The following is a 54,092-nucleotide window of genomic DNA, read 5'->3' as shown; positions in this document are numbered from 1 at the left end:
GCATTCCGCCGGTCAGTGCGGTTCCGGCCGCGCCCACGGCGGCACCGGAGAGGAATCTGCGACGGCTGACGTCCATGGTTGAGGGCCCGCTCTTTCTTTCGTCTCGTCTGCGTGCTGGTCTGTGGTCCGGCCGCCCGGTGCCCGGGAGGGTCACTGGGCGGAGGGCGGAAGGCTCACTGGGCGGAAGGCGGGACCTCGAGCAGGTCCGGAACCTGGTCGAGCGTTTCCAGGAGGGTGCCGATGGCGGCGTCGACGCGCTGGCGGGCCGCGAGCGGGATCTGCTGCGGGGCGGTCCAGTTGCCGTTGGTCTGGGTGGCGAGCAGCGCGGAGTCCAGTGCGTCCAGCTGCTGGTCGGTCGTCGCCAGGAGTTTGGGGGCCCGGGCGTTGATCAGCGGGGTGAGTTCGGCGAGCACGGTCCGGGTCACCTGGACGTCGGCGGAGGTCTCCGGGTAGGCGGCGCCGGCGCCCTCGTCGTCGATCCCCGAGAGGTGGTCGCGCAGCGCGTCCTCCAGGATCTCGTGCGCGCGGGTCGGCAGGTTGGTCGGGTCACCGGCCTCGTCGTCGGTGGTCAGCTTGGCGCTGACGGTCGCGACGTCGGTGGTGAGGGTGTTCGCCACGGGCAGCAGGTCGGCGGCGCTCTGACCGTGCCACAGGCCGTACTCCAGGCGGTGCAGGCCGGTGAAGCCGCTGTCCTGCACGCCGCCGGGCAGCCCGTCCGGGAGGCCGTCGACGGCGGTGCCCTCGTCGCCGAAGCTGTCGTAGGAGGCGCCGACCTTCTCCCAGTCCAGCTGGGCGGTGAGCCAGTCGGTCTTCGCCTTGGCGAGGTCGTTCGCCCGGAGGTCCGCGGTGATGGCCGCCACCGCGCCGGACAGCTGGATGAGCACGCCCGCGGCGTACTGCTGGTAGGCGGTGTCGGGCGGGGTGAGGTCGTCGACGCTGACCGGCTTCACGGCCAGCGGCGCCGTCCGGCCGGTGTGACCGCTGACCGCCACGGTGGCGGAGGAGGTGGTCCTCCCCGACATCAGGCAGTTGATGGTGTAGGCGCCGCTGCCCAGGGTGGCCGTCATCTGAGCGGTGGTGGCCGGGCCGATCGTCTCGATCTCGGCGACCACCGCGCCGCTGGAGTTGACCAGGTTGATCTCACCGGACTGGCCGGACTTGTTGTCGACCGAGAAGGTCTGCGTGCCGGTGTGGCCGGAGGTCCACTCGTCGGCGCACGTCTTGCGGGTCACCGTGACCGCTTCGACGGCCGCCGCGGTGCCGTCGGGCAGCAGCGCGATCGCGGTCGTGGCGGCCAGCGCGGGCACCACCACCAGCACCCCGGCCACCGTCCACAGGCGGCCGCCGGCCAGGCGCTCCCACCGGTCCGCGCGGGCCGGCTCCGGGGTGGCGGCGGCCGGCTCCGGCGCGGGGGTCGCAGCGGCCGGCGCCGCGGTCGCGGCGGCCGCTTCCGCCGCGGGGGCGGGCGCCGGGCGCCCGGCCCGGACGAACAGCGGGACCACCACGGCCAGGTACACCGCCCAGGCCACGACCTGCAGCACCGTCATCCTCGGTGCCAGGTCGGTGAACCCGGTGATGATCGAGACCCACCACGAGCCCGGGTCCAGGTGTGCGCTCAGGTCGAACGCCACCCAGTGGCTGCCCGGCAGCAGCCCCGCGTCCTGCAGGTCCCCGAGGCCGTAGGAGAGCACCCCGGCGGCGATCACCACCAGCGCGAGCGCGGTCCGGCCGAAGAAGACACCGAGGTTCAGCCGCACCGCCTGCCGGTAGAGCAGCCAACAGAGCGCCACCGCGCCCGCCAGCCCCAGCCCGGCGCCGACCAGCGGGGCCAGCGTCGAGCCGGAGGCCTTGACGGCCGTCCACAGGAACAGCGTCGTCTCCAGGCCCTCCCGGCCGACGGCGAGAAAGGCCGTCAGCGCCAGGGCGCCCGCGCCGATCGCGCTCGCCCGCTCCACCTCCCCGCGCAACTGCCGGGCGAGATGGGCGGCGGTGCGCCGCATCCAGAACACCATGGCGGTCACCAGGCCGACCGCCAGCACGCTCAGCAGTCCGCCGACCGCCTCCTGCCCCGCGCTGGACAGCACGCTGGTGGAGAACGTCAGCACGGCCGCGAAGGCCGCGGCGACCGTCACCGCGCCCAGCACGCCCAGCCAGACGGGTGCCGGCGACACCCGCCGACCGCCGTCCGCGGTCCGGCGCAGCGCGGCCAGCAGGATACTCACGACGAGCCCGGCCTCAAGGCCTTCGCGCAAGCCGATCAACAGGTTTGGTACCGCCTCAGCCCAGTTCACGGCCGATAAGGTAAGCCATGCCTAACCAGCGCGTCCAGCCTCCGGCAGGGGCAGTCGGAGCACGACCCCGCGCACATTCAGACTACTGCCAACTTGGGCTTCAATCCTGGACGTTGACCGATTTCCCCACGTGCGAACCGGTCACTCGCGAGCCGGATCACCCCACCCGCACCGGCCACCTTGACCGCGGCCCGGCGGAACTTTGGGGGAATCTTGAAGATTGAGGTTAGGCTAACCTAACTTCAGGGTCTCGGGCCTGCCGAGCCGCCACGTCCGCCATGGGAGGAGACCGGCATGGGTCACGGCTGGGAGGGCGTCGTCCTCAAGCTGATGCGCGGCAAGGACTACGAGTTCACGGTGACCGGGGTCGAGCAGATCACCGAGCACTACCGGCGGGTGTCCTGCACCGACGGCGGGATGCTGGCGGCGACCGGGGTGCACCCCACGATGTGGGTGCGCCTGTGGTTCGACGACAACGGCCGTCCGCACCAACGGGCCTACACCCTGGTGGAGCCGGATCCCGCGACGGGCACCTTCCACCTGGAGTTCGCGCTGCACGACGGCTGCGCGAGCCGCTGGGCCCGTGCGGCACGACCCGGCGACCGGATCCAGGCCACCGTGCAGGGCACCGGCTTCACCCTGCCGCACCCGCCGCCGGGACACCTGCTGGCGGTCGGCGACTGCGCCTCGCTGCCGGCGGTCAACTCCCTGCTCGCCGCACTGCCCGGCACACCCGCGCAGGTCTGGCTGGAGACCCAGCACGACACGGACGCCGAGCTGCCGGTCGGGCCGGACGACGGCTCCTGCCGGGTCCGGCGGGTGGCCCGGCGCCGGGGCGGTGCGGACCTGGTGGCCGAGGTCCGCAGCGCCCTGACGGCCATGACGCCCGCCGAACTGGCCGACGCCTACCTCTGGTTCACCTGCGACACCGCCACCACCCGTGCGCTGGCCCAGCTGGCCCGCAAGGAGCTCGGCCTGGCCCGCGGCCAGTTGCACGCCCTCGGCTACTGGCGGCCCTGACCACGGCACCCGGACCGGCCTTCGGGCCGATATCCGGGCCGATATCCGGGCCGGCATCCGGGCCGACCCCGGCGGCGGTCACCGGAAGTCGCGGCTGCGGGTGCCCGGGGCGAGGGTGAGCGGGGTCAGGCGGCTGGCGACCAGGTTGGCCGCGCCGTCGCGGCGCTCCACGGTGCCGTGGACCAGCAGGCCGGCGTTCTGCAGTGCGGTGCGGCGCTGGCGCTCCCAGACGTGCGGCTGGCAGACGACGTTGATCAGGCCGGTCTCGTCCTCCAGCGAGATGAAGAGCACGCCACCGGCCGTCGGCGGGCGCTGGCGGTGGGTCACCAGGCCGCCGACGGCGACCAGGGTGTCGGCAGGGGCGCTCTTGAAGGCGGCGGCGGTCAGGGCGCCGCAACGGTCCAGGTGGGAACGGGCGTGCTGGACGGGGTGGCTGGTGGCGGAGACCCCGGTGGCCCACAGGTCGGCGATGGTCTCCTCGATCGCGGTCATCGGGGCCAGCTCGGGGGCCCGCAGGCCCGGGGCGGTGCCGGGCAGCATGCCCTCGCCGGTCCGGGTGAGCAGGCCTGCGGACCACAGCGCCTGACGGCGGCTCAGCCCCAGGCTCGCGAAGGCCCCGGCGGTGGCCAGGGCTTCGAGCTCGGGGGCTTCGAGCCCGGTGCGGCGGGCGAAGTCCTCCAGATCCGCGTACGGCCGGCCCGCGGCGATGGCCTCGGCCTGCTCGGGGCCGAGGTTGCGCACGCTCTCCAGGCCGAGCCGGATCGCCGGCTCACCGTCCTGCGAAGGGCCTGGCTCCAGGGTGGGCGGGGCCGCGCTCCGGTTGATGTCGACCGGGCGGACCTCCACGCCGTGGCGGCGCACGTCGGCGATCAGCGTCTGCGGGGAGTAGAAGCCCATCGGCTGGTTGGCCAGCAACGCGCAGGTGTAGGCGGCCGGGTGGTGCAGCTTGAGCCAGGCGGAGGCGTAGACCAGCAACGCGAACGAGGCGGCATGCGACTCCGGGAAGCCGTAGCTGGAGAACGCCTCGATCTTCCCGTACACGTCCTCGGCGGCCTCCGGCGGGATGCCGCGCTCGGCCATGCCGGTCAGCAGCCGCTCGCGCAGTTCGGCCACCCGCTCGTGGGAGCGCTTGGCGCCCATGGCCTGGCGCAGCCGGTCGGCCTCGGCCGGGGTGAAGCCGGCGCAGTCGATGGCGAGTTGCATCATCTGCTCCTGGAAGAGCGGCACCCCGAGGGTCTTGGCCAGGGCGCGCTCCATGAGCGGGTGCGGGACGGTGGCGGGTTCGCGGTGGTTGCGGCGGCGGATGTAGGGGTGGACGGAGCCGCCCTGGATCGGTCCGGGCCGGATCAGGGCGACCTGCACCACCAGGTCGTAGAAGCTGCTCGGCCGCATCCGCGGCAGCGCGGACGCCTGCGCCCTGGACTCGACCTGGAACAGGCCCACGGTGTCGGCCCGGGCGAGCATCCGGTAGACCTCGTCGTCCTCGGGCGGGATCGTGGCGAGGGTGTAGCGCACCCCGTGGTGACGGGCGATCAGGTCGCAGGCGTCGTGCAGGGCGGAGAGCATGCCGAGCCCCAGGAGGTCGATCTTCACCAGCCCGGCGTGCGCGCAACTGTCCTTGTCCCACTGCAGGACGGAGCGGCCGGGCATCCGGGCCCACTCGGTGGGGCAGACCTCGGCGATCGGCCGGCGGGTGAGGACCATGCCGCCGGAGTGGATGCCGAGGTGGCGCGGCAGCCCGCGCAGCTGGCCGGCCAGCTCGCGCACCTCCTCGGGCACCGCCTCGGACGGCGGCGTCTCGTGCCAGCCGGTCTCGCGGCTGAAGCGGTCGAGGTCCCCGGCCGCGTAGCCGAGCGCCCGGGCCGCGTCCCGCACGGCCAGCTTGGGCTGGTAGCTGATCACATTGGCCACCTGGGCGGCGTGGGTGCGGCCATAGGTGTCGTAGCAGTACTGGATGACCTCCTCGCGCCGCCGGTGCTCGATGTCCAGGTCGATGTCCGGCGGCCCGTCGCGCTCGGGGCTCAGGAAGCGCTCGAACAGCAACCCGTAGCGGATCGGGTCGACGGCGGTGATGCCGAGGGCGTAGCAGACCGCGGAGTTGGCGGCCGAGCCGCGGCCCTGGCACCAGATGTCACGGCGGCGGCAGAAGTCGACCAGGTCGTGGACGATGAGGAAGTACCCGCACATCGAGAGCTGTTCGATGACCTGCAGCTCGTAGGCGACCTGCTGGTGGGCCCGGCGGTCGGCGGCGTCGAAGCGGCCGGCGGCGGCCCGCTCGGTGAGGTGGCGCAGCCAGCTGGCCTCGGTGTGGCCCTCCGGGACGGGGAAGCCGGGCAGTTCGGGGGCGAGGGTGGTGAAGTCGAAGGCGCAGGCGCGGGCGAGGTCGACGGTGGCCTGCTGGACGCCGGGCCAGGGGGCGAGGCGGGCAGCCATCTCGGCCGGGGAGCGCAGGTGCGCGGTGCCGGCCGCGGCGAGGTGGGGCTCGGCGTCGGCGAGGCTGCGGCGCTGGCGCAGCGCGGCGAGGGTCTGGGCGAGGCGGGTCTGGGCGGGGGACGCGTGGTGGGCGGCGGTGGAGGCGACCACGGCGAGTCCGGTGCGGGCGGCGAGCGCGGCGAGGGTGTCGTTGCGCTCGTCGTCGCCCGGGGTGTGGTGGTCGGTCAGCTCGACGTGGACGTTGCCAGGGCCGTAGCGCTCGGCGAGGGCGCGCAGTTCGCGCTCGGCGGCCGCCGGGCCCTCGACGTCCAGGGCGCGGCGGACGGCGCCCTTGCGGCAGCCGGTCAGGATCGCCCAGTGACCGCCCGCGGCGTCGGGGAGCCGGTCGACGTCGTAGCTGGGGCGGCGCTTGCCGGCGCCGGCCAGGTGGGCGTCACCGATCGTGCGGGCCAGGCGGCGGTAGCCCTCGGCGCCGCGGGCCAGCACCAGCAGGTGCTCGCCGTCCTGGTCGGGGGTGCCGGTCGGTTCACCGGTGGCACCGAGGGTGAGCTCGGCGCCGTAGACGGTGGCGATGCCGGCGCGGCGGGCCTCGGTGGCGAGGATCGCGGCCGCGTACAGGCCGTCGTGGTCGGTGACCGCCAGGGCCTCGGTCCCCAGCCGGGCGGCCTCGGCGACCAGGTCCTCGGGGGCGCTGGCGCCGTCCAGGAACGAGAAGCTGCTGTGGACGTGCAGCTCGGCCCAGGCCGGGACGGGTGCGGGGCGGGCGGAGGCCGGGCGGGCGGATGCGGGGCGGGCGGATGCGGGTGCGGGTGCGGGTGCGGCAGGGCCCGGCGGCGGGCCGGGGAACGGGATCACCGTCCGGTCCGCGGCGCTCCGGCCGCCGGTCATCCGGCGGCGCAGCTCGCTCCACGGCAGGTCGGGGTGGTTGGTGAAGCCCATGTCGGCGGTCCTGCTCCGGTGGTGCCACGTGCTGTGCAGCGGTGGCCGAGTGGTGTGCAGTGGTGGTGGGGTGGTGCGCAGTGGTGGTCGAGTGGTGCGCAGTGGTGGTCGAGTGGCGTGCAGTGGTGGTGGGATGCGGCCCGGTCAGCTGTCATATCGGTCAGCTGTCATAGGCGCCCTCGATGCGCCAGCGCCCGCCCTCGACGAGCAGCAGTAAGGCCCGCCCGTCGGAGACCGTCACCTGCAGCCGGGCCATCCGCCGGGCGTCCTCCTCCCACCAGCGCTCGGTCGCCGGCCAGGGGCCGGCCCAGCCGGTCACCTCCAGCACCCGGCCGGCCAGGACGAGACGGGCCGGCGCACCGCACGCCTCGGCCCGGGCGGTCACCGCGACCTCCTGGCCGTCGGCGTCCAGCAGCCGCACCGGCGGCGGCACCGCGGGGACGTGAGCGGGCGAGGGCGCGGGCAGCCGGCCCGGCCAGGGGCCGTCCGCCCGCCGCTCCTGGTGCGCGTCGCCCCACGGCGTGCGCACGACGCGGTCGGCCGGACCGCGCCCGCCCGCCAGTTCCGCCGTCACCAGGCCGGCGTGCCCGAGGATCGCCTGCACCCGGGCCACCGCCCGCTCCACCCGCTCGGTCGTCTCCCGGTCCCCGTCCAGCAGGGACAGCTGCCGGCCCGGATCGCGGACCAGGCCGTCCGGCACCAGCCGCAGCGCCACCACCCCGCCGGCCTCCTCGGCGAAGACCCGGCGGTGCTGCCAGGCCTGCAGCTGCCAGCGCACCCGCTCGGCCACCGCCCCCACCGACAGCAGCCCCTCGTGACGCCAGGCCCGCGCCGCGCACGTGCCGTCGGCGCACTCCACCTCCACCTCGACCCGCTCACAGGCCAGCCCCGCCGCGGCGAGGCCCTCGTGCAGCCGCTCGGCCAGCGCCCGCGCGGCGAACACCAGCGGCTCCGCCAGCAGCGAGGGCTGCTCGAAGCGTTCCTCCACCGTCAGGTCGAGCCCCGGCGGACGGGCGATCACCGGCCTGGCCTGCAGGCCGCGCGCCTGGCGGTGCGCGGCCAGGCCGGCCGCCCCGAACCGGTCCGCCACCGCCCGCACGGGCAGCGCGGCGAACCGGCCGAGCGTCGGCAGACCGAGCCGGAGCAACAGGTCCGCCAGCCGCGCGTCACCGAGCTCGGCGACCGGGAAGCCGGCCAGGAACCGGGGGCTGTGTCCGGCGGGTACCACCTGCTCGGTCCGGGCGGCCAGCTGCGCGGCGAGCAGACCGTCCGCCACGCCCACCCGGCACTCGTGACCGGCCGCCTCGATCGCGTCGTAGACGCGCTCGACCAGGCGCTCCTCCCCGCCGTGGTAGCGGGCCGGCCCGTCGGCGGGGACCGCCAGCAGCCCCGGCCGCAGCACCTCCAGGCGCGCGGCGAGCGCGCCGACGGCGTCGGCGACCGGCTCGAACTGCTTCGCCTCCTCGTCCGCCTGACGCTCGTGGATCTCCAGGCCGGCCACGGTGGCCTGGGCCGTGCGGACCTTCTGGCCGCGGCCGATACCGGCGGCGCGGGCGGCGTCGGTGGCGGCCAGGACCCGGCCGCGCTCGACCACGGCCACCAGCCGCTCGGGCGCCGGGTGCGGACCGAGCACGGCGATCACCGGCCAGTCGGGACACCAGGCGGCCAGCGCCCTGGGCGCCGCGCCGTCACTGATCGCACCGTCGCTGATCGCACTGTTCCTGATCGCGCCGCCGTTGATCCCGCCGTCACTGATCGCACTGTTGCTCATCACACCACCGCCAGCGGAGCACGCGCACCGGTGGCCACCGGCCCGGTGCCCGTCACCAGCGGCTCGACCGGGCTGATCGTCCCGTTCTCGTCAGGCAGCCACAGCGCCACCGTGCGGCTCCGGGCCGCGGCACCGCGCCCGGCGGCCGTCACCTGGATCCGGCGGGCCCGCAGCCGGCCGCGGCCCCGGCCCACCCCCGTCCACGACCGGTCGACGACCTCCAGGCACACCTGCGCGCCCGGCCACGGACCGGCCACCAGCAGCACGCACCCCGTCCGACGGGCGACCGCACCGAGCCGGGCCGCCACCGCCCCGCCCACCGGCCCGACCGGACGCACCAGCAGGATCCCGAAGGCGTCCGCCATCGCCGCGACGACCTCCGGCCACCGCTCCCCCGGCGACTCGACCAGCACGAACCGGTCGAGCCGCACACCCAGCTCGGCCGCGGCCACCAGTCCCAGCCCACCCAGCCCGATCGCCCCGCACCAGGTCCCGGCCGCAGTGGCGGCAGAGGCCAGCGTGAGCAGCAGTGCGGTGTCCCCGCCGACCGACACAGCGGTGCCCGGCCGCAGCCCACGCTGTGGCAGCAGCGCCCGCAGGGCAGGCAGCACCGGCACCAGCGGCCCGGGCCGGGCCTGCTGGAGCTGAGGTGCCAGTGCGCTGAGTGATGCCTCCACGAGACCAGGATCGAACATGTGTACGGAAAAGCAAAGCCGGATTTCGCTCTGCTATCGTTCGATCACCCGTTCGAATCAATGTCATACTCGCAGCTCACAGCCACACCCTCGGAACGGCAAGCGTCCCGCCTTGGCGAAGACCCACCGATCCCACCGAACAGGGAGCATCCCCAGGACGAAGCAAGGCGAACACGCAGCGTTATCTCGCCCAAACGCCAACGCCCGCACGCCCGCAGCACCCACCCACCACCGGGCAGGCACAAACACGATGGCGGCCGACCCCGCTGACGCTGGGGTCGGCCGCCACTCCACTGCCGATCACTCCGGACGACTGCTACGCCCGGTCAGACGAGATGGTCGAACACACCGGCCTTGGCACCGAGGATCATGGCCTTGATCTCGTTACGGGTGTAGACCAGCGGCGTCTGCTCAGGGCGCTTGGAGTCGCGGACGGCAATGAACTCGCCGGCCACCCCGAACTCCACGCAGTTGTCATTGCCGCCGCTGAACGGGGACTTCTCCCAGGTGACGCCGGAGAAGTCCAGCTCGGCGGGGTCGGGCTTGGTGGTGCTCACGCCTACAGCTCCTTGAGGCTCCTGTTGATCTGGTTACGGGTCTCGGGTGGACCGAGGGCACGGGCCCGCAGGTGGTCGAAGACCTCGGTGTACCGCTCCACGTCAGCTGACCCCTCGAAGTACACCGAGTTGGGGCCATTCTCCACCCAGACGACGTTCGGATTCGGCGGCGCGAATCCCATGAGCACGAACGCCCCATCCAGGCCGGGGTGGAAGCCGGCACTGAACGGCATCAGCTGGATGGTGATGTTCATCCGGTCGTCCAGGTCCCCGAACAGCCCCGAGCGGCCCGGTACTCCGAGTGTGCCGAGTGCCACGACCCGGTGCCCCGGTCAGGCGTCTGCCGCGGCTGTGCGGGCCTTGGGAACCGAGCAGTGGCCGTCGGTGGTGAAGCCCCCGTCACGCCTCAGGGCGCGGTACGCGTCCGCACCGCCCTGCTGGCCGCCAAGTCTGCTGGTACCGCGGGGAGCGGCGAGGCGGGTCGCGCCAGTGGCCGCCGCCGCTGACCGACGACGGTGCAGGATCTCCTCGTGCCGGCGGCGAGCCGGGCCTGGCACTGGCACTGGCACTGGCACTGGCACGTCCGAACGGTGCGCCTCACGCGTCCAGTTCCGCCAGCAGTGCCGGGTTCACCCGGCGCAGGATCGTCTCGACGTCCCGGCGCTCCGCCGCCGGCCACAGCACCCGGCGGGCCGCGGCGTACTTCGCGGCCAGTTGCGCTCGCTTGTCCTCGGGCAGGCGGGCGGCGCGGTCCGGGAGCGCGTTGTGGGCGTTGTCGGCGATCTTCACCAGGCAGGCCAGTGGATCGGCGGCCACCTGGCGGATCATCTCGTCGTAGGGCACGCCCGGGCGCTTCGTGACGGCCCGGACCAGGTCCACCACGGCCCGGGGCACGCCGGCGTCGAGGAGGTGGTCGGCGGTCCGGTCCGTGTCCTCGATGACGTCGTGCAGCAGCCCGGCCATCTCCAGGACACTGCCCAGGGGTGCGAGCCCGTGGGCCACGGCGCGGACGTGTTCGACGTAGGGAACGCCGATCTTGTCGACCTGCCCGGCGTGGGCCAGCGCCGCGAGTGCGTCGGCCTCGGCGACCGTCAGAGCTGCCATCTCGGAGTCCCCCTCTTCGCTGCTACCGGGTTCGATGATCCCCGACGAACGGTGTGCCGCGACACCCGGGCATACTGACGCCGTGCCGATAGCCGATGACCAGGAACCACATCCCTCCGAGGAGCCGGGGCAGGGGCCGGAACCGGGACCGGAGCAGGAACCGACGACACCGGATCCCTTCGACGGGCTGGTGCTCGACGAGGACTTCATCCGCAGCGCCTCCGTCAAGGAGCCGGCGGCCAGAACCCGGATGCTCTCGGCGCGCTGGCACCACGAACCCCCGGTGGATCCCGGTGGCCGCCGCTGGTCGACGGGGCCCGCCGGAAAGGCCCGCGCCCGTGGGCGCAAGGAGCGCTCCAGGCCGTGGTACCTGCTGCTGGCCGTGCTGGCCGTGCTGCTCTCCCTGGTCACCATCGCCGTCGGACCGAGCCAAGGGCTGCTGTCCGCGTTCGGCTCCGGCAGCCGCACCCCGTCCCAGGGCAGCCCCGGATCCCCGCGGCCGTCGACGGATGCCGCGCTGCCCGGGGGCGGGGTCTCCGACGGCGGGGAGTGCGGCGTCAAGGGGTTCCACCACTTCCCGCTGCCCGCTGCTCCCGCATCGGCTCCCACCTCGGCCCCCGGCACCACCGGCGTCGCCCCCGTCGCCCTCGCGGAGCCGGTCGGCAGCCCGCCGTCCGGCCCGCAACTCATGCTCGGCTCCTACGGGTTCGGGGCGAGCTCGGCCCACGACCCGGGCCGGTTCACCATCGACCTCCTCCTCGCGCCGGGCGACGGCCTCCAGCCGCTGGACCTGAGCCAGCCGCTGGGCCCCGAGGGCGTGGCCGTGGAGATCGAGGGCCCCGACGGGCTGGTCGCCGGCGCCCACGGCCTGCCCGTCACACTGGACGCCGGCACGCCCCGCACCGCGAGTGGCGCCATCCACATCGGGGCGGCGCACGGCGGGTCCGCCCGGGTGACGCTGCCGGCCCAGGCCCTGTGCCCCGGCATCAACGGTTACGCGGTGCTGCAGCGGCTCTCGCCGCCGGTCGACTCGCACAACACCATCACCGGGCAGCCGTCCTGCACGCTCACCGTCTCGATCTCCGACCCGGCGATCGGCGCGGTACGCCGGGCGACGGGCTCGGCGGTGCAGGGCGACGTCCTGAGCGCCGACAACCGGCTGCCCCAGTAGGGCACGAGGGTTTCCGGCGCGGGACTTCAGGCCAGTCGGCAGTGCTGGTGCCGGGTGGCACCGAAGCCGGTCTCGTGGTCCCAGACGTGCGTGCAAGCGGGGCACTGCAGGTGGAGCAGACTGCCGGTGTTGGAGAGCAGGTAGCGCCAGTGCTCACCACAAGTGCGCCGCTCCGCGCAGGCCGCGCAGTCGCGCGCGTCGTCGCAGCCGGGGCAGGCCACCCAGGTGCGGCGCCCGGGGTCGGCCTGCGGGTCGATGGGGAGCAGGCCGACCCGCAGGCGTGACGGACGGGTGGACGGGCCGGTGGACGGGCCGGTGACGTCGCTGTGATCGCGGAACATGGGCCCTAAATTAGGTAAGCCTTACCTAATCTGTCAAGGCGGGCGCGCCCGGACTCGCCTCGGCGGTGCGGCACAACCGGAGACCCGAGCGCAAGCCCGGTGTCGACTATGAGAGCCGTTTGTCGTGTTGTGGTCATGTCCAATAGACGGCCTGGTTTGTTTGGAACGCATAAGCCTAAGGTGAGTCATGTTCCGCTGACGGCTGCGCGGTTCCCCCCTCATGCACCTCAACCGCCCTGCTCTGCCGTCCTGTTCGACGTTCGACCGTTCGACCGTGTTCCGTGCTGCCGGCCCTGTGGCCCGGAAGCCGCTTTCTGTGACGCTGCCGGGCTGCCCCCATCCGCCGCCGGGCAGCGCGACCCCCACGAGAGAGAGAACAAACACACGTGTCCAAGAACAAGAGCCTGCGCGGCCGTGCCATCGCGGTCCTGGCGATAGCCGGCGCGCTCGGCGCAGCCGCGATCCCCGCCGCGGTCGCGGCCCCCGCCACCCCGGCCCACGGCCACCACCACTTCGCGCTCGGCGCGCTGCCCGACCCGGCGGCGCAGCAGAGCGGCGGCGCCGCACTGGCCCCGCACGCGCTCGCCCCCGCCGCCACGGTGCCGGCCAGCGTGGACCTTAGCAACTACCTTCCGCAGGTGGGCGACCAGGGCCAGGTCGGCTCCTGCGTGGCGTGGGCCATCGACTACTCGGCCATCGGCATCCTGGAGGGCGAGCAGGGCATCCAGGGCGCTCCGCACGCCCCGATGTACACCTACGCCCAGATCGCCCGGGGCGACGACCAAGGCAGCTACGCGAGCCAGCACTTCAAGATCCTGACCAGCCAGGGCCTGGACACCAAGGCCGACTACTGGCAGGGCGACTTCGACTACACCACCCAGCCCACCGCGGCCGAGAAGACGAACGCGGCCCACTGGAAGCTCTCCGGCTACACCGCCCTGCGCACCGGCAGCTCCCTGCAGAGCGAGATCAAGACCTCGCTCGCCAAGGGCCAGCCGGTGGTCTTCGCCTTCGAGGTGTACCAGAGCCTGGAGGACATCACCCCCGCCACCGCGGCCAACTACTCGTACTACCCGACCAGCAGTGAACTGGCCGGGCAGCCGCTGGGCGGCCACGAGGTGGCCATCGTCGGCTACAACTCCCAGGGCGTGAAGATCGCCAACTCGTGGGGCTCCTCGTGGGGCGCCAACGGCTACTTCACCGTGCCGTGGCGCTTCGTCACCAACCAGATCGAGGAGGCCGACGCGGTCGGCTCGATCGTCAACACCGGCGGCGGCGTCTACTGACCCGCCCGTGGGCCGCGCCCCCGCCGGGGCGCGGCCCACGCTGCTGCCCTCATCCGTCGTGGGCACCCGATCCCGGGGTGTGGGCGCCCACTGCCGGGGCGTCGGTCAGGGCCGCGATGACCTGGGCGGCGACCGTGGGGTCGGTCAGCAGGGCGTTGTGCTTCAGGCAGCCGGTCCGAACGTCAGCGGCGCCGTCCAGTTCGGCGCTCGCGTTCGGGAGGATCTGCTCGTCGCAGGGCGACCAGAACGCGAAGTACCGGACGGGCGCCGGGGTTTCACTGCCGTCGTCCAGGTGGCTGACGACGTAGGAGCCGGGCGTCATGTCGCGGCAGCCCTGGTCCCACAGGCTGCAGGCCCAGGCGAGGTCGGTGCCGTGGTTGGGGCCGCCGAGGGTGGCGAGGTTCCTGACCTTGCCACCGCCCGCGCCGAACTTGGCGTACCAGCGGGCCGAGAGGCTTCCCAGGCTGTGCGCGACGATGTCGACCTGACCGGCGCCGCTCTGCCGCAGCACCTGGTCGACGTAGGCGGACAGCTGTCCCGCCACCGTCTCGTTGGTGGACTGCGAGGTGTCGTAGTCGAACGCGAAGAGCCGACCGGCCGGATAGCCCTGGGCCTCGAACGCGGCCTCCATGGTGCCCCACACGGCCGGCGGGGCGTTGCGGCCGTGGACGAAGACGACCGGAGTCGTGGTGGCGTCCTCAGTGGGCACAGCGGGCACAGCGACCTCATTGGGCACAGCGGCCTCGGCCGGCGCGGCGATCGCCGGACCGGCGAAGGGCGAGGCCAGCAGGGTCACGGCCGCGGCAGCGGCCAGGGCGGTGGTGATGAAGCGGCGCAACGGCGGGCCCTCCCCAGGAGCATGTGACATGCATCCGACAAACCCATGCTAGAGGGTCCCCCTCACGACCGTGACGAGAAGCCGGAAACCCGGGCACCAAGGCACCAGGGCTCCGTGGTTCAAGCCGCAGCCGCAGCCGCCGGCTGCTCGGCCCTGACCCGCCCGGTGCGCACCGCGTCGACCAGGGCCCGGTGGTCGCGTTCGTTCTGGTCGGCGTAGCTCTCGGCGAAGGTCGCCAGTGCCCGGTCGAAGGTGTCGCTCCGCCCCAGGTAGGCGGCGATGGCGATCCGGTCCCCGGAGCGCGCATGGGCGCGGGCGAGCGTGGCGCCGCAGAACTCGCCGAACGCCAGCAGGCCGGTCGGCGACATCAGCTCCGGCACGGCGATGCCCTTCCAGTCGCGCAACTGGCGGACGTAGAAGTCGCGTTGGCGGCCGTCGATGCCGTGGACCCGCTCCCAACCGAGGAAGATGTCGCTGGCGGCCTGCATCAACCGCTGCCCGGCCACCACCCGCTCGCCCTGGGTCGCGTACTCGCTCCCGCCGGCATAGGGGGCGAGCACGGATTGGTCCGCCTCCTTGGCCTGCAGGAACAGTGGGTCCTCGCCGTCCCTGCCGAGCAGCAGGATGATCCAGCACCGCGTACCGACACTGCCGACGCCCACCACCTTCCGGGCGATGTCGACGATCCGGAACTGTCCGAGCAGCGCTCTGCGGTCGGACTGCAGGCAGCGCCCGTAGCGTTCGAGCAGTTCGCGGAGTTCGCCCTCCAGCACGTCCCGTTCGGCCCCGGGGAGCAGGTCGGCGATCGGCACCAGCAGGGGCGGGTCGGCCTGGATCCGGCGTCTGCCGTCGACCACCTCGGTCAGCTTGTCGAAGGCCTGCAGGCTGTCCCGGGTGTGCGCCTTCGCGATGGCCTTGGACATGCGGCGGCGTTCCCGCTCCTCCAACTGCCCGAACTCCAGGGCGTCCTGCACCTTCGCCATGTCGGCCTGGGCGTACCAGACGGCGAGATTGCCCAGGCCCGCGAACCGGCGCATCGACTCGCGGTACGACCGCACGGTCGCCAGCACGATGGCGGCGCGTTCGGCGTCCGTGAAGCCGTTGGCGCGCCCCGCGATCACCAGGCTGGTGGCCAGGCGTTTGACGTCCCACTCCCACGGGCCGGGCAGCGTCTCGTCGAAGTCGTTGATGTCGAACAGCAGGTGGCGTTCCGGCGAGGCCAGCAGCCGAAAGTTCAACAGGTGTGCGTCGCCACAGAGTTGGGCTCTGATCCCGGAACTCGGCGTGGCGGCCAGGTCGCCGGCCATGATCGCGGCGGCACCCCGGTAGAAGCGGAACGGCGACTCGGTCATCCGGCCGTAGCGGATCGGCACGAGCTCGGGCACCCTGGTGGCCGACTGGCCCTCCAGGACCTGCACCGGATCGGGTCGATGCGCGGCGGGCTCGAACCACGCGTGGCTCGACCGGGGCGCGGCCTCGCGAGCCGCCTTGCCGCGGGCGGCCCGCTGCTCGGGCGTCTGCCATCGCGCGGGGTCGGCGGCCCTGGCTGCTTCGACCGTGGTTGCTTCGATCGTGGCTGCTTCCTGGGTCATCGAAGCACCTCCTGGCTCCGCGCCGCCCGATCGGACCGATCAGCGACGCTCTGGGGGACTCCCTGTCCAGTCTGCTCCGCCCAGTCGCCGCCCGGCAGCCCGCGCGCGCCCCAGGCCCGTACCGCAGCCCGGCCCACGACGCCCGCTCGCCCAGCCCGGCCCGGCCCCTCCCAGCTAAGGGTGCGGTCCGCCGGGGCGGCAGGGGGGACGACATCACCCGGACGAGCCCGGACGCCGGGCAGACGGTGACGTTCATCACCGCACGGGACGTGGCCGACGGGCGGATCACACGCGTCGAGCTACTCGACCAGGCTCCCCGGCGGGACACACGCGTCCAGCGGCCCGAGCAGCCGGCCTGAGCTCCTCCCCCACCGGCTGGGCCCACCCACCCCGGGCCCGCCGGCTGTGCCCGCCCGCACCGGGCGGGCTCCAGTCGCTACAGGTGGTTACCCTGCGGCTCCGGTCAGATCTGCCGGTCCGGGTCGGAGAACGTGAGGCCCCCGAGGCCCACAGCGCGGCGGACCGGGCTCGGCGCCGGCTCCTCCTCGCCGGGCGGCTCGCGGAAGTCCGCGCCCTGCTCCAGCGGCGCCGGGCGGCGCGCAGCGGACTGGGCGGGCACGGAGCTGTCGGTGACGGGCTCGGAGAAGGCGGGCAGCCCGAGGCTGCGGCGGTCAACGGTCATGATCCCCAGTCTGTCAGACCCGGCCGGCTTCCCTCGTCGGGGTCCCGCCCGGGCCGGGTCGGGAGCGGGTCGCGCGGCAGCCGAGCGCCCGGCTGTCGGAACAGCCGGCCACCGGAACAGCCGGGTGTCGGAACAGCCAGCGTCCGGCATCCGGCATCAGGCGGAGAAGGCAGGATTCGAACCTGCGTGGGCTTGCGCCCGACCGGAGCCAGGCGCCCCGGTCCCCGATCAACCACTCCGGGCACCTCTCCCGGGGACCGACCCGCTCCGGCCACCTTGCTCACCGCGGTCCGTCCCTGTGCAACCAACTATGACCCGCCCCACTGACCTGCCACTGACCCGCCACTGACCCCCGGCTGACGTCACCCGCACGCCGGCCTAGCTGCTCCCGGAGGCTGACGGTCGACGACCGCCGCCCTCACCCTCCGCTGCTCCCGGTGTCCGCCAAGTCGCCATCTGCTCACGGAACTTCGGGCAGTCGACGATGTCCTCCCGGCTGCACTGAAGGGCGTGCGTCAGCATCTGGTGGGCGTGTTCGAGGTCGACCATGCGCTGCTCGATCTCGGTGACCTTGGCCCGGATCATCGCCTGCCTGCGCGACCGTTCCTGCTGGAGCTCGCCGATCTCGGCCAGCGACAGCCCGGCCTGCTGGCACTTGCGCAACAGCACGATCCGCTCGGCGGTCTCCGCCGGATAGCGCCGCTGCCCGCCCTGACGTTCGGGCGCCGGCAGCAGGCCGTGGCGTTCCCAGAACCGGATGGCCGAGGCGGGTACCCCGGTGATCTCGGCGAGTCGGCCGATCGTCATACGCACGCCGCACGCCCCTCGTCCCGTCCGCTTGACTTAAACCTTAGTTCAAGTTGAAGAGTGGTCCGCAGCCGGCCGGCGGCGAATGGAACAGCCGCCGGCAACCGAGTTCGGAGTCACCGACATGACCGACACACGCGTGGAGAACGAGCGGGCCCACCAGCTCGTCGAAGCCGCCGAGAACCTCTTCACGGCCGGGGTGATGTCCCACTCCGGGCACGCCAACCTGAGTGCCCGGCTCGACGGCGGGCGCTTCCTGTTGACGCCGGGGTTCGTCCGCGGGCTGCGGCCCGAGCAGCTGGCGACCGTCGGTCCCGACGGTCAGGTCCTCGCGGGCGCGCTGCAGTCCGTCAGCGCCGAGATCATCGCCATGCACAGCACCGTCTACCGCGCCCGCCCCGACGTGGGCGCGATCATCCACACCCACTCGCCCGCCGCGACGGCCTTCGCGGTGGCCCACCGGCCGCTGCCGTGCCGGACCGAGCCGATGCTGCGCTTCGGGCAGGCCGAGGACGTCCCGGTGGTCCCCTGGGGCCCGCGCGGGTCGGACGTGTCGGTGCGCGGCATCGCCGCCGTCCTGGCAGACCGCCCGACGACGGCCGCGGTCCTGCTGGCCAACCACGGCCTGCTGGTCTTCGGCCCGGACTCGGCAGCCACCGCCCACCTGGTGGTGGCGATCGAGGAGAGCGCCGAGGCCGAGCTCGCCGCGGCGGCGATCGGCGGGGCCGTGGACTTCCCCGACGGCGCCCTGGCGGACGTGCGAGCCGCGATCGCGCGGGTCTCCTGATGGCGGACGACACCCTCCCCCGGCGCACCGAGGCAATCCGGGACCGCTACCGCAGCACGCTCGGAGCCGTTCCGCACGGCGTGGAGGAACGGCTGCGCCTGGCCCAGGACTTCGGCCGCCTCCCCACCGAGGAGGCGATCGCGAGCCTGCGGCACATCGTCCTGGCCGACAGTCCGTTGGGCGCGCGGGTGCAGCAACTGGTCCACTTCGGACAGCTGTTGGCCCTCGGCCGTGCGGACCCCGCCCGGATCCACGCCCGCGGCGCCCTCCACGCGGGCGCCGGCCCCGCCGACCTCATCGGCGTCGCCGAGACCGCACTGATCACCGCGGGCGTCCCGGCCTACGCGCTCGGCATCGACATCATCGCCGTCCTGCCGCTGCAAGGCCCCGCGGCAGGCTGACCACCACGGCTTCCCCGACCTCACGGGGGAGAACACCTAGGCCGCGGGGACCTGGTCCAGGAAGCCGAGCACCGAGGCGATCAGGCCGTCCTCGGTGGCGACCAGGACGTCGAAGCCGACCACCAGCGCCTCGGCGCCGGCCGGACCGAGGTCCCAGGTGAAGCGGCCGATCCGGTGGTGGGCGTCCACCCCGTTCGCCCCCAGGGTGAAGACCAGGCCGGGGAACTGGGCCTGCACGGCGCCGATGGTGGCGTCGATCGCGTCCCGGCCCGCCGCCTCGACCAGCGGGTCGGTGTAGGTCGCGTCGGCGGCCCAGTAGGTGTCGATCAGCTTGCGGCGGGCCTCGGCGTCGGTCTCGTTCCAGGTGGCGAGGTACTGGGCGGCGAGGTCCTGAATGTTCGTCATGTTCCTGCTCCTCTTCGGATTCTCCGTGCTTCGCGGCGTTTCCCGCTGGTCAAAAAGGTAGGCCGGATCCGGAGCGGTGGAATCGGTCACGCATAGGTAGGGCTCGACCCATGCCTGTCGGACCGCGATGGCAGCATGGCGCCAGGACGAACGGTCGACGGAGGGGGACGCCTTGAGCTTCCTGGGGATGTGGTGCCTGGTGCCGATGAAGGCCGAGGCCATCACGCGGTACGCACCGGAGCTTCGGCCGGCCATCGAGGACGAGGCGGCACATCCCACCTCCAAGGACCTCCTCCGGTGGTGGCAGGAGGTGGGAAGCACCGAGGCCTCCCGGCACGATTTCGTCGAATCCGCCGCGCCGTCCGCGCTGGACGAGCGGATCTGTCTCGTCTACGAGGCCTGGAACCACGGCCGCGACGAATCCCTCCCCTACCTCGCCGCCTCCGCCCGCAACTCCTTCCCGGCGGCCGCGCTGGCCTTCGCCCTCGGCCCTGAGCGGTTCGCCCAGCTGCCCGGCTGGTTCGGAGACCTCATCCTGACCCCCGCCCAGGTCCGCGACACCCTCCCCGCCGTCGAACACGCCTTCACCTGGAGCCCCCAGAGCCGGCCCCACGCCGAACACCTCCTGACCGCCGCCCTGCGCGACGAGGGCACCCGGGCCGACATCGACACGCTCCTCGACGGAGTCCCCCCGGTATGGCGCGCCGCAGCCGAGGCCGGCCGCGGTCTGCTGGGAGCCCACTTCGTCCCCTGAGCCACCGGCCTGTCCCTGGTCGGCGTCGGCTCCACGACCGTCCCCGCCCCGATGATCTGGATCAAAGACCTCACCCGGACAGCCTGTTGGTCACGGCTCCAGCTGCTCCAGCTGCTCCTGGTCGAGGCTGAGGCGTTTGTTGAGGGCCTCGCCCGCGGGCAGGGTGTCGATGAGCCTGTGCAGGAAGTCGAGCAGCGCGTCGGTCTCCAGGCCGTCGGAGGCGGTGTCGATCGAGGTGTAGACGGCCTCTTCGATGCCGGCGACCGTGGTGGCCAGGCGTTCACCCTCAGGGGTGAGGCTGAGTTGGAGGTAGCGGCGGTCCTCGGCGTCGGTGCGGCGCTCGACCAGCCCGGCCGCGACGGCGCGTTCGACCAGCCGGCTGGGGTTGGTGCCGCTCTCGCACACCAGGAGCTGTCCGAGCCCGTTGAGGCTCAAGGTGCCGTGCTGCTGGAGCAGGCGCAGCACCTCGGCCTGCGACGGTGTGATGCCGTGGGGTTTGAGGGCCTGGGTCAGCAGCCGGTTGCCTTCGCGTTGGGCTGCCAGGATCGCGTACCGCAGGTGTTCGGCCTTACGCATCGGCGTCCTGTCGGGTGGCCGGCAGGGCGGCGGTGAAGTCCGTGACCGCGCCGGCATAGGTGGCCGGGTGGGAGAAGCGGAACATGTGGCCGGTCCGCGGCAGCACGACCTCCCGGGCGTCGGGAATGCCCGCGAGCATGATCTTGGCGGCGTTCTCGCCGATCAGCACGTCGTGCGCGGGGGTCAGGATCAGGGTCGGGACCTGGATCCGGCCGAGCACGTCGACGTAGTCGGCCGCGAAGATCGCCGAAACGCGCGCACCGTAGGAGGCGGCCGGGGTGTTGGCGAGGAACAGTTCGCGGCTGCGGGCCTCGCTCCAGTGCACCTGGCCCTCGCCGTCGAACGGGGAGGCGAGACGGTGGACATGGGCTCGCAGCGTCAGCTGCCGGTAGATCGGGCCGGGCGCCTTGCCCATCACCTGCGCCAGCGCCTTCAGCGGCTTCGAGTCGATCGGGTTGGCCGCGAATCCGCCGGACAGCACCAGGGCGCGCAGTCCCTGCGGGCGGCGAGTGGCGAGCGCGAGCGCGATGTTCGCACCGAACGAGTCGCCGACCAGCACGTAGTCGTCGAGGTCCGCGATCGCGTTCTCGACGTGGTCGGCGTAGCGCTCGATGTCACGGACGCCTTCGGGCAGGCGCAGCGTGCGCTTGGCCGCCTCGCCGTAGGGGGCGAGCTGTTCGGCGCTCCACGGGGCGCCGGAGAGGCAGGGGATGAAGACGAGGGTCGGACTCTTCTCTGCGGTGTTCGCAGTGGTCGCAGTGTTCATGGAGAACATGTTACGCGACATATATGTCGTGACACATGTAAGCTGGGTCATATATCGAACGCGATATCGAACAAGCGGAGCGGCGACGCGGCCGACGACGCCGGACGCGTGCGAGGCATCGCCACTCAGGCGGCGCGGGAAGGCGAGTCGGAATCGGGCAGCCGCCAGTCGAAGAGCATCAGGTCGCCCTCCCAGCCCGATGACGCGGCCAGCGTGGCGGCGGCGCCGGGGGGCCGCAGGAGGCAGCGGTGGCGCAGGAGTTCGCGTCGTTCGCCGGGGGTCAGGAGCCGCTCCTCGGGGCTGAGGTTCGCCGGGTGGTCGGGGGCGAGGTCGGTGCTGCCGTCGATCGGGCGGTCGCCGGCGACGTTGAGCCGGTCGGCGGTCGGAGTGCGGTAGTCGAGGCGGAAGTCGGTGCGCCACTGCGAGTTGCTGCCCCAGCCCCGGGAGGAGTCGATCGTGGGGCGGTTGCGGCGCCGGAAGGTCCAGTACAGGGGCGAGCGGTCGGCGACGCCGCGCCGGGCGTGCTCGGCACCGGCACGGACCCGCACGCCGGCCCGGCTGAAGAGCAGTCGGCCCAGCATCAGACCGGGCCAGCGGACCTCGGTGATCTCGATCGGGGCGTGCGGGTCGTCGGCCTGCTCGACCTCGACGATCTCGTGCAGGAACGGGTCGAAGGCGCTCCCGTCGAACGGCGTCATCCCCAGCGTGGTGAACAGGGCGAGGTACTCGTGCTCGGCGGCGGCGGTGACGGTGGCCGGCTCGATGGCGGTGGCGGTGGCGGGCCCCGCGGCCGAAGGCTCCTCGGCGGGAGGCTGGAAGGCGAGCAGCAGCCAGTCGCTGACCCGGCTCAGGCCGTAGAGCTCCCAGAGGAGGTCCTGGCCACCGGGCGCCTCCCCCTGCTCGCTCCACCAACCGCTGCACTCGGCCGCCACTGCCAGCCGGGCGCGGTAGTCGCCGTCGGCCCGTGCGAGCCACGGCAGCACGGCCGCCCGGTGCGGGTCGGGACCCTCGTGCCACATCAGCGCCTCGTACAGCTCGCGCGCGTTCACCTCGGAGATCATGGACGCGAGCCTACGGGGCCGGGCGAGACGGTGCGTCAGGCGGAGAAGGCAGGATTCGAACCTGCGTGGGCTTGCGCCCGACCGGAGCCAGGCGCCCCGGTCCCCGATCAACCACTCCGGGCACCTCTCCCCGGGACCGACCGCTCCGGCTGCCCTGCCCGCCGCGGTCCGTCCTGTGCCACCAACTATGACCCGCCCCACTGACCTGCCGCTGACCCGCCACTGACCCCCGGCTGACGTCACCCGCATGACGTCCGGCCGGGTCGGAGCGGCTGCGGGCGCCGAAGTCCGGCGAGGAGCAGGTCGACCAGTCGGCGGGGGTCGTAACGCGGGTCGCCGTCGCGTCCGATGCAGAGGTTGCCGATACCGCGCATCAGCTCGTACGCGTGCGTGCCAGGGTGGATCTCGTGCGCGTCGGCCGCGGCGTCGAGCAGGTGGGCGCAGACGGGGACCAGGCGGTCGAGGAAGTAGCGGTGGAGTGCGTCGAAGCCGTCGGCGTCGGACCCGAGCGCGTTGGCGAGCCCGTGCTTCGTGACCAGAAAGCCGACGAAGAGGTCGACCCACTGGCGGAGTGCCGCGAACGGCGAGTCGGTGCCGGCCAGCAGTCTGGGGCCGGCCTCGGCGCAGGCCTCGACCTGGTGGCGGTAGACGGCGACGACGAGGTCGGTCCGGGTCGGGAAGTGGCGGTAGACCGTCCCCACGCCGACGCCCGCGACGGCGGCGATCTCCCGGATCGGCGCATCGATGCCCGAGCCGGCGAACACCGCGGCCGCGGCGGCGAGCAGGTTGTGCTCGTTGCGCTGCGCGTCGGCCCGCCTGGTCCTGGCCGGCACCTCCCCGGAGGGGACTGCAGCGGGCATCGCACGCTCCTCACCGTGATCTTGTGACCTTTGACAAAGCGGAACCCTGTTCCGTATCGTAAATGGAACAACGCTCCGCTTCAACCTCGGGGCCGGACGGCCCGTGACCGAAGCCCGACGCTCCCCACCGCCTCCCCCGCCGACCGACCGCGGCCGGCGGCCGAGGCCCTCGAAGGGACCTGCCCACCATGAGTGAATCCGCCCGCCCCACCGACTCCTTCGCCTCGCCCACCTCGCCCACCCCGGTCCTCTCGGTCAGTCCGGTCGTGCTGCCGACGCCCGACCGGGCCGTGGACCTGCAGGTGCGGGTCTCCGCGCCCGTGACCGGGGCCGGCCTGCCGGTCATCCTCCTCTCGCACGGCCAGGGCCACTCGAACCACCTCTCCTCGCTGAACGGCTACGCCCCCCTCGCCAACTACTGGGCGGCGCAAGGCTTCGCGGTGATCCAGCCCACCCACCTGAGCTCCCGGACGCTGAACCTGGACCCCAACACCCCTGGCGCACCGCTGTACTGGAGGTCGCGCGCCGAGGACATGACGCGCATCCTCGACCGGCTCGGCGCGATCGAGGCCGCCGTCCCGCAGCTCCGCGGGCGCCTGGACCACAGCAAGGTCGCCGTGGCCGGCCACTCGATGGGCGGGCACACCGCGAGCCTGCTGCTGGGTGCCCGGCTCACCGACCCCGACGACGGAACGGAGGTGGACCTGGCCGAGCCCCGGATCAAGGCGGGTGTCCTGCTCGCCGCGCCGGGCCGGGGCGGCGACGCGCTCAGCGACTCCGCGGCCGGGGTCCTCTCCTTCCTCTCCGCCATGGACTTCTCCCGGATGACCACGCCCACCCTCGTGGTCGCCGGAGACAAGGACGACTCCGCCCACCTGACGGTCCGCGGTCCGGCCTGGCACACCGACCCGTACCAGCTCGCCCCCGGCCCCAAGTCCCTGCTCACCCTGGTCGACGCCGAGCACGGGCTCGGCGGCATCGCCGGATACGACGTCGCCGAGACCACGGACGAGAACCCCGAGCGGGTCGCCGCCGTCCAACGGCTCACCTGCGCCTACCTGCGCACCCAGCTCCACCCCGGGGACCGGTCCTGGCAGACGGCATGTGACGAACTGGCGGCCGGTGCCGACCCGCTCGGCCGGGTCGAGTCCAAGTAGGCCCGCCAGCTGATCACCCCGGACAGCGGACCCTGACGCCGGTCAGGGTCCGTCTCCGGGGCGGTCCGGGGTCGCACCTGATGCGCCGTCCGATCACGAAGGACCAGGATGTTCGCGGGCGTTCGACCGAGGCCCCTGATCACCCCAAGGACACCGATGCACACCCTCAAGCGCCGTCTCACCCCGCTGCTCCTCGCCACCGCCGCACTGGCCTCGGCGAGCGTCCTCCCGGCGGCGGCGGCCGAACCGCACGGCCCGGCACTCACCGCGTCCAGCCCCGCGCTGAACACCACCGCGCTGGACGCGGCCGTGGCACTCGAACCCGGCGACCGGATGAGCGGCCAGGTGGCCCGGGTCGCCACGCCCGACCAGGTGTGGCAGGGCAGTTCCACCGACACCTTCACCGGCCGGACGATCTCGCCCGACGCGCACTTCCACATCGGCAGCATGTCCAAGACCTTCGTGGCGGTGGTCCTGCTCCAGCTGGAGGCGGAGCACCGGGTCGACCTCGACCAGACCGTCCAGCACTACCTGCCCGGCACCCTGCCCGCTTCCTACCCACCCATCACCGTACGGCAGTTGCTCAACCACACCAGCGGACTGCCCGCGATGAGCTTCGGCATCCCGAACCCGACCGTCGACCAGGTCCTCGACGAGCGCCTCGACTACTTCACCTTCGACGAGATCATCCGCGCCAGCCTGTTCCCGGCGGACGGCTCCACGCCGCCGCTGCACTTCACACCGGGCACCGAGCAGGAGTACAGCTCGCTCGGCTACCGCGTCGCGGGCGCGGTCATCGAGCAAGTGACCGGCCACTCCTTCTCCGACGAGGTCACCGCCCGGGTGCTGCGCCCCCTGCACCTGAACCAGACCACCGCGCCCGCGGGCGACTCCCGGATGCCCCGGCCCGCCCTGCACGGCTACGTCACCGACAGCACCGGCCGGCCGGTCGACGTCACCAGGCAGGCCGACGACTCCGGTGCGATGATCTCCACCGCCGCCGACCTCGACCACTTCGTCACCGCGCTGTACGGCGGCAGGCTGCTGGCCACCGCCCAGCTCGACGAGCTGTTCGCACTGCCGCGCGACGGCAACGGAAACCCCGTACCGTACGTGGACGGCAGCGACTGCAACACCGGTCCGGCAACCGGCAAGGCCTGCTACGGCGTTGGCGTCAAGACCATCGCGCTGCCGGACGGCACCGTGCTCTGGGGCAAGACCGGGCACGACCTCGGCTACGCGGGCGCCTTCTTCGCCACGCGCGACCTGCGGCTGCGTGTCGTCTACGACGCGGGCACCGCGACCTCGGACGCCCCCAGCACCCCCGCCCTCGCCAACCGCCTCATCGCCGCCGTCCTCACCCCGCCGCAGAACCCTGCCGGCGCCCACTGACGCGCGCACCCACTGACGCACGCGTGCCGGGCCGGCACCTCGGCGATCGCTCATGGGTTTGTGCGCGTCGATCGTGTTCGTCACAACCGTGCTGACTGTTCATCAGATTGCGCGAACTGGCGATTGTCGGCTGGTTGGGCCGGATGGGCGTGGCTACGCTCGGTCGGGTCGTCCGAAGGGGCGGCGCCCGTTGCGTGCTGGGAGTGGACATGAGTTCTGTAGGCCGGAAGTCCGTCGCGGTGCTGGCCGTGGCCCTGGCATCGCTGGGCGCGGGCAGTGCTGTCACCGCGTCGGCGACCGCCCCGTCGGCGGCGCCGTGCAGCGGGGCGCAGTGCCCCAACCTGCAGCCGACCCGACTGACGGCCAGTCAGGCCACTTTGAACGTCACCCAGATGCAGCTGGAGAACATCCAGGCGATGGCGTCCGACGCGGTGACCGGGGAGCCCATCCGCGGCGCGAAGGTCGTGTTCGCCACCATGGGCGGCCGTACACTGGGGATGGCCTACACGGACGACACCGGCATCGCCGCGATCGCCGCTCCGGAGGACCTGGGCCCGGGGACCCTGCAGGAGTTGCTGGGCGGCTACGAGGCCGCGCTGGTCGGCGACGGCGTGCACGCCCCGGCCGGGGCCCACGGGGCGATCACCGTCGGCACCGACCAGGGCCCCGGCGTCCCGGGCAACCCGTGCGCCGTCTGCAGCGACCGCGGGCTCAAGCAGGACGTGCTCCCGGTCGACTGGAGCCGGTAGCGGTGCGGCTCTTCCACCGGCGGTCCCGGGCGACCAACCAGGGTGCGCCGGACCGTCGTTCGCCCGGCACGCGGGAGCCGGGCACGCCGGAGACGGACGTGCGGGAGACGGACGGGCCGGAGACGGGCACGGTGGCCCCGGTCGGCGCGGTCAACGGCTACGCGGTCCTGGAGACGGTGGCCGCGCTGCCGATCAGCACTTGGCGCTACCTCTGGGAGCCCGAGGACGTGCGCCACCTGGGGCCGATGGCCCAGGACTGGCAGGCCGCCTTCGGTTTCAACCAGGACGGCACCACCATCCCCGTGGTCGACGCCCTCGGTGTCGCCCTGGTGTGCGTCCAGGCCCTCAACCGCCGCGTGGAAGAGCTCACGGCCGAAGTGGGCCGGCTGCGGAACACTCATCGCGATCCGGAAGGCAGCACGGCATGACGATCCAGGACACCGCGGCCGAACCGTCCGAGGCGACGGACCAGCCGTCGCCGATCTCCACCGACGCGATCTGGCGGCTTCCGGCGACGGTCTGCCGCATCACGCACCTCCTCGGTGAGCAGACGGCCGGCGCCCTGCTTCAACGCGCCGTCGCCGCCACCGGCGACGCGTTGAAGCCCTCCTTGATCCGGGACCAGGAGCTGGTCCCCGACGTACGCCGGTCCCGCTCCTGCCCGGACTTCGCCGCGCCGGAGCTGCTGACGGCCATCGACGAGGTGTTGGAGGCGGTCGAGCACACCCTTGGCGTCTCCTGCCGGTACACCGAACCCAGTTACGGCCTCAACGTGCACAACGACGGGGACTTCTACCGGCCGCACCAGGACACCAGCGCCGAGTTCGCCCCCAGGCGGCTGCTCACTTTCGTGTACTACCTCCATCGCACGCCCCGGCCTTTCGAGGGCGGCGAACTGCGGGTGTTCGACGCCGCGTTGCCGCTGCACACCGCGACGACCGGCGACTGGAGGCAGCAGAGCTGGCGGGACTGGGAGCCCGAGCACGACAGCATCGTGTTCTTCCGCCCGACCGCCTGGCACGAGGTACGGCCGGTCCGTTGCCCGAGCAGGCAGCACGCGGACAGCCGCTTCGCCGTCAACGGCTGGCTGTGCAGCCCCGATCCGAGCGAACCGCCTGCCCCTACCGGTGCATCTGCGGCGGCCTGACTCCGGCGAACTGGCCGCCGTCGACGGGCAGTACCGCCCCGGTGACGAACGAGGCCTGGCCGGAGCAGAGCCACAGCACCGTCGCCGCCACCTCCCCGACTCGTCCGACCCGTCGCATCGGCGTCGCCCCGGCCGCCAGCAACTGCGCCTGCTCGCCCGCCGCTTCGAGGCGGTGGGTGAGGATCGGGCCCGGTGCCACGACGTTGACCCGGATCCCCTGCTCGGCGTAGTCCAGTGCCGCGACCCGGGTCAGCGCGATGATCCCGGCCTTGCCGGCGGTGTAACCGGCGAGGCCGGCCACGCCGTGCAGGCCGGCGATCGAGGCCATGTTCACGATCGCCCGCCCGGCCCATGCAGCATCGCCGCGATCTGGTACTTCATACCGAGGAACGTGCCGCGGATGTTGGTGCGGATCGCGCGGTCGAAGTTCGAGCGCGTACTCGACAGGCTGCAGGGCAACGTCACCGACTGACGACACCCGCGATCCCCCCGGAGCTCGGGCGGGCACCGGGCGCCGCTACCAGCGCAGCAGCTCGCCGGTGGCCGCCAGCCGGTCCAGGAGCTGCCGGACGACGGGGCTGGCGCGCGGGTGGTCGCTGTGGGTGAGGTGGGTGATCTCGGCGATCTCTCCGCGGGGTGCCGGCTCGCCCACGCCCTCGCCGGTGAAGCAGAAGGTGCGCACCAGCGTGCCCGCCGGCTTGCCGTCCGCCGGGGCCGCCAGGGTCAGCACGGGTGCGAGGGTGGCGGGATCCAGGGTGACGCCGAGTTCCTCGGCGATCTCGCGTACCAGGGCCTGTTCGTGGGTCTCGCCGGGTTCGGGCTTGCCACCGGGCAGGTAGAACAGCTCGCGGCCGTGGGTGCGGGTGGCGAGGAGCCGGCCGCCGTCCAGCCGGATCCACGCCACCTTCTCGATCACCTCGGGCACGGTCATCGTGCGGTGGGAGCGCCGGCCACGCGACGCTCGCCGCCGTTGTGCTCCTGCCACAGCTTGTACACGTCCACCGCGGCGTCGCGGCCCTCGTAGCGCATCGGCAGCCGGCGCTCGGTGTAGTCCTTGGCGAACTCGCCGTAGAAGGAGTCGAGTTCGAAGTACTTGCGGTCGTCGACGTAGTGCGGCTCGTAGTCCTCGCGAGTGGTGAGGAAGACGACCTGGTCCGGCGAGCAGTAGTACAGCGAGCCCAGGCACATCGGGCAGGGGTGGGCCAGCACGTAGATGGTGGTGCCGGTCAGGTGCTCGGTGCCCAGCTTCGTGCACGCCTCGCGGATGGCGAGGATCTCGGCGTGCGCGGTCGGGTCGTTGGTCTGCGCGACCCGGTTGGGGGACTCGGCGAGGATCTCGCCGTCCTTGACGATGACGGTCGCGAACGGGCGGCCGCCCTCCTCGACGTTCCTGCGGGCGATGTCGATCGTGCGCTGCGCGAAGTCCATGGGGGTTCCTTCCGGGAGGGCGGGTGGAGCGGGAGTGCGGGGGTGGGGCGGGCCGGCTCCGTCGCGGGCCCGCCCCGGGTACTGCCGATCAGGGGCCTGCCGATCAGGTGGATCGGGCAGGTGGTGGATCGGGCAGGCGGCGGATCAGAAGGGCTTGGTCGGCAGGTACTTGCCGTCCAGGGTGATGACGGCGCGCTCGCCGCCCTCGGGGTCGGCGACCTTCTTCACGTCCAGCTTGAAGTTGATCGCGGAGATGATGCCGTCACCGAGCTGCTCGTGGACCAGGGCCTTCAGGGTGGTGCCGTAGACCTGGAGCATCTCGTAGAAGCGGTAGATCGTCGGGTCGGTGGGGATGCCGCCGGGGATGGAGCCGCGGGTCGGGATGGTCTGCAGCACCAGCGTGTCATCAGCGTCCAGGTCCAGCAGCTCGGCCACGGCCTCGGCCGAGGCCTTGGGCAGCGGGTGCTGGCCGAGGACGGCGGCGGTGACGAAGGCGACCGACAGGCCCGCGGCGTCGGAGATCTGCTGCCAGGACAGGTCCTTGCGGATCTTGGCATCCACGGCCTTGGCGGCCAGGGCCTGACGAGCGGTGTTGTCGAACTGGGCGTGCACCATGAGAGGAGGTCCTTTCGGGTGGTTCAGAACTGTTGCGGTTCGAAACTGTCGGAGGGATCGGAACTGTCGGGGAGCGGAGTGGGGGTTCAGGCCGCGGCGGCGAAGGGGTCCGCGACATCGAGCTCCTCGACGGCGCCGCTGCCGATGTCGTAGCACCAGCCGTGCAGCGTGACCGTGCCCTGCACCAGGGCGCGGGCCACCGACGGGTGGGTGACCAGGTTCGCCAGCTGGGCGTGGACGTTGCTCCGCACGAGTGCGTCGACCCCGGCCGTGGTGGTGCGGGCCAGCGCGGCGTCCGCGTGGTGCAACCAGTCGGCGATGGTCGGCAGGGCGCCCAGGTCGTGGCTCTCGGCCAGCGCGGTCATCGCGCCGCAGGCGGAGTGGCCGCAGACGACGATGTCGGTGACGCCGAGCACCGCGACCGCGTACTCGATGCTGGCCGCGATGCCGTCGGGGCCGGGTGCGTAGGCGGGGACGAGGTTCCCCGCGGTACGGATGACGAACAGCTCGCCCGGCTCGCTGCCGGTGATCAGCTCCGGCACCACGCGGGCGTCGGAACAGCTGATGAAGAGCGTCGACGGCCGGTGGGTGGTCGCCAGCTCGGCGAAGAGCTCCGCTCTGGCCGGGAAGGCCTCACGCCGGAACCGCGCGACGCCCTCGGTGAGCGGGTGCGTGGTCGTGAGCTTGTGCATGGTCACTCCCTTCGGTGGCTGTCCGCCCCGGTGGGGCTGACGAGATCCACCATGCATGACCAGCAGCTATAGAGTCCAAGACCTCTTGCCAATGCCTTCGATCGATGACATCTATAGTTGGCCGCATGGCCCTGGAACTCCGTCACCTGCGCTACCTGATCGCCGTCGCCGAGCACGCGAACTTCACCCGCGCCGCCGAGGACCTGCGCATCTCCCAGCCCACCCTCTCCCAGCAGATCAAGCAGCTGGAGCGCACCGTCGGCGCCCAGCTGCTGGACCGCACCGGCCGCACCGTCCGCCTCACCGACGCCGGCGAGACCTACGTGCACTACGCCCACCGGGCGCTGCGCGACCTGGCCGCGGCCGAGCGCGCCGTCCTGGACGTCGCCGACCTCTCCCGCGGCCACCTGCGCCTCGCCCTCACCCCCACCTTCACCGCCTACCTGATCGGCCCCCTCGCCGCCGAGTTCCACACCCGCCACCCCGGCCTCACCCTGGACGTCAGGGAGATGACCCAGGACCGCATCGAGGCCGACCTGCTGGCCGACGACCTCGACCTCGGCATCGCCTTCGACGGCCCCCACCTGCCCGGGATCGCCGCCACCGCCCTGTTCACCGAGACCCTCAGTCTGGTCACGAGCGCCGACCGGCCCGCGGCGGGCACAACGGGCGTACAGGGCACGCAGGGGCCGCTACCCGTACGGGAGATCGCCAACCGTCAACTGGCGCTGCTGAGCGGAGACTTCGCCACCCGCGGCCACATCGACGCCTACTTCGCCGGCCATCGGGTGCAGCCGCGCATCACGGTGGAGGCCAACTCCATCCAGGCCCTGACCGAGATCGTCCAGCGCACCGACCTGGCCACCGTGCTGCCCGACGCCATCACCCACGACCACCCCCACCTCTCCCCCCTCCCCCTCGAACCCGCCCTCCCCACACGGACCGTGGCCCTGCTGCGGCGCGACAACGCCTACCGGAGCGCCGCCGCCCGGGCGTTCACCCGGCTCACCGCCGACCACATCCGCGACCGCGGCTACGCCCCGCCCACGGCGCGGCAGGCCCCCGGCGCGCACGGCGCCGAGGGCCTGCTCGATCCCGGTGAATGACGGTCAGCCCATGGTGCACGGGCTGTCGGGAGCGCGAAGATCGCTGCATGGACGATCAGCAGGTGCGGCACAGACGACGCGTGTGGCCGATGACAGGGGTTTACACATCGCCGATGCTGGCAGCCGCCGGCTGGATGGACTACCGCGGCATGGCCTGGTGGGCGTGGACCGGCGAGGTGCTGCTGGCCCTCACCATCCCGTGCATGGTGTTTCGGTTCCTGCGCCAGCCGCCCACGGAGTCGTCCGCCGACGCGCCACCGGAACACCCCACCGCAGGGTGACGCGACTCGGCTGACGCCTGCGGTCCCCGTGTCCTGCGGCGGGCGCCCCGCCACCGGCCCCGGCCCGTCGACTGCCCGGCCGGGTCGTCAGGGCGAGACCCAGCCGCTCCAGGCCGGGACGCACTCGCGGGCGTCGAACCAGGCCACGGGCAGCCCAGCGGTCCCGGTCCGGGCCGCCACCACGCCTCCCACGATCGCGCAGGTGGTGTCACGGTCACCCCACCCGGCGACCGTCTGCCACAGCGCCTCGGACAGGTCGTCCAACTGCCCGGCGGCGCACCACAGCGCGAACGGCACCGTGTCCGGCGCCGAGATCAGCGTCCCCGACCCCAGCACGGAGGCCGCATGCCGCACCGAGGTGTGCTCGGGGAAGCCCGCGGCCACCAGCAGCCCGGAGCGCACGTCGCTGTCCGGCAGGTGCGCGGCGACCTCCCGCAGGAACTCGGCACGCAGCGGCACACCCTGGTCCGCACCGGCGGCGGCCAGCGCCGCCGCGATCGCCACGGCAACCGCGCCCGCGACCGCCTCCGGGTGCGCGTGCGTGCTCAGCGCGGACAGCCGGGCCTGGGCACCGGCGGCCACCAGATCGTCCCGGAACCAGGCTCCCAGCGGCGCGACCCGCATCGCGGCCCCGTTGCCGTAGGAACCCTGTCCGCCGAACTGCGTCTCCGTCACCACCTGCCAGTCCTCGCCCGCGCTGATGCGCCGCAGCACACCGTGCATCGACGGACCGTACTTGCGCCCAGGCTCCCGGTCGTACTCGGCGGCGAACTCCGCTGCCAGAGCGCCCGGGCGGACCTCCCCGTGAGCCGTCAGATGGGCGAACAGCACGCAGGCCATCGCGGAGTCGTCCGTCCACAACCACGGCCCCGGGCGCAGCCCCCGACCGGCCAACAGCGCCTCGGCGTCCTCGTCCGAGCGAAGGAACCAGCTGTCCCCGAAGGCATCGCCCATCACAAGGCCGTCCAGACTGGCTCGGGCCTGCCGCCGGCTGGTCATCGCACTGCTCTCCTCTGCATCGTGGTAATCACGGCATTCTGGGTGCGGACGAGCGGTGCGCGCGACCGGTTTTGCCACGGCTCAGCCGACGGCCAGCCCAGCCGTGTACCAGGCACGGAAGTCCGGCCCCGGCGTCAGGCCGCCCCAGACGGGGTCGTCGGTCCACACCTGGCCGGCGTTCCTCCCCGTCACGACCAGCCGGGAGAACGTGCCACAGCCCTGCTCCCCGAGCACCAGGCTCCCCTGCACCGAGTACTCGACGCTGCCCTCCCGGCCCGGCCCCGGCCACGCGTCGGTGTGCGGGAACGGCGCGGCCAGGAAGCCCGCATGGCGGTCCTCTTCGCGAAGCTGGTGCAGGGCGTCCTCCTCGTCCACCTGCTCGTCGAGGCCCAACACCCCGTGGTCCGGGCCCGCTCCGCCGTCGGCGACCTCCTTGACGAACGCGCGGTAGGAGCCCGGGAGCCGGACACCGTGCTGCCGCTCGAAGGACCGGATCGTCTCCTCCGCCAACGGGGGCCGAAGCCGGTAGCCGTGGCAGTAAGCGCACGCCCTGACCTGAGGTGCACCCGGGGCACGGCGGCGTGGGCGAGCGGTGCAGGGCCTGGACGATGCCGGGTGTCCAGCCGGCGGCGTTGCGCAGTTCGAGGTCCTCGGCCAGGTCGAGGACGACCGGGTCGCCGCGTCGTCCCAGTTCCCGCAGGGCCAGTTGTCTGCCGCGCGCGGGGCCCTCGGCGACCAGCCGGAGCAGTTCCGCGGCGGCGACGCCCGCGAGGTCGGGTCGGACCGGACGGTGGTGCGCCTGCTCGGCGGTGCCGACGTCGTCGCCGAGGAGGCGTCGGACTCGTGGCCGGACCCGCGCCCAGGAGGTCCACGGCTGCGACTCCCCGTCCGCGGCGGCGGCCAGTTCGGCATCGTCACGCGCGGCCAGGACCTCCGCGTCGAGCCCGGTGCCGAGTTCCGGCACCTCCTCCCAGGCCCTGCTGTACGCGATCGTCTCCAGGGCGAGGGCCCAGTGGCGCCCGTCGACCGCGTAGCGGCGCAGCACCGGCACCGCGTCGGACCGGCCGAGCAGCGGCAGCAGGGTGAGGATCCGCAGGGTGGGCTCGATCCGGTCGGCGTCGTCCCCGGTGAAGGCGAGGAGGTGTGCCTCGATCGGTTGCAGCGGCAGGCCGAGCCGGTGGATCAACCGGGCGAGGTAGGCACTGCGATGCTCGGTCTGCCGGTCCCAGCGGGTGTCGGTGACGGCGCACGCGTACACGAGGTCGGCGGCGGCGCGGGGGTCGCCCAGCGCGGCGGTGGCCCCGAGGCCGCGTCCGCGCTGGAGCAGGCCGTGGAGGGAGGCCGGTTCGGCATACGTGAAGTCGCTCATCGGCACCGAGCATCCCGCGCCGGCTGCCGGGCCACCAGCGGTTTTCGCCGTCGCCATGGGCGTCAGGCGGAGAAGGCAGGATTCGAACCTGCGTGGGCTTGCGCCCGACCGGAGCCAGGCGCCCCGGTCCCCGATCAACCACTCCGGGCACCTCTCCCCGGGACCGACCCGCTCCGGCTGCCCTGCCCGCCGCGGTCCGTCCCTGTGCCACCAACTATGACCCGCCCCACTGACGTGACACTGACCCCCGGCTGACACGCCCCCCTGAGCGCACCGGCCTGAGCGCACCGGCCTGAGCGCACCGCCGAGCGGTACCGTGCCGACGAGCCGACCACCGCCCAGCAGGGAACCGTGCACGTCGCCCGCTGGGGCGCCGCGGAGTTGCAGCATCCGTGCGGCACGCGCCCGGGAGGCGTCACGCGGCGGCGAGCAGGTCCTCGGACAGCGTCCACAGCCGCCTGGCGCCCTCCGGGTCGAGCGCGTAGCGGGCCACGCCCTGGAGGTTGCCGGTGCGGCGGTCGACGGTCGCGCTCTCGTTGCAGTCGACGAAGTAACGGCCACCGATGCCGTCGAGCAGGGGTGAGGTGGCGAGCAGGACCGAGGTGGCGGCGCCCTGTTCGACGGTCTTGATGAGGTCGGCGGAGACCGTGCCGCTGCCGCGCCCTTCGGTGTGGCGCTGGAGGTTGGTGTAGATGGCGCCGGGCATCAGGGCGTTGGCGGTGATGGCGTCGGCGGCCCAGCGGCGGGCGGTCTCGGTGCCGAGGCCGGAGGAGGCGCCGGTGACGACGGCGCGGCGGCCGGTGAGGTCGATGCCGGCGGCGACTTCGGCGGCGGTACTGCTGAAGCCGAACGGGGTCGTGAGGGCGGACATGATGAACTCCTTTGGCTGCAGAGCACCATGACGCTACCTCATGCGCGCGCCCGCGCCCGGCGGGTCCCGGCACAGGCGTGGGCAGCAGCAAGGGGGCGTACATGCCAGGACTGCGCCCCAGCCGGACTCAGCGCGCCCTACCGGTGGTCACCGGCCGCGGCAATGATGAGCGGACCACAAGTGATGCGACCGGCTCCGCATAGCTGCCCGTAGGCGGTGAACTGCGGTGGAAGGAATCCACGTTGCTGCTTCTCATATCCCCGGACAGCGTCGAGGAGGCCCGCGACTGCGCGAAGGCGGCGGAGCACCTCGACATCGTCGATGTCAAGAAGCCCGACGAGGGCTCGCTCGGCGCGAACTTCCCGTGGGTCATCAGGGAGATCCGCGAGGTGGTCCCGGCGGACAAGCCGGTGTCCGCCACCGTGGGGGACGTGCCGTTCAAGCCCGGCACGGTGGCCCAGGCGGCGCTCGGCGCGGCCGTCTCCGGGGCCACGTACATCAAGGTCGGCCTCTACGGGTGCACGACGCCCGACCAGGCCGTCGAGGTCATGCGCGGGGTCGTCCGGGCCGTGAAGGAGTACCGGGCGGACGCGTTCGTCGTCGCCTCGGGCTATGCCGACGCCCACCGGATCGGCTGCATCAACCCGCTCGCCCTGCCCGACATCGCCCGCCGCTCCGGCAGCGACGCCGCGATGCTCGACACCGCGGTCAAGGACGGCAGCCGGCTCTTCGACCACGTGCCGCCCGAGGTCTGTGCGGAGTTCGTCCGGCTGGCCCACGAGGCCGAGCTGCTCGCCGCCCTCGCGGGCAGCGTCAAGGCGGCCGACCTCGGCGCGCTGACCCGTATCGGCACGGACATCGTGGGGGTGCGCGGGGCGGTCTGCGAGGGGGGCGACCGGACCACCGGACGGATCCAGCCGCACCTGGTGGCCGCCTTCCGCGCGGAGATGGACCGCCACGCCCGGGAGCACGCGGCCGCTGCCACCACCGCGAGTTGACCGCCGGCATGCCGACACCGCAGCCCCGGCCCACGAACACCACCCGCGGCGGGCACTTCGCCGTCGTCGATCCGGCCACCGGCGAGGTCTTCGACGAGGCCCCCGACCAGCAACCGGAGGAGCTGGACGCCGTCGTCGGCCGGGCCCAGGAGGCCTGGCACCACTGGCGCGCCGATCCCGCCGCCCGCACCCGCGCGCTGCTCACGGCAGCCGACGCCGTCGAGGCGGCCGGGGCCGACCTCGCTCCCCTGCTCACCCGGGAACAGGGCAAGCCCCTGGCCGAGTCCCGCGCGGAGATCGCCCGCAGCGCGGCCCGCCTGCGCTACTTCGCCGGCCTGCACGCCGGGCCCCAGCCGATCGCGGACGGCCGACCGGTGCGCAGCGAGCTCCGCTGGCGAGCGCTGGGGCCGGTCGCCGCGATCGTCCCGTGGAACTTCCCCCTGCAGCTCGCCTCGGCGAAGTTCGCGCCCGCGCTCGCCGCCGGCAACACGGTGGTGCTCAAGCCCTCGCCGTTCACGCCGCTGGCCACCCGGCTGCTGGGGTCCGTCCTCGCCGCCGCGCTCCCCGAGGGCGTCCTGACCGTCGTCACCGGTCGCGAACCCCTCGGCGCCCGCCTGGCCGCCCACCCGGGGATCCGTCATGTGACCTTCACCGGCTCGGTGCCCACCGGGCGGGCCGTCGCGCAGGGCGCGGCGGCCTCGCTCGCCCGGGTCACCCTGGAGCTGGGCGGCAACGACGCTGCGATCCTGCTGGAGGACGTGGCGGTGGAGCGGATCGCGGACCGGCTCTTCTGGGCGGCGTTCCGCAACTGCGGGCAGGTGTGCATGGCCGTCAAGCGCGTCTACGTCCCGGCCCGGCTCCACGCGCAGGTGGTCGAGGCCCTCGCGCAGCGGGCGAAGGCCGTCGTCGTCGGCGCCGGGCTCGACCCGGGCACGCAGCTGGGGCCGGTCAACAACGCCCCCCAACTCGCGCGGGTCGAGCGGTGGACGGCCCAGGCGCTGGCCGCCGGTGCCCGAGCCGTGGCCGGCGGCCACCGGCTGGACCGCCCCGGCTACTTCTTCGCCCCCACGATCCTGGCCGATGTCCCGCCCGACAGCCCGGTGGTGACGCAGGAGCAGTTCGGCCCGGTGCTCCCGGTGCTGCCGTACCGCAACCTCGACGAGGCGGTCGCGGCGGCCAACGGCACCGGTTTCGGGCTGGGCGGCTCGGTGTGGGGAACGGACCTCGACCGGGCCGAGGCGGTGGCCGACCGGCTGGAGTGCGGGACGGCGTGGATCAACCACCACGCCGAACTCTCCCTCGCCCAGCCCTTCGCGGGCATCAAGGAGAGCGGGGTCGGCGTGGCGGGCGGGCCGTGGGGGCTCTACGGGAACCTCAGGCCGTTCGTCGTGCACCGCCCGGAGCCGGGCCCCGAGGAGGAGTGCGGAAGGTGACGATGAGGTTCGGCGCAGCGGTCCTGCGCTCGTACGAGAGCCCGTTCACCGTCGAGCAGGTGGTCCTGCACGAGGGGCCGGCCGAGGGCGAGGTACTGGTCAGGATCGCGGGCTGCGGCATGTGCCGGACCGATCTCGCGGTCCGGCGCTCCGCGGGGCGCTCACCGCTGCCGGCGGTGCTGGGCCACGAGGGGTCCGGGGTGGTGGTGGAGACGGGCGGTGCGGCCACCGGCCTGAGCACCGGCGACCATGTCGTGCTGAGCTTCGACTCCTGCGGACACTGCCGCAGCTGCCTGGCCGCGGCCCCCGCCTACTGCGACGAGTTCGCCTCGCTCAACCTCTTCGGCGGGCGCAAGCCCCTGGGCGGCAAGGAGCGTGCGGCGCGGTTCACCGACGCGGCCGGGGGCGAGCTGGCTCCCCGGTGGTTCGGCCAGTCCTCGTTCGCCGAGTACGCGGTGGTTGCGGCCCGCAACGCCGTCCGGGTGGACCGCGCGCTGCCCCTCGAACTGCTCGGACCGCTCGGCTGCGGCTTCCTCACGGGTGCCGGAGCGGTCCTCAACTCCTTCGCCGTCGGCCCCGGCGACACCCTCGCGGTCTTCGGTGCGGGAGCGGTGGGCCTGGCCGCGGTGATGGCGGCCACCGCGGCCGGGGCGGTGACGGTGGCCGTCGACCGGTACACCGAACGGCTGGCCCTGGCCGAGCGGTTCGGGGCGATCCCGCTGCGCACCGCCGCCTCGGCCGACCTGCCCGACCGGATCCGGCGGCTGACCGACGGCGGCGCGCAGTACGCGCTGGACACCACGGCCTCGGTCCCGCTGATCAACGCCGCGCTCCGCTCACTGCGCCCGAGCGGCCACCTCGGCCTGGTGGCCCGGTTGCACGCCGCGCTGCCGCTCGAACCGGGGACCCTGGACCGGGGCCGGCGGATCTCGCACATCTGCGAGGGCGACGCGGTGCCCGGGCTGCTGATCCCACGCCTCGCCGGGCTCTGGCAGGCCGGGCGGTTCCCCTTCGACCAGCTGATCCGCAGCTACCCGCTCGCCGCCGTCAACGAGGCCGAACGCGACTGCGACGCGGGGCGCGTGGTGAAGCCCGTCCTGGTCCCGCCGGGGTGGGACGGCTGACCCGGACCGCGCTACGGCTTGTTCGCGAACACCCAGCGGTTGCCGGCCAGTGCGTCGTTCTGTTCGGGCAGCGGGCCGCGTCCGTGCTCGCGGGTGAAGTCGAAGGGGGTGCGGACCGAGGTGGACCAGCCCTTGCCGGCCAGCCGGCCTGCGGAGTCGGGCCGCGGCTCGCCGACGAAGAGGTCGAGCAGGTCGATGCCGATCTGCTGCCTCGTCGCGGTGTAGAGCGTGCTGTCGCGGTGGACCATCAGGTCCTTCTCCAGCTTGACCTCGTAGGCCAGGGCGCTTCCTGGCGCGCTCAACTGGTCCACCGTGTCGATGAGCTGGGTCTCTACGGCATTGGGCAGGTAGAAGAGCAGCCCCTCGGCCAGCCAGACGCTCGGTGCGGCCGGGTCGAAGCCGGCCCCGGTCAGGGCCGCGACCCAGTCGGCCCGCAGGTCGGCCGGGACCGGCACCCGGGCCGCCTTCGGGGTGGCCGACAGGCCGTCCAGCACCTGGTGCTTGAAGGCCAGTACGCCCTCCCGGTCGACCTCGAAGACCACGCGGTCCGGCGGCCAGTCGAGCCGGAACGCCCGGGTGTCCAACCCGGCGCCGAGCAGGACCACTTGACGGGCCCCCGCGTGCACGGAGCGGAGGAGGAAGTCGTCCAGGACCCTGGTCCGCAGACCGAAGTACCGGGCGAATCGCCCCCACAACGGGTTCGCGTCCCCGTCCGGCGCCTGCTGCAGGCGCACCGGCCAGCTCGCGGAGGCCGGGGCGGCGCGCACGAAGTGCTCCGCATAGGTGTCCTGGGCCAGCGTGTCGTGGCGGTGGGTCTCGATCGCGCGTGCCGCGGCGACCAGCAGCGCCGTCACGCCGACGCCCCCGTCCACCCCTTCCATGCCGGTGTTCTGCTGCGCCGTGCCGACCATGTGTCCTCCCGTGGGGGCGAGTTGGGACCACGAAGAGCGAGGAGTGCGAATGACGGACCTGCGAGGAGCCGAGCGGTCGAGGAGCCTCTTCACTGTCCGGCCGACGGTCGCCCCCTGCAGGAGAAGTCCGCCGAGTTCACTCGGACGGGTGAATATCAACAGCCCGACCCTGGTCCGCCGTACTGGTCCGGTGCCCGGTGGGGTCGCCCTCCCGCAGGCCGCAGGCCGCACGGCACCACCCGCCGCGGCATGGAGCTCCTGCGGCCCCTGCGGCCGTGGTCCGCCGCCGTGCACGCCTGCCTGCGGCACCTGGAGGCGGCGCGCCAGCCTTCTGGGCTAACCCGGGTGGCCCATCCGCTGCGCCTCTCGGAGTATCGCAGTCATGGACGTGTATGAGATGCGCGCCGAACACGAAGCCGGGGACCCACAGGGCAGGGTCCTGCACTGGCACATGGTGAGGGACCACAGCAGCCAGGCCATGTGCGGCCGCGAGATCGACCCTGCTGCCGCGACCCAGTCCCCCGACACCTGGGGATCCCCGGCGGCGCAGCCCTTCTGCCACTCCTGCGGGGCCGCCTACCTGCGGCAGGTGCCCCAGACCACCGGCAGGCCCCCGTGACGGGCCCGGCCCCGGCTGTCCGCACGAACCGATGGGGTTGTGTCCGCCGATTCCCTGGGAATCAACGGACACAGCCCCGTTCGCCGTTCGACCGCCGGAGGCCGGTTGCCCGCCGGCGGTCGACGTCCCTACGGTGAACCGTGGCCCTGTTCGTCCTGACGCGCCGATCGGCGCTCCCCCCTGCCGCCTGCCTGGACCGGCTGACCGACTGGCCCCGGCACGGCGAGCGGGTGCCGTTCACCCGCGTCTCGACCGCGCGCGGCTCCGGCCGGCAGCCCGGGGACACCGTGCTGGCCAGGACCAGCCTCGGTCCCTTCGTCTTCGACGACCTCATGGAGATCGTCGAACTGACCGTCCCCACCGCCGGATCCGACGGGCTGTGCCGGCTCGCGAAGCGTGGCCGCCCGGTCCGCGGCTGGGCGGAGCTGCGGGTCCGCGCAGGGGGCGGTGCGGCGGGCGGTGCAGCGGGTGGGAGCGTGGTGAGCTGGACGGAGGAGATCGTCCTCCCGTGGCTTCCGGGGTTCCTCGATCCGGTGCTCGCGTGCGCCGGGCGGCTCGTGTTCGGCCGGGTCCTGGACCGCCTGCTGAGCTGACGCCCACGCGGCCGGGGCAGGCGGGCGGGGCAGGCGGGCGGGGAGGGCGGGGAGGGCCTGGCAGCGCGCGGCCGGGTGAGGCGGCCCGACGTCAGGACTGGTGCCACCGGGGCCGGGTAGGCGAGGCTCGCCCGTCACCCGATCCGAAGGAGGGCATGACGATGACCAGTCCCATTCCGCCGCACCGCCCGGTCGCCGAACTCACCGCCGAGGCAGCCGCTTTGATCGCGGCCGCCGAACACAGTGCTCAGCCGGACGGCAAGCCGGGCCTGTCCCAGGCCGGTGAAGTCGTCGAGAGTGTGCAGGCGTTGGCGGCCATGACCGCCCGACTGCCCGAACTCCTCGACCAGCTGGGCTCCTTCCTCAGCAGCGAGCAGGCGGGCGGGCGCCTGGCGCCCGCCGGTCTGGGCTCGGACCTCGATCTGGCCCGCGCCGCTCGCGACTCGCGGGACCGCCTGCTCGACGCCCGCCGGGTGGCCGCCGCCCTGGCCGAGGAGCTTGCGGGGGCCGCCGCCTCGCTCACGGCGGTCGGTACGCCCTGGGCGGCCGCCGTCGTGCGCGGGCCGGTGGGCGGCTGAAGCGGCGCACCGGATCATCGAACGAAAATCGGCGGGGGTACCCCGTTTGAAGCGCCGATTCGCGGTGAGACGACACCCGAGGCCGTCGCCCGCCCCGCGCGTTCCCCCCGTGCGCGGCGGTGCTACCCGGACGGCCTCGGGCAGCCGCCCCGGGGCCCGGTGGCAGCACCGGCCCCGGGGCGGGACCGCCCCTGCGATCGGCCGGCGGCGCCGCCAGGTCCGGAGCCGCCCTCCCGACGTCAACCGTCCGACCGCCCGCTCGGCCGCACCGCTCCGCACGGTGTCGGGTCGGCGGCGCCAGCCGAAGGAGCTTCCATGTCCGACGTGTCACGGCTACCTGGTGCCTTCGAGCACTACTGGCAGTGGCAGTTGCACGCTGCCTGTCGTTCGGCGGACAGCGGCCTGTTCTTCCACCCGCCCGGCGAACGCAACCCCGCCCACGACGACCGCGACGCCGCCGCCAAGGCGGTCTGTGCGGGCTGTCCGGTCCGCGAGGCCTGCCTGGACCACGCGCTGCGCACCCGGGAGACCTACGGCGTCTGGGGCGGCCTGAGCGCGGAGGAGCGGGCCTCCGCACTGCGCACCCGCCGACGCGGTGTGACCCATCGCCGCCACGTCGCGGCCTGACCCAGGACCTGCCCGGGCGCACCGCGAAACGGCTGCCGGCGTGTGGCCGGCCGGGGTACGGGTACCCCTGAGGTATGGCTGTCCGTGATGAGTCCGTACTGGCCGGCCCGCCGACGGTGGGGGTGGAGGAGGAGTACCTGCTCCTGGATCCGGCCAGCGGGCTGCCGATGCCGATGGTGGAGGCGGTGCGTGCGGCGGCCGGCCTGCACCCCGCCGTGGAGCACGCAGAACTCCAGCACGAGTTGCTCCAGGCACAGATCGAGGTGGCCACCCCGGTCTGCCGGGAGCTCGCCGAGGTCGGTGGTCACCTGCTGCGCCTGCGGCACGCGCTGGCGGCCGCCGCCGAGGGCTCGGGATGCCGGCTGGCGGCGTGCGGCACCGGCCCGTACGCGCCGGCCGCTCCCCCGGCGATCACCGACGCGCCGCGCTACCACTCGATCAGCCGGCAGGTCTCGCGGCTGGCCGACGAGGCGCTGATCAACGGCATGCACGTGCATGTGGGGATTCCCGACCAGGAGTGCGGCGTCGCGCTGCTCAACCGCATGCGACCGTGGCTGCCGATCCTCACCGCGCTGTCCGCGAACTCACCGGTGTGGCACGGCAGCGACACCGGGTTCGCCAGCTGGCGCACGGTGGTGTTCGGCCGCTGGCCGATCAGCGGGATTCCCCCGGTGTTCGCCGGGGCCCAGGACTACGAGGACCGCATCCAGCATCTGCTGGACGCCGAACTGATCCGTGACCGTGGCCAGTTGTACTGGCAGGCCCGGCTCTCGGCGCGCTTTCCCACCATCGAGCTGCGGGCGATGGACGTGCAGTTGCGCGCCGACGAGGCGGTGATGCTGGCCGGGGTGGTCCGGGCACTGGCCGTGACGCTGATGCGCGAGCGGTCCGCCGTGCCCGCATCGCCCCAGTGGCCGCCGGAGGGCCTGGCGGGTGCGGGCTGGCACGCCGCCCGGCACGGCATGGACGGCCAGTTGCACGACCCGCGCACCGGGCTGGCCCGGCCGGCCGGTGCGATCGTCGAGGACATGATCGACTACCTCGCGCCCGCGCTGGCCGAGGCCGGTGACACCCGCGAGGTCGTTCCGCTGCTGGAGCGCCACCTGCGCGAGGGCAACGGGGCCGAACGCCAGCGCCGCAGCCTGGCGCAGACCGGGCGCCAAGGGCTGATCACGATGATCGCGGCCGAGACCTCGGCCTCCTGAACCTGCGGCGAGCCCTACGAAACGACCGAGTGAGGCGACCGAGTGAGGCGACCGAGCCCCACGAGCTGACGGCGGGCGCTACGGCCGGCCGTTGGCGCTATCCGCGGCGGCGGACGGAGGTGGGGCGCAGCGGCAGCTGGTGCACGCCGGTGCTGAGCATCCGGGCCTCGCCCCGATCGCTGATCTCCACGCAGAGGATGCCGCTGCGGTCACGGTAGAGCGGGTGGCCGCCCGGGCCGGTGGCGTCCTGGCGCTGCACCACGACCACGTCGGGGGTGTCCGGACGACCGACAGCGGGAGTGTGGCGGAAGGTCAGCTCGTAACGCTCGTGGGGCATGGAAATCCTTCACTCGTGGGACCGACCGCTGCACCGGCCCAGCCCGGCGCAGCGTGGCGCGGGCGGACCGGGCCCGGCCCGGTCCGCTCAGTGCGGGCACGCTCAGTGCGGGCACGCGGTCGCGACTTGGTCCGCCCCACCCGCGGGTGCCTCGCACGCAGGCACGCGCGGGCGGAGCGGCGAGCCCCGCCTACCCGGCTTTCGCGCGTCCATTCCCCCGGTTCTCCCGGCCGGGCGTGTCGGCCGTCTCCAGGCCCGCTGCGTCCGCGTCGGCCATGTCCGCGCCGGCCACGTGCTCGGCGCGCGCCAGGGCAAGGCGGGGCAGGGCGTGGGGGTGCTCCTGGCGCAGGTAGGCGATCAGCTTCTCCCTGACCAGGCAGCGCAGTTCGAAGGCGTCGCCGGCGTCGCGGGCGGTCATCAGCGCCCGGACCACGATCGTGGACGGGGTGGAATCCACGACCTGCAGTGCGCTGCCCTCGCCGTCCCAGAGGTCGGTCTTGGCCAGCAGCGCCTCGAACTCGGCGCGCAGGGCGTCCACCGGTGTGCTGTGGTCGAGGTGGAGCAGGGCCGTGCCGGTGATCCGGCTGTCGCTGCGGGTCCAGTTCTCGAACGGACGCCCCGCGAAGTACGAGGCCGGCATGACGATCCGCCGCTGGTCCCAGGTCGCCACGACGACGTAGGTGAGGGTGATCTCCTCCACGGTGCCCCATTCACCGGCGACGACGACCGTGTCGCCTATCCGCACCATGTCGCCGAAGGCCATCTGGATGCCGGCGAAGACGTTGCCGAGCGTGCTCTGCGCGGCAACACCGGCGATCACCCCGATCAGACCGGCCGAGGCCAGCAGGCTGGTGCCCAGGGTCCGCACGGCGGGAAACGTCATCAGCATGGCGCCCAGTGCGATCACGGCGATGGCCGCCTGACTGACCCGGCGCAGCATGCTCGCCTGGGTACGGGCCCGGCGCACCTGGCTCGCGCTCTGCCGGCGCACCGAGAACCGCACGCTGGTGTCGATCAGCAAGGCGACCAGGCGCGCCGCCAGCCAGGCGCACGACCCGAGGCAGAGCAGCACGAGCAGGTGGCGGGCCGCGTCCTGCGGCGCCGGGGCAAGGCCGGCCCAGCCCGCGCCCGCCAGCATCAGGCTGGTGCCGATGGTGAGGATGAAGGGCCTGCGGCACCGGCGCAGCAGGGACAGCGGGGTGCTCTCGGGGCGCTGTGAGGCCACACGGCGGGCGACCGTCACCACAGCCTGGTTGATGGCGAATGCCACGAGCATCGCGCAGGCCGCCACCGCGACCGTCCGCAACAGGCTCCATGAAGTCACGCCGAACTCTCCTCACCTCTGAACCTCTGAACCTCTGAAAGCGTTGTGCCGTCGCCCGATCGGAGGCTCGTCTGCCCGTCCAGCCGGGGAGCATGCGCGCAACGGGAGCCGCGCCGGGAGCCCGGTGCGGCTTCCCGGCGCCCGACCGGTCGGGGAGCTGCGGTGGACACGGTCCGGCAGACTGGTACACGGAGGCGAGCGCCATGCGACCAGAGATCACCGTCGGCCTCGACGGTTCCGCCGAGAGCCTGTCCGCCGCCCGTTGGGCGGCACGCGAGGCCGAGCTGCGAGGGTTACCGGTACGGCTGCTGCACCTGTGGATCCTTCGCGCCATGACGGCGCAGAACGTCCCGGCCGAGCACCCGCAGGCCCTCGCCGCACAGCGCCTCCTCCAGGACGCGGAGAGCGACCTGCTCGCGCGCTACCCCCATGTGCCCGTCATCACCGAGCTGCTGCCGGCCGACTCCCCCGCGGCGCTGCTGCCCGGCGCGCCCAACGCGGAGATGCTGGTGCTCGGCTCCCAGGGGCTGGGCGGCGTGCAGGGCTACGTGCTCGGCTCGCTCGCCCTGCACGCCGTCGCCCAGAGCGAACGGCCCGTGGTGCTGGTGCGCGCGCACGAGGAGCCGCAGGGCCCCGGTGCGGTCGCCGCGCCGTCCGGCCCGGTGGCGGTCGGCGTGAGCCTGCGCCCCGGCTACGAGCGCGTGCTGGCGTTCGCCTTCGGCGCCGCCGCCCGACGCCATGTGCCGCTGCTGACCGTCCACGCCACCCCACATCGGCGGGCGGCCACCGGCCGGGAGCAGGTGTCGGAGGAGTCCGCGCTCCAGGCCGACCGGCAGGAGCTGCACGATGCCCTGCTCCCCTGGCGCGAGAAGTTCCCCGCCGTCCACGTGGTGGAGCACCTCAGTCACGAGAGTCCGCCCCGAGCGGTGGTGGACATCGCCCCCGGCGCGGGCCTGCTGGTCGTGGGGCGCGGCGGCAACCGCACCGGCCTGACACCCCGGATCGGCCCAGTGACCCATGCCGCCATCCACCACGCGGCCTGCCCGGTCGCCGTCGTGCCGCACGACTGACCGTCACCTCCTGACCGTCACGCATTGACCCTCAGCCGCCGCGTCCGGCCGCCCTGACAGCCGCAGCCCGGACGCGCGTCACGCGGGCCGGCGGGGAGGGGTGACCTGCCGCCCGCTGCGCGGCGACTCCCCCTACCTGGAGAGCGCGGTCGCGGCCGTCCACCGCCCGGACACCTCGGATGCCGCCGTGGAACAGGTCCCGAAGCGGCTCACAGCCTTCGATCAGTAGGCCAGTTTCTGAACGGATGCCAAAATGAAAGGCGCCAGGCGAGTTTGGGTGTAGAATCTGAAGTACCGAAGGCGGGCGGCCTCCGGAACCCGGCATCACGGTGATGCCGACGGACCGCCCATCACAGGGGGAGACGACCATGACGTACCAGATCGACGCTGCCCGGGCCACCATCGACGAGCGCCTGCGCGAGGCCCAGACCCTGCGCCTGGCCCGCGCCGCCCAGCTCAGGAACCGCGCGGAGCGCACCGGTCAGCGCGCCCGCCGGGCCCTGACCAGCCTGCTCGGATGAGCACCCCAGTACCGATCCCGACCTCAACGGGCCGTCACCGAAAGACCGGTGACGGCCCGTCCCGTTCGAGGCCCGGGCGGACGGCGGGGGCAGCACGACCGGTGGCATGAGCGGAGGCGGGCACTACCCTGCTGCGGTGGGCAGTTCGACCCGGCCCCGCCCGCGCCGACCACGCAGGAGCTGCTGTGACCGACCCCCGTGTCCTGACCGTGCGCCCCTCCCCCGAGCAGTACGCCTGGACCTTCGGCGGCGCCCGGCCGCTGGCCACCGTCGCGCCCGGCACCGTGCTGGACCTGTTCACCGAGGACTGCTTCGGCGGCCAGGTCACCTCGGAGAAGACCCTGGTCTCCGAGGTCTGCCGGTTCCCGTTCCTCAACCCGCAGACGGGCCCGTTCTTCGTCGAGGGCGCCGAGCCCGGCGACACCCTGGCACTGCACTTCGTGTCGATCGAGCCGGCCCGCGACTGGGCCGCCTCCACCACCGTGCCGCTGTTCGGCGCGCTCACCTCCACCCACACCACCGCGACACTGCAGGAACCGCTGCCCGAGCGGGTCTGGATCTGGCAGCTCGACCGCGCCGAGCGCAGCTGCCTGTTCACCGCCCGCGAGGGCGACCTGCGGCTCAAGCTGCCGATGGACCCGATGCACGGCACGGTCGGGGTCGCCCCGGCCAACCTGGAGGTGCGCTCCGCGCTGGTCCCCGACGCGCACGGCGGCAACCTGGACACCCCGGAGATGCGCGCCGGCGTCACCTGCTACCTCGGGGTCAACGTGCCCGGCGCGCTGTTCAGCCTCGGCGACGGCCATGCCCGCCAGGGCGAGGGCGAGACCTGCGGGGTGGCGGTGGAGTGCGCGATGCACACGGTGGTCGTGGTGGAACTGCTCAAGGGTGTGGCCACGCCCTGGCCCCGGCTGGAGTCGGACACCCACCTGATCTCCACCGGCTCCGCCCGCCCGCTGGAGGACGCCTTCCGGATCGCCCAACTCGACCTGGTGCAGTGGCTGGTGCGCGACTACGGCTTCGCGGCCATGGACGCCTACCAGTTCCTCTCCCAGGCGGTGGAGTCACCACTGGCCAATGTCTGCGACACCAACTACACCGCCGTCGCGAAGGTGCGCAAGGAGTGGCTGCCGGCCCCGGCCGGACCGGCCCACGGCGGCCTGCACGAACACCTGCGCAGCGCCGCGCCGCAGGGCCCGCTCGGCTGACGCATCGTCGGCGAACCTGTGCAATGGTCCGCCGCACTTCATCTCGCCGACGCATTGTCACCGACTGGCCGAAACCTTACTGTCTCAGAGTCTCCCCGCTGGAGTTGTATAGATTACTTTCGGAGGCCCTCCGTGTCGCCCGTGACCCGTCGTACCTTCCTCGGTTCCGCCGCCGCGCTCGGCGCGGCCGTGGGGCTGGACTCCCTGCCCGGCGTCGCGCCCCGCGCGGCCGCCGCGACCACGGGGACGATCAGCGATGTCAAGCACGTCGTCGTGCTGATGCAGGAGAACCGCAGCTTCGACCACTACTTCGGGTCGATGAAGGGCGTGCGCGGCTTCGGCGACCGGTCGACGATCCAGCTCGCGGGCGGCAACAGCGTCTTCAACCAGCCCAACGGCAGCGGCCGGCAGTACCCGTGGCAGCTGAGCGCCACCAACACCTGGTGGTGGGGCAGCAGCGGCGAGCTGCTGGCCCAGTGCGACGGCTCGCTCGACCACTCCTGGTCCACCCAGCACCAGGCGTGGAACAACGGGAAGATGGACTCCTGGATCGCCGCCAAGGGTTCGAACAGAACCATGGGCTACATGACCCGCTCGGACATCCCGTTCCACTACGCGCTGGCCGACGCCTACACCATCTGCGACGCGTACCACTGCTCGATCCTGTCCGCCACCGGCCCCAACCGCACCTACCTGTGGTCCGGCATGATCGACCCGAACGGCACCGCGGGCGGCGCGGCCTACGACGGCGGCAGCGAGAGCGGCCTGCACTGGCAGACCTACGCCGAGGCCCTGCAGAACGCCGGGGTGAGCTGGAAGGTCTACCAGAACGCCAGCGACAACTTCGGCGACAACGGCCTCGCCTACTTCAACCAGTTCACCAGTGCGGCCAGTTCGAGCCCGCTGAGCCAGCGCGGCATGGGCTCGGTGCCCAGCACCGGCTCGACGCCGGACGACATCGCGGCGGCGATCAAGGCCGACGCGCTCGCGGGCACGCTGCCCCAGGTCTCCTGGGTGGTGTCCAACCAGCTCTTCTCCGAGCACCCCGACGGCCCGCCGGAGAACGGGGCGCACTTCGTCAACCTCGTGCTGCAGGCGCTCGCGGCGGACCCCACCACCTTCAACTCCACCGCCCTGTTCCTCAACTACGACGAGAACGACGGCTTCTTCGACCACGTGCCGCCGCCGGTCGCCCCCGCCGGGACCGCGGACGAGTTCTACTCCGGCACCAACATCGGCCTCGGCTTCCGGGTGCCGATGATCATCGCCTCGCCGTGGACCCGCGGCGGCTACGTGGACTCCCAGGTCTACGACCACACCAGCGTCATCCGCTTCCTGGAGACCTGGACCGCCGCGCTGGGCACCCCGGCCACCTGCCCGAACATCAGCACCTGGCGCCGCCAGGTCTGCGGCGACCTCACCGGCGCCTTCGACTTCGCCAACCCGGTCTACGGGCTCCCCGCACTGCCCGACACCAGCGCCACCATCAGCCAGGCCACGGCGAACACGCAGATCAACCCGGGCCCGAGCAACAACGCCATGCCCGGCCAGGAGAGCGGCACCAAGCCCGCCCGCGCGCTCCCCTACCAGCCCAACGCCTGGGTCGACCACATCGAGTACGACGCGAACAACCAGATCCGGCTCTGGATCGACCTCGCCAACCAGGGCCCGCAGGCCACCGCCTACGCGCACTACTCGGTCTACGCCAACGCCTACCGCACGGACGGCCCCTGGCAGTACACGGTCGCCCCCTACAACGCCGCCTCCCGCACCGACGGCAGCGCCAGCGAGGCCTTCGACATCGGCGCGAACTACGGCAACGGCCAGTACGACCTCACCGTCGTGGGCCCCAACCGCTTCCTGCGCCGCTTCACCGGCAACGCCACCACCGCGGGCAAGAGCGCCGAGGCCACCACCTCCTACGCACCGGCGCCGGACACCGGGAAGCCGGCGGTCTGGTTCGCGATGACCAACTCCGGTTCCAGCAGCGCCACGTTCACCATCACCTCGAACAACTACCGCGGCGGCGTGTGGACGTACCAGGTCGCCACCGGTGCCACCGTCACGGACTTCTTCAACGCCGTGACCGTCGCCCAGGGCTGGTACGACTTCACCGTCACCGTCAGCAGCGACAGCAGCTGGTCCCGCCGGGCCGTCGGCCACCTGGAGACCGGCACGGTGAGCATCAGCGGCTGACCACCGACCGCGCACACCATGCCGGAGGCCTGCGGGCGGCACTCGCCGCCCGCAGGCCTCCGGCATGCTTGATCAGCATCTTGTTGAATGATAAATTAAATGTCGGTGGGACCGCCGCGACCGCGCAGCCCCAACCCGACAGCAGGAGGATGGAACGATGAGCAGCGACGTCAGGAACAACCCCGACCGGTCGCGGTTCGAGATCACCGAGGACGGTGCACTCGCGGGCTTCGCCGAGTACTTCCGGCACGAGAACGAGATCGCCTTCATCCACACCGAGGTCGACCCCGCCTTCGCGGGCCGCGGACTCGCCGGCCGACTGGCCCGCGCCGCACTCGACGCCGCCCGGGAGCAGGGCGCCGACGTGCTCCCCTACTGCCCCTTCATCCGCGACTGGCTGACCAAGCACCCCGACTACGTCGACCTGGTGCCCGAGGCCCAGCGCACCCGCTTCGGCCTCTGAGCACCACACGGCGGCGGGCGCGCGGCAGCGAGGGGCGCGCCGGACCGGGGTTGCCCCCTGCACATGGAAATAGTTGAACGATGAACTATGTTCTCCCGTGCGAGGCCCCCGCACGAAAGGACCCGAGGTGAACACCACCGCGAACCACCCACGGATCGACGTCCGCCGCGCCGCCGAGCGCTCCAGCACGAAGATCGACTGGCTGGACTCCAAGCACTCCTTCTCCTTCGGCGGACACTACGATCCCGCCAACACCCACCACGGGCTGCTGCTCGTCAACAACGACGACATCGTCAAGCCGGGCAGCGGCTTCGAGACCCACCCGCACCGCGACATGGAGATCGTCACCTGGGTGCTGCAGGGTTCCCTGGTCCACCAGGACTCCACCGGCCACTCCGGCGTGATCTACCCCGGGCTCGCCCAGCGGATGAGCGCCGGAACCGGCATCCTGCACTCGGAGAAGAACGACTCCTGGCGCCTGGCCGGCACCGACGCCCACACCGACCCCGTCCACTTCGTCCAGATGTGGGTCCTGCCCGACGAGGGCGGCATCACCCCGGGCTACGAGCAGCTCGAAATCGACGGCGAACTGCTCTCCGGCGGCCTGGTCCCGGTCGCCTCGGGAATGGACAGGCACGACGGCGCGTCGGCCGTCCGGATCAGGAACCGCCACGCGGCGCTGCACGCCGCCCGCCTGCTGCCCGGCCAGAGCGTCGAGCTGCCCGACGCCCCCTTCGTGCACCTGTTCGTCCCCCGCGGCAAGGTCGCGCTCGAAGGCGTCGGCCCACTGGACGCCGGCGACGCCGTGCGCTTCACCGCGATCGGCGGGCAGAGGGTCACCGCGGTCGAGCAGGCGGAGATCCTCGTGTGGGAGATGCACGCCACCATCGCCCGATGACCGTCCGCCCGGCGCCGGCCCGGCGCGACCCCGGAGGTGCCGGATGTCGCGCGGGTCGGCCCGGGCCGACGGCCCGGCCTCAGGAGGCGTGCGGCAGCCCGCACAGGGCCGTGTCCACGACGTTCTCGACGTGCGTGGTGCCGACCGGGTCGGTCGGGATGGTGGTCACCGCGACGTCGGCGGCCCGGCCGTCGTCGGTGACCCCGCCCCGGGTCTCGTAACCCGGGATGTCGCCGCCGTGGCCCCAGTAGACGCCACCGCAGGAGAGCGGCCTGCTGATGATCCCCAGCCCGTAGCCGGCGCCGGTGGTGCCGATGGGGACGGTGGTGCGCATCTGGGCGAGCTGGGCCGCCGGGAGGAGGCGGCCGCCGAGGAGGGCGGTGAAGAACCGGTCGAGGTCGGAGTTGGTGGAGATCATCTGGCCCGCCGCCCAGCCCGCGGAGGGATCCATCTGGGTGAAGTCGAGCAGCGGTCCGCCGGCCGCATCCCTGCGGTACCCCTGGGGATGGGCCTCCCGGATGGTCCGGTCGCCGGGGGCGGGGAAGTAGGTGTGGCGCAGCCCGATGCGCTGGACGACCCGCTGCTCGATCTCCTCGGGCAGCGGGCGGCCGGTGACCTTCTGGACGATCAGGCCGGCCAGCACGTAGTTGGTGCTGCTGTAGTTGAACCCCGTCCCGGGAGCGAAGTCGGCCTTGTGCTGCAGCGCGATGTCCAGCAGGTCGCGGGGGTCGTAGTAGCGGTCCTGCATCGCGGCCTCGTCAATGTAGCCCTCGTAGTCGGGGATCCCGCTGGTGTGCTGCAGCAGCTGGCGCACGGTGATGTGGCGCCCGTCGATCCCGTCGCCCCGGACCAGGCCCGGCAGGTAGGTCTCGATCGGTTCGTCGAGGCCGATCTTCCCCTCGCCGACCAGTTGCAGCACGACCACCGCGGTGAACGTCTTGGTGTTGCTGCCGATCCGCACCTGCCCGTCGACCGGCACCTTCGCACCGGTGGCCAGGTCGCCGACCCCCGCGGTGTAGGTGCGGATGCGGCCGTCGCGGCCCTGGACGCCGGCCAGCGCGGCGGGCACACCGTCGTTGTGCAGCAGTGCGTTCAGGCCCTGCTGGACGGCGTCCGGCCTGGCGGTGGCGGAGACGGCGGACGGCGCCAGGGCGGCGCTCAGGGTCATGACGCCGACCGCCACCACGGCCGGCAGCACCGCGCGCCGGCCCTGCCGCCCCCGCCCGACCGAAAGCCCCTGCCCGACCGAAAGCCCCTGTCGCATCTGCTCACGCATGAGTCAACTCCTCTGGGATCGTTGGGAGACCAGGGGAAGGCTCGGCAACCGAGCGACTCCCTGGTCACGATCGGCCAGTGTGGTCGCAGGAACCGCCGCTGACCTCCCCCGACCGAGCGAGGAGTTTCTCCCGCGTTCCCGTGATGCGCACCCGCTGTCCTGGCGGCCAGGATGGTGCGCGCCGGAGCCGTTGCCGGCCCGAGCCGGAGGGCGCGCCGGGGAGAGAGCGCGATCGCGCGGTCGAGACGGGCGGCCGAGGACGGGCGGACGAGGACGGGCAGCCGAGAGCGCGCGGCCGAGACGGGCGGACGAGGGCATGCGGCCCCGCGGTCAGCCGTTCGTGCCGCCGCTGGTCGCCACCCGGGGGACGGCGGGGGCCGAGTGGCTCTGCGTCGCGACCCGGGGCGCGGCGCCCGGCGTGCGCTCGGGCGCCGTGCTGGACTCGGTGACGGTCCGCGGGGCCGAGGCCGGCGAGCGCTCGGCCGCCGGGGCGGACTCGGTGGCCCGCCACCCGGCGCCGCCGCGCTCCCACACCGGAGCCGACGTCGACTCCGTGACGGGCCGCCGCGCAGCCGTCTGCCGCTCCACGGGCACGGCGGCCGGCTCGGTGCGGGACCGCCGGACGCCGGCCACCAGCCCCGGGGCCGGCCCGCCCGAGCCGATCCGGTCGATGCGGATCACCAGGTTGCGCTCACCGGTGTCGCCCGGCCAGTCGTGGTCCTTGCTGCGGATCAGCTGGCTGCGCCCGTGCTCGGTGTCCGTCCACTTGCCCTGGATGGCGCGCACGTTCGGCCGCCAGAGGCCCTCGTACTGGTGCTCGACGGAGAGGTCCCAGCCGTGGCTCGCGTCTCCGGCGTCGATCACCTGGCTGGCCCCGACGGTTCCCGGGATCTCGATCGTGGCACCGCGGCGGATGCTCACCACCACGCGCTGCGGCCAGGAGGCCGCGACCCCGATCACCGTGATCCGGCAGGACCCCTCGTACCAGGGCATGAATCGAACCTCCGCACTCGCACCGTGACGCGGTTCCGAGAAGGATCCGCCACCCAGTAGCACGGCCGACCGGGCCCGATCGGTTCGGTTCGTACAACCGAAGGCAGCCCCCGACCAGGACTTATCGATAGAAGGCACCCCCACCTGTTGACCTACGAATGCAAGACGATAGGATCGTCTCAGTCGATAAAGCGAAGCTGGACCTCGCCAGGTCCATGATCAAAGGAAGTGCAGCACATCATGGCCGAGTCCACCCGGGTCATCGTCGGCGTCAGCGGTTCACGGCGCGACGCGGCGGTCCTGCAGCGCGCGGCGGCGGAGGCGGCCCGGCGCGGCGCCGAGCTGGTGCCGGTGATCGCCTGGACCCCGGTCGGTGGCGAGCCCGCCTACCGTGCGCACCCCTGCCCGCCGCTGGCCGCCGCCTGGCACCAGGCCGCGCGCAACCGCCTCGACAAGGCGTTCGGCGAGGCGTTCGGCGGCTACCCGGCCGGCCTGCCGGTCTCCCCCGTCGTGATCCGCGGTGCGGCGGGCCCCGCCCTGCTGCAGATCGCCGACCGCCCCGACGACCTGCTCGTGGTCGGCGCCGGCCGTCGCGGACCGCTGCGGCCGCTCTTCGCCCGGGTCACCCGCCACTGCCTGGCCCGCGCCCGCTGCACCGTCCTCACCGTCCCGGCCGACGCCCGGCCCACCACCCACCACCCGCGCGGTGGGCGCGCCGAGCTGGCCATGGCCGCCTGAGGGACCGTCCGGTCCTACCCGGCGCGGCGGGCCATCA

62 protein-coding genes and 3 tRNA genes (2 of these 65 running past the window's edge) are annotated in these 54,092 nt (G+C 73.0%); 29 read left to right on the top strand and 36 right to left on the bottom strand.

Annotated elements, in window-relative coordinates; translation table 11 throughout:
- Positions 1-76, bottom strand: the 5' portion of a protein-coding gene (efeB, locus tag OG500_RS36800) for an iron uptake transporter deferrochelatase/peroxidase subunit (protein ID WP_329586899.1). It extends 1,157 nt beyond the left edge of the window; only the first 76 of its 1,233 coding nucleotides appear in the window; it begins with the start codon at positions 74-76; its stop codon lies off the left edge, out of view.
- A gap of 97 nt (positions 77-173) precedes the next feature.
- Positions 174-2,222, bottom strand: coding sequence for an FTR1 family protein (locus OG500_RS36795; protein WP_329586896.1), 2,049 nt, complete (start codon positions 2,220-2,222; stop codon positions 174-176).
- A gap of 363 nt (positions 2,223-2,585) precedes the next feature.
- Between OG500_RS36795 and OG500_RS36790 the strand changes: the two genes are divergently transcribed.
- Complete coding sequence (locus OG500_RS36790; protein WP_329586893.1) at positions 2,586-3,311, top strand: siderophore-interacting protein; 726 nt, start codon at positions 2,586-2,588, stop codon at positions 3,309-3,311.
- Between the two features lie 78 nt (positions 3,312-3,389).
- Here the strand turns inward: OG500_RS36790 and OG500_RS36785 are convergent, their stop codons facing one another.
- From OG500_RS36785 to OG500_RS36760, 6 genes are all read right to left on the bottom strand, one after another.
- Positions 3,390-6,683 (bottom strand): error-prone DNA polymerase, encoded by a 3,294-nt coding sequence (locus OG500_RS36785; RefSeq protein WP_329586890.1) that lies wholly within the window; start codon positions 6,681-6,683, stop codon positions 3,390-3,392.
- Between the two features lie 160 nt (positions 6,684-6,843).
- Positions 6,844-8,454, bottom strand: coding sequence for a DNA polymerase Y family protein (locus tag OG500_RS36780; RefSeq protein ID WP_329586887.1), 1,611 nt, complete (start codon positions 8,452-8,454; stop codon positions 6,844-6,846).
- Positions 8,454-9,131 (bottom strand): hypothetical protein, encoded by a 678-nt coding sequence (locus OG500_RS36775; protein ID WP_329586884.1) that lies wholly within the window; start codon positions 9,129-9,131, stop codon positions 8,454-8,456. The genes OG500_RS36780 and OG500_RS36775 overlap by 1 nt, the downstream gene beginning before the upstream one ends.
- A gap of 344 nt (positions 9,132-9,475) precedes the next feature.
- Positions 9,476-9,706 carry a DUF397 domain-containing protein gene (locus tag OG500_RS36770; protein ID WP_327071224.1) on the bottom strand — a complete coding sequence of 77 codons (231 nt, stop codon included), beginning with the start codon at positions 9,704-9,706 and terminating at the stop codon, positions 9,476-9,478.
- Positions 9,707-9,708: 2 nt separating this feature from the next.
- Complete coding sequence (locus OG500_RS36765; RefSeq protein WP_327071223.1) at positions 9,709-10,023, bottom strand: Scr1 family TA system antitoxin-like transcriptional regulator; 315 nt, start codon at positions 10,021-10,023, stop codon at positions 9,709-9,711.
- A gap of 280 nt (positions 10,024-10,303) precedes the next feature.
- Positions 10,304-10,810, bottom strand: coding sequence for an HD domain-containing protein (locus tag OG500_RS36760; RefSeq protein ID WP_327071222.1), 507 nt, complete (start codon positions 10,808-10,810; stop codon positions 10,304-10,306).
- 82 nt (positions 10,811-10,892) lie between these two features.
- Between OG500_RS36760 and OG500_RS36755 the strand changes: the two genes are divergently transcribed.
- Positions 10,893-11,981, top strand: coding sequence for an SCO2583/SCO2584 N-terminal domain-containing protein (locus OG500_RS36755; protein ID WP_329586880.1), 1,089 nt, complete (start codon positions 10,893-10,895; stop codon positions 11,979-11,981).
- 26 nt (positions 11,982-12,007) lie between these two features.
- Here OG500_RS36755 and OG500_RS36750 read toward each other — a convergent pair whose 3' ends face one another.
- Entirely contained in the window at positions 12,008-12,247 is a 240-nt protein-coding gene (locus OG500_RS36750) for a hypothetical protein (RefSeq protein ID WP_329587929.1), read from the bottom strand.
- 461 nt (positions 12,248-12,708) lie between these two features.
- On the opposite strand from OG500_RS36750, the gene OG500_RS36745 reads away from it, so the two are divergent.
- Positions 12,709-13,608: a C1 family peptidase gene (locus OG500_RS36745; protein ID WP_329586877.1), complete on the top strand. Its 900-nt coding sequence runs from the start codon at positions 12,709-12,711 to the stop codon at positions 13,606-13,608.
- A gap of 49 nt (positions 13,609-13,657) precedes the next feature.
- Here OG500_RS36745 and OG500_RS36740 read toward each other — a convergent pair whose 3' ends face one another.
- From OG500_RS36740 to OG500_RS36720, 5 genes are all read right to left on the bottom strand, one after another.
- A complete protein-coding gene (locus OG500_RS36740; protein ID WP_329586874.1) occupies positions 13,658-14,446 on the bottom strand; it encodes an esterase/lipase family protein in 789 nt (262 codons plus the stop codon).
- A 119-nt stretch (positions 14,447-14,565) separates the two neighbouring features.
- Positions 14,566-16,038 (bottom strand): DUF2252 domain-containing protein, encoded by a 1,473-nt coding sequence (locus OG500_RS36735; protein WP_329586872.1) that lies wholly within the window; start codon positions 16,036-16,038, stop codon positions 14,566-14,568.
- A gap of 463 nt (positions 16,039-16,501) precedes the next feature.
- A complete protein-coding gene (locus OG500_RS36730; RefSeq protein ID WP_327071217.1) occupies positions 16,502-16,720 on the bottom strand; it encodes a hypothetical protein in 219 nt (72 codons plus the stop codon).
- Between the two features lie 161 nt (positions 16,721-16,881).
- A tRNA-Arg gene (locus OG500_RS36725) sits at positions 16,882-16,971 on the bottom strand.
- A gap of 127 nt (positions 16,972-17,098) precedes the next feature.
- Positions 17,099-17,527 (bottom strand): MerR family transcriptional regulator, encoded by a 429-nt coding sequence (locus tag OG500_RS36720; RefSeq protein WP_329587926.1) that lies wholly within the window; start codon positions 17,525-17,527, stop codon positions 17,099-17,101.
- Between the two features lie 124 nt (positions 17,528-17,651).
- Between OG500_RS36720 and OG500_RS36715 the strand changes: the two genes are divergently transcribed.
- Both OG500_RS36715 and OG500_RS36710 read left to right on the top strand, forming a co-directional pair.
- The gene (locus OG500_RS36715) at positions 17,652-18,314 is read left to right on the top strand and encodes a class II aldolase/adducin family protein (RefSeq protein ID WP_329586869.1); all 663 of its coding nucleotides are present in this window, start codon (positions 17,652-17,654) and stop codon (positions 18,312-18,314) included.
- A complete protein-coding gene (locus tag OG500_RS36710) occupies positions 18,314-18,715 on the top strand; it encodes a carboxymuconolactone decarboxylase family protein (RefSeq protein WP_329586866.1) in 402 nt (133 codons plus the stop codon). Before OG500_RS36715 ends, OG500_RS36710 begins: the two co-directional genes overlap by 1 nt.
- A 36-nt stretch (positions 18,716-18,751) precedes the next feature.
- Here the strand turns inward: OG500_RS36710 and OG500_RS36705 are convergent, their stop codons facing one another.
- Positions 18,752-19,120 carry a nuclear transport factor 2 family protein gene (locus OG500_RS36705; protein WP_327071214.1) on the bottom strand — a complete coding sequence of 123 codons (369 nt, stop codon included), beginning with the start codon at positions 19,118-19,120 and terminating at the stop codon, positions 18,752-18,754.
- Between the two features lie 172 nt (positions 19,121-19,292).
- Here OG500_RS36705 and OG500_RS36700 point away from each other — a divergent pair, with 172 nt between their 5' ends.
- Positions 19,293-19,874 carry a hypothetical protein gene (locus OG500_RS36700; RefSeq protein WP_329586863.1) on the top strand — a complete coding sequence of 194 codons (582 nt, stop codon included), beginning with the start codon at positions 19,293-19,295 and terminating at the stop codon, positions 19,872-19,874.
- A gap of 90 nt (positions 19,875-19,964) precedes the next feature.
- Here the strand turns inward: OG500_RS36700 and OG500_RS36695 are convergent, their stop codons facing one another.
- From OG500_RS36695 to OG500_RS36675, 5 genes are all read right to left on the bottom strand, one after another.
- Positions 19,965-20,450 carry a MarR family winged helix-turn-helix transcriptional regulator gene (locus OG500_RS36695; protein ID WP_329586860.1) on the bottom strand — a complete coding sequence of 162 codons (486 nt, stop codon included), beginning with the start codon at positions 20,448-20,450 and terminating at the stop codon, positions 19,965-19,967.
- Entirely contained in the window at positions 20,443-21,216 is a 774-nt protein-coding gene (locus OG500_RS36690) for an alpha/beta fold hydrolase (protein WP_329586858.1), read from the bottom strand. The genes OG500_RS36695 and OG500_RS36690 overlap by 8 nt, the downstream gene beginning before the upstream one ends.
- Positions 21,217-21,341: 125 nt before the next feature.
- Positions 21,342-22,277, bottom strand: a complete 936-nt coding sequence (locus OG500_RS36685) for a hypothetical protein (protein WP_329586855.1) — start codon at positions 22,275-22,277, stop codon at positions 21,342-21,344.
- 40 nt (positions 22,278-22,317) lie between these two features.
- Positions 22,318-22,407, bottom strand: a tRNA-Arg gene (locus OG500_RS36680).
- A gap of 109 nt (positions 22,408-22,516) precedes the next feature.
- Positions 22,517-23,137: a TetR/AcrR family transcriptional regulator gene (locus tag OG500_RS36675; RefSeq protein WP_329586853.1), complete on the bottom strand. Its 621-nt coding sequence runs from the start codon at positions 23,135-23,137 to the stop codon at positions 22,517-22,519.
- Positions 23,138-23,325: 188 nt separating this feature from the next.
- Between OG500_RS36675 and OG500_RS36670 the strand changes: the two genes are divergently transcribed.
- The 5 genes from OG500_RS36670 to OG500_RS36650 all read left to right on the top strand — a co-directional run bounded on the left by OG500_RS36670 (position 23,326) and on the right by OG500_RS36650 (position 27,582).
- Entirely contained in the window at positions 23,326-24,294 is a 969-nt protein-coding gene (locus OG500_RS36670; RefSeq protein WP_329586850.1) for an alpha/beta hydrolase family protein, read from the top strand.
- Positions 24,295-24,450: 156 nt separating this feature from the next.
- The gene (locus OG500_RS36665) at positions 24,451-25,686 is read left to right on the top strand and encodes a serine hydrolase domain-containing protein (RefSeq protein ID WP_329586847.1); all 1,236 of its coding nucleotides are present in this window, start codon (positions 24,451-24,453) and stop codon (positions 25,684-25,686) included.
- A 209-nt stretch (positions 25,687-25,895) separates the two neighbouring features.
- A complete protein-coding gene (locus OG500_RS36660) occupies positions 25,896-26,435 on the top strand; it encodes a hypothetical protein (protein ID WP_327071206.1) in 540 nt (179 codons plus the stop codon).
- 98 nt (positions 26,436-26,533) lie between these two features.
- The gene (locus OG500_RS36655) at positions 26,534-26,863 is read left to right on the top strand and encodes a tail fiber domain-containing protein (RefSeq protein WP_329586844.1); all 330 of its coding nucleotides are present in this window, start codon (positions 26,534-26,536) and stop codon (positions 26,861-26,863) included.
- Complete coding sequence (locus tag OG500_RS36650) at positions 26,860-27,582, top strand: 2OG-Fe(II) oxygenase (RefSeq protein ID WP_329586841.1); 723 nt, start codon at positions 26,860-26,862, stop codon at positions 27,580-27,582. The genes OG500_RS36655 and OG500_RS36650 overlap by 4 nt, the downstream gene beginning before the upstream one ends.
- On the opposite strand, the gene OG500_RS36645 is transcribed toward OG500_RS36650, so the two are convergent.
- From OG500_RS36645 to OG500_RS36620, 6 genes are all read right to left on the bottom strand, one after another.
- Positions 27,557-27,910 (bottom strand): SDR family NAD(P)-dependent oxidoreductase, encoded by a 354-nt coding sequence (locus OG500_RS36645; protein WP_329586838.1) that lies wholly within the window; start codon positions 27,908-27,910, stop codon positions 27,557-27,559. The two genes, OG500_RS36650 and OG500_RS36645, sit on opposite strands and share 26 nt — an antisense overlap.
- A 2-nt stretch (positions 27,911-27,912) precedes the next feature.
- On the bottom strand, positions 27,913-28,047 hold the full coding sequence (locus OG500_RS36640) for a hypothetical protein (RefSeq protein WP_329586835.1): 135 nt from the start codon (positions 28,045-28,047) through the stop codon (positions 27,913-27,915).
- A gap of 52 nt (positions 28,048-28,099) precedes the next feature.
- Positions 28,100-28,513 carry an NUDIX hydrolase gene (locus OG500_RS36635; RefSeq protein WP_329586832.1) on the bottom strand — a complete coding sequence of 138 codons (414 nt, stop codon included), beginning with the start codon at positions 28,511-28,513 and terminating at the stop codon, positions 28,100-28,102.
- Positions 28,510-29,010 (bottom strand): nucleoside deaminase, encoded by a 501-nt coding sequence (locus tag OG500_RS36630; RefSeq protein ID WP_327071201.1) that lies wholly within the window; start codon positions 29,008-29,010, stop codon positions 28,510-28,512. The genes OG500_RS36635 and OG500_RS36630 overlap by 4 nt, the downstream gene beginning before the upstream one ends.
- 144 nt (positions 29,011-29,154) lie before the next feature.
- The gene (cynS, locus tag OG500_RS36625; protein WP_327071200.1) at positions 29,155-29,625 is read right to left on the bottom strand and encodes a cyanase; all 471 of its coding nucleotides are present in this window, start codon (positions 29,623-29,625) and stop codon (positions 29,155-29,157) included.
- A gap of 86 nt (positions 29,626-29,711) precedes the next feature.
- Positions 29,712-30,317 (bottom strand): carbonic anhydrase, encoded by a 606-nt coding sequence (locus OG500_RS36620; RefSeq protein WP_329586827.1) that lies wholly within the window; start codon positions 30,315-30,317, stop codon positions 29,712-29,714.
- Positions 30,318-30,442: 125 nt separating this feature from the next.
- Between OG500_RS36620 and cynR the strand changes: the two genes are divergently transcribed.
- Entirely contained in the window at positions 30,443-31,423 is a 981-nt protein-coding gene (gene cynR, locus OG500_RS36615; protein WP_329586824.1) for a transcriptional regulator CynR, read from the top strand.
- Positions 31,424-31,536: 113 nt separating this feature from the next.
- The gene (locus OG500_RS36610) at positions 31,537-31,704 is read left to right on the top strand and encodes a hypothetical protein (protein ID WP_329586822.1); all 168 of its coding nucleotides are present in this window, start codon (positions 31,537-31,539) and stop codon (positions 31,702-31,704) included.
- A gap of 87 nt (positions 31,705-31,791) precedes the next feature.
- Here OG500_RS36610 and OG500_RS36605 read toward each other — a convergent pair whose 3' ends face one another.
- The 4 genes from OG500_RS36605 to OG500_RS36590 form a co-directional block, all read right to left on the bottom strand.
- Positions 31,792-32,703 carry an ADP-ribosylglycohydrolase family protein gene (locus tag OG500_RS36605; RefSeq protein WP_329586819.1) on the bottom strand — a complete coding sequence of 304 codons (912 nt, stop codon included), beginning with the start codon at positions 32,701-32,703 and terminating at the stop codon, positions 31,792-31,794.
- A gap of 81 nt (positions 32,704-32,784) precedes the next feature.
- The gene (locus OG500_RS36600; protein WP_329586817.1) at positions 32,785-33,213 is read right to left on the bottom strand and encodes an SMI1/KNR4 family protein; all 429 of its coding nucleotides are present in this window, start codon (positions 33,211-33,213) and stop codon (positions 32,785-32,787) included.
- A gap of 926 nt (positions 33,214-34,139) precedes the next feature.
- Positions 34,140-34,229: transfer RNA gene (locus OG500_RS36595), tRNA-Arg, on the bottom strand.
- Positions 34,230-34,487: 258 nt separating this feature from the next.
- Entirely contained in the window at positions 34,488-34,943 is a 456-nt protein-coding gene (locus OG500_RS36590) for a hypothetical protein (RefSeq protein ID WP_327071194.1), read from the bottom strand.
- Between the two features lie 242 nt (positions 34,944-35,185).
- Between OG500_RS36590 and OG500_RS36585 the strand changes: the two genes are divergently transcribed.
- From OG500_RS36585 to OG500_RS36575, 3 genes are read left to right on the top strand one after another with little or no spacing between them, the layout of a single operon-like run.
- The gene (locus OG500_RS36585; RefSeq protein WP_329586814.1) at positions 35,186-35,941 is read left to right on the top strand and encodes a (5-formylfuran-3-yl)methyl phosphate synthase; all 756 of its coding nucleotides are present in this window, start codon (positions 35,186-35,188) and stop codon (positions 35,939-35,941) included.
- A gap of 8 nt (positions 35,942-35,949) precedes the next feature.
- Positions 35,950-37,374 carry an aldehyde dehydrogenase family protein gene (locus tag OG500_RS36580; RefSeq protein WP_329586811.1) on the top strand — a complete coding sequence of 475 codons (1,425 nt, stop codon included), beginning with the start codon at positions 35,950-35,952 and terminating at the stop codon, positions 37,372-37,374.
- A gap of 2 nt (positions 37,375-37,376) precedes the next feature.
- A complete protein-coding gene (locus OG500_RS36575; RefSeq protein ID WP_329587923.1) occupies positions 37,377-38,498 on the top strand; it encodes an NAD(P)-dependent alcohol dehydrogenase in 1,122 nt (373 codons plus the stop codon).
- Between the two features lie 11 nt (positions 38,499-38,509).
- Here the strand turns inward: OG500_RS36575 and OG500_RS36570 are convergent, their stop codons facing one another.
- Positions 38,510-39,409 carry a class I SAM-dependent methyltransferase gene (locus tag OG500_RS36570; protein WP_329586808.1) on the bottom strand — a complete coding sequence of 300 codons (900 nt, stop codon included), beginning with the start codon at positions 39,407-39,409 and terminating at the stop codon, positions 38,510-38,512.
- A 382-nt stretch (positions 39,410-39,791) separates the two neighbouring features.
- Between OG500_RS36570 and OG500_RS36565 the strand changes: the two genes are divergently transcribed.
- The 5 genes from OG500_RS36565 to OG500_RS36545 all read left to right on the top strand — a co-directional run bounded on the left by OG500_RS36565 (position 39,792) and on the right by OG500_RS36545 (position 43,031).
- Entirely contained in the window at positions 39,792-40,028 is a 237-nt protein-coding gene (locus OG500_RS36565) for a hypothetical protein (RefSeq protein WP_327071190.1), read from the top strand.
- Positions 40,029-40,168: 140 nt separating this feature from the next.
- Positions 40,169-40,621, top strand: coding sequence for an SRPBCC family protein (locus OG500_RS36560; protein ID WP_327071189.1), 453 nt, complete (start codon positions 40,169-40,171; stop codon positions 40,619-40,621).
- A 161-nt stretch (positions 40,622-40,782) separates the two neighbouring features.
- Positions 40,783-41,199: a hypothetical protein gene (locus tag OG500_RS36555; protein ID WP_327071188.1), complete on the top strand. Its 417-nt coding sequence runs from the start codon at positions 40,783-40,785 to the stop codon at positions 41,197-41,199.
- A 315-nt stretch (positions 41,200-41,514) separates the two neighbouring features.
- A complete protein-coding gene (locus OG500_RS36550) occupies positions 41,515-41,826 on the top strand; it encodes a WhiB family transcriptional regulator (RefSeq protein WP_327071187.1) in 312 nt (103 codons plus the stop codon).
- A 74-nt stretch (positions 41,827-41,900) separates the two neighbouring features.
- Entirely contained in the window at positions 41,901-43,031 is a 1,131-nt protein-coding gene (locus tag OG500_RS36545) for a carboxylate-amine ligase (protein WP_327071186.1), read from the top strand.
- A 97-nt stretch (positions 43,032-43,128) separates the two neighbouring features.
- Here OG500_RS36545 and OG500_RS36540 read toward each other — a convergent pair whose 3' ends face one another.
- Positions 43,129-43,368 carry a DUF6296 family protein gene (locus OG500_RS36540; protein WP_327071185.1) on the bottom strand — a complete coding sequence of 80 codons (240 nt, stop codon included), beginning with the start codon at positions 43,366-43,368 and terminating at the stop codon, positions 43,129-43,131.
- Between the two features lie 190 nt (positions 43,369-43,558).
- Complete coding sequence (locus OG500_RS36535) at positions 43,559-44,692, bottom strand: mechanosensitive ion channel family protein (protein ID WP_327071184.1); 1,134 nt, start codon at positions 44,690-44,692, stop codon at positions 43,559-43,561.
- Between the two features lie 203 nt (positions 44,693-44,895).
- Here OG500_RS36535 and OG500_RS36530 point away from each other — a divergent pair, with 203 nt between their 5' ends.
- From OG500_RS36530 to OG500_RS36500, 7 genes are all read left to right on the top strand, one after another.
- Positions 44,896-45,762: a universal stress protein gene (locus OG500_RS36530; protein WP_327071183.1), complete on the top strand. Its 867-nt coding sequence runs from the start codon at positions 44,896-44,898 to the stop codon at positions 45,760-45,762.
- A gap of 100 nt (positions 45,763-45,862) precedes the next feature.
- A complete protein-coding gene (locus OG500_RS36525) occupies positions 45,863-45,991 on the top strand; it encodes a hypothetical protein (RefSeq protein WP_327071182.1) in 129 nt (42 codons plus the stop codon).
- A 139-nt stretch (positions 45,992-46,130) separates the two neighbouring features.
- Entirely contained in the window at positions 46,131-46,283 is a 153-nt protein-coding gene (locus OG500_RS36520; protein WP_327071181.1) for a hypothetical protein, read from the top strand.
- A 185-nt stretch (positions 46,284-46,468) separates the two neighbouring features.
- Positions 46,469-47,491 (top strand): acetamidase/formamidase family protein, encoded by a 1,023-nt coding sequence (locus OG500_RS36515; RefSeq protein WP_327071180.1) that lies wholly within the window; start codon positions 46,469-46,471, stop codon positions 47,489-47,491.
- A 132-nt stretch (positions 47,492-47,623) separates the two neighbouring features.
- On the top strand, positions 47,624-49,687 hold the full coding sequence (locus tag OG500_RS36510; protein WP_329586798.1) for a phosphocholine-specific phospholipase C: 2,064 nt from the start codon (positions 47,624-47,626) through the stop codon (positions 49,685-49,687).
- A 157-nt stretch (positions 49,688-49,844) separates the two neighbouring features.
- Positions 49,845-50,150, top strand: coding sequence for a GNAT family N-acetyltransferase (locus tag OG500_RS36505; protein WP_329586794.1), 306 nt, complete (start codon positions 49,845-49,847; stop codon positions 50,148-50,150).
- A 127-nt stretch (positions 50,151-50,277) separates the two neighbouring features.
- A complete protein-coding gene (locus OG500_RS36500; RefSeq protein WP_327071177.1) occupies positions 50,278-51,048 on the top strand; it encodes a pirin family protein in 771 nt (256 codons plus the stop codon).
- 79 nt (positions 51,049-51,127) lie between these two features.
- Here OG500_RS36500 and OG500_RS36495 read toward each other — a convergent pair whose 3' ends face one another.
- Positions 51,128-52,324, bottom strand: coding sequence for a serine hydrolase domain-containing protein (locus OG500_RS36495; RefSeq protein WP_442907112.1), 1,197 nt, complete (start codon positions 52,322-52,324; stop codon positions 51,128-51,130).
- A gap of 330 nt (positions 52,325-52,654) precedes the next feature.
- Positions 52,655-53,317 carry a hypothetical protein gene (locus OG500_RS36490; RefSeq protein ID WP_327071175.1) on the bottom strand — a complete coding sequence of 221 codons (663 nt, stop codon included), beginning with the start codon at positions 53,315-53,317 and terminating at the stop codon, positions 52,655-52,657.
- A 240-nt stretch (positions 53,318-53,557) separates the two neighbouring features.
- Between OG500_RS36490 and OG500_RS36485 the strand changes: the two genes are divergently transcribed.
- Positions 53,558-54,055 carry a universal stress protein gene (locus OG500_RS36485; protein ID WP_327071174.1) on the top strand — a complete coding sequence of 166 codons (498 nt, stop codon included), beginning with the start codon at positions 53,558-53,560 and terminating at the stop codon, positions 54,053-54,055.
- 14 nt (positions 54,056-54,069) lie between these two features.
- Here OG500_RS36485 and OG500_RS36480 read toward each other — a convergent pair whose 3' ends face one another.
- Positions 54,070-54,092, bottom strand: the final stretch of a protein-coding gene (locus OG500_RS36480) for a class I SAM-dependent methyltransferase (RefSeq protein ID WP_329586789.1). Its footprint extends 622 nt past the window's final position; the window shows 23 of its 645 coding nt (coding positions 623-645); the start codon falls outside the window, past its right edge — the gene reads right to left on this strand; its stop codon occupies positions 54,070-54,072.

Source organism: Kitasatospora sp. NBC_01250, from assembly GCF_036226465.1.
Taxonomy (GTDB): Bacteria; Actinomycetota; Actinomycetes; order Streptomycetales; family Streptomycetaceae; genus Kitasatospora.
This window is presented reverse-complemented; position numbering and strand designations above follow the sequence as displayed.

Excerpts from the sequence above, each read along its gene's own strand:
- OG500_RS36610 (WP_329586822.1), top strand. The coding sequence starts at position 31,537 with ATGCTGGCAGCCGCCGGCTGGATGGACTACCGCGGCATGGCCTGGTGG.
- OG500_RS36540 (WP_327071185.1), bottom strand. The coding sequence starts at position 43,368 with ATGCCCCACGAGCGTTACGAGCTGACCTTCCGCCACACTCCCGCTGTC.
- OG500_RS36760 (WP_327071222.1), bottom strand. The coding sequence starts at position 10,810 with ATGGCAGCTCTGACGGTCGCCGAGGCCGACGCACTCGCGGCGCTGGCC.
- OG500_RS36575 (WP_329587923.1), top strand. The coding sequence starts at position 37,377 with ATGAGGTTCGGCGCAGCGGTCCTGCGCTCGTACGAGAGCCCGTTCACC.
- OG500_RS36555 (WP_327071188.1), top strand. The coding sequence starts at position 40,783 with ATGACCAGTCCCATTCCGCCGCACCGCCCGGTCGCCGAACTCACCGCC.
- OG500_RS36695 (WP_329586860.1), bottom strand. The coding sequence starts at position 20,450 with ATGCGTAAGGCCGAACACCTGCGGTACGCGATCCTGGCAGCCCAACGC.
- OG500_RS36565 (WP_327071190.1), top strand. The coding sequence starts at position 39,792 with ATGGACGTGTATGAGATGCGCGCCGAACACGAAGCCGGGGACCCACAG.
- OG500_RS36530 (WP_327071183.1), top strand. The coding sequence starts at position 44,896 with ATGCGACCAGAGATCACCGTCGGCCTCGACGGTTCCGCCGAGAGCCTG.
- OG500_RS36635 (WP_329586832.1), bottom strand. The coding sequence starts at position 28,513 with ATGACCGTGCCCGAGGTGATCGAGAAGGTGGCGTGGATCCGGCTGGAC.
- OG500_RS36675 (WP_329586853.1), bottom strand. The coding sequence starts at position 23,137 with ATGCCCGCTGCAGTCCCCTCCGGGGAGGTGCCGGCCAGGACCAGGCGG.
- OG500_RS36780 (WP_329586887.1), bottom strand. The coding sequence starts at position 8,454 with ATGAGCAACAGTGCGATCAGTGACGGCGGGATCAACGGCGGCGCGATC.
- OG500_RS36720 (WP_329587926.1), bottom strand. The coding sequence starts at position 17,527 with ATGACGATCGGCCGACTCGCCGAGATCACCGGGGTACCCGCCTCGGCC.
- OG500_RS36710 (WP_329586866.1), top strand. The coding sequence starts at position 18,314 with ATGGCGGACGACACCCTCCCCCGGCGCACCGAGGCAATCCGGGACCGC.
- OG500_RS36605 (WP_329586819.1), bottom strand. The coding sequence starts at position 32,703 with ATGACCAGCCGGCGGCAGGCCCGAGCCAGTCTGGACGGCCTTGTGATG.
- OG500_RS36590 (WP_327071194.1), bottom strand. The coding sequence starts at position 34,943 with ATGTCCGCCCTCACGACCCCGTTCGGCTTCAGCAGTACCGCCGCCGAA.
- OG500_RS36650 (WP_329586841.1), top strand. The coding sequence starts at position 26,860 with ATGACGATCCAGGACACCGCGGCCGAACCGTCCGAGGCGACGGACCAG.
- OG500_RS36485 (WP_327071174.1), top strand. The coding sequence starts at position 53,558 with ATGGCCGAGTCCACCCGGGTCATCGTCGGCGTCAGCGGTTCACGGCGC.
- OG500_RS36630 (WP_327071201.1), bottom strand. The coding sequence starts at position 29,010 with ATGGACTTCGCGCAGCGCACGATCGACATCGCCCGCAGGAACGTCGAG.
- OG500_RS36735 (WP_329586872.1), bottom strand. The coding sequence starts at position 16,038 with ATGACCCAGGAAGCAGCCACGATCGAAGCAACCACGGTCGAAGCAGCC.
- OG500_RS36490 (WP_327071175.1), bottom strand. The coding sequence starts at position 53,317 with ATGCCCTGGTACGAGGGGTCCTGCCGGATCACGGTGATCGGGGTCGCG.
- OG500_RS36665 (WP_329586847.1), top strand. The coding sequence starts at position 24,451 with ATGCACACCCTCAAGCGCCGTCTCACCCCGCTGCTCCTCGCCACCGCC.
- OG500_RS36705 (WP_327071214.1), bottom strand. The coding sequence starts at position 19,120 with ATGACGAACATTCAGGACCTCGCCGCCCAGTACCTCGCCACCTGGAAC.
- OG500_RS36715 (WP_329586869.1), top strand. The coding sequence starts at position 17,652 with ATGACCGACACACGCGTGGAGAACGAGCGGGCCCACCAGCTCGTCGAA.
- OG500_RS36670 (WP_329586850.1), top strand. The coding sequence starts at position 23,326 with ATGAGTGAATCCGCCCGCCCCACCGACTCCTTCGCCTCGCCCACCTCG.
- OG500_RS36620 (WP_329586827.1), bottom strand. The coding sequence starts at position 30,317 with ATGCACAAGCTCACGACCACGCACCCGCTCACCGAGGGCGTCGCGCGG.
- OG500_RS36785 (WP_329586890.1), bottom strand. The coding sequence starts at position 6,683 with ATGGGCTTCACCAACCACCCCGACCTGCCGTGGAGCGAGCTGCGCCGC.
- OG500_RS36545 (WP_327071186.1), top strand. The coding sequence starts at position 41,901 with ATGGCTGTCCGTGATGAGTCCGTACTGGCCGGCCCGCCGACGGTGGGG.
- OG500_RS36570 (WP_329586808.1), bottom strand. The coding sequence starts at position 39,409 with ATGGTCGGCACGGCGCAGCAGAACACCGGCATGGAAGGGGTGGACGGG.
- OG500_RS36645 (WP_329586838.1), bottom strand. The coding sequence starts at position 27,910 with ATGGCCTCGATCGCCGGCCTGCACGGCGTGGCCGGCCTCGCCGGTTAC.
- OG500_RS36505 (WP_329586794.1), top strand. The coding sequence starts at position 49,845 with ATGAGCAGCGACGTCAGGAACAACCCCGACCGGTCGCGGTTCGAGATC.
- OG500_RS36690 (WP_329586858.1), bottom strand. The coding sequence starts at position 21,216 with ATGAACACTGCGACCACTGCGAACACCGCAGAGAAGAGTCCGACCCTC.
- cynS (WP_327071200.1), bottom strand. The coding sequence starts at position 29,625 with ATGGTGCACGCCCAGTTCGACAACACCGCTCGTCAGGCCCTGGCCGCC.
- OG500_RS36660 (WP_327071206.1), top strand. The coding sequence starts at position 25,896 with ATGAGTTCTGTAGGCCGGAAGTCCGTCGCGGTGCTGGCCGTGGCCCTG.
- OG500_RS36790 (WP_329586893.1), top strand. The coding sequence starts at position 2,586 with ATGGGTCACGGCTGGGAGGGCGTCGTCCTCAAGCTGATGCGCGGCAAG.
- OG500_RS36685 (WP_329586855.1), bottom strand. The coding sequence starts at position 22,277 with ATGATCTCCGAGGTGAACGCGCGCGAGCTGTACGAGGCGCTGATGTGG.
- OG500_RS36550 (WP_327071187.1), top strand. The coding sequence starts at position 41,515 with ATGTCCGACGTGTCACGGCTACCTGGTGCCTTCGAGCACTACTGGCAG.
- OG500_RS36495 (WP_442907112.1), bottom strand. The coding sequence starts at position 52,324 with ATGCGTGAGCAGATGCGACAGGGGCTTTCGGTCGGGCAGGGGCTTTCG.
- OG500_RS36520 (WP_327071181.1), top strand. The coding sequence starts at position 46,131 with ATGACGTACCAGATCGACGCTGCCCGGGCCACCATCGACGAGCGCCTG.
- OG500_RS36730 (WP_327071217.1), bottom strand. The coding sequence starts at position 16,720 with ATGACCGTTGACCGCCGCAGCCTCGGGCTGCCCGCCTTCTCCGAGCCC.
- OG500_RS36580 (WP_329586811.1), top strand. The coding sequence starts at position 35,950 with ATGCCGACACCGCAGCCCCGGCCCACGAACACCACCCGCGGCGGGCAC.
- cynR (WP_329586824.1), top strand. The coding sequence starts at position 30,443 with ATGGCCCTGGAACTCCGTCACCTGCGCTACCTGATCGCCGTCGCCGAG.